Below are 56,505 nucleotides of genomic sequence, written 5' to 3' on the forward strand. Positions count from 1 at the left end.
TCCCTTGCGCCGCGTGCACCGTAGCGCTGGGCCACTTGGGCGCCATGGCTGAGGGGTCTTGGCGCGTAGCGATCTTCAAGCAGCGCCAGGCGTGCGGCACGCAACGTGACGGCACCGGCGGCGCTGGATTCAGGCTCCAGCGCCGCCGCCGCCACCAACAGGCCCAACGCCCAGATCGCGCCACGATGGGTATTCACGCCGTCGGTGGTGGCGAGCATCGCCGCTTCGCCTTCACGACCGATGCGCCCGAGGGCCTCGCGCAGCGGCAGGCCCACCTCACCGAACGCCAGCGCCGCATCAGCCATTTCCTTGAAGGCGGGCCACAAGGAAAGCGCCGAGGCGTGCATCAGCCCCAGGTGCAGATCGGTATGGGCGCCATTGCCGCGGCGGTCCACCAGCGCCGGTTTGGGTGACAGGTCCGCTTCGTCGATCAGCGCGTCCACCGCCAGGTCCGCCAGCCGTTCGGCCAGGCTCAGGGTTTTCGGTTGCAGGTTGAGTGCGTGCATTACCAGCTCCTGAACTTGGCGGGTGGGTTGTAGAGGCCACCGGACCACTCCACCAGGTCGGCCACGCTCTTGGCGGCGAGCAATTCGCGGGTGGCGTCGGTGCGGCGGATACCCAAGTCTTCGGGCAAGGCGATCAGCCCTTCGCGGCGCATGCGGGCAGTGTCTTTCGGGTTGTGGCGCAGGCCGATGGCGGTGACCCCGGCAACCGCCGCGATCATCGCCTGGCGCTCTTCCAGGGAACGAGCCTTGTACAGATAGGCGATGCCCTCTTCGGTCAACAGATGGGTAACGTCGTCGCCGTAGATCATGATTGGCGCCAGGGGCATGCCGGCTTTCTTCGCCACGTCCACCGCATCGAGGGTGTCGACGAACGTCGGTTTGCCGCCCTCCTGGAAGGTCTCGACCATCTGCACCACCAGCTTCTTGCCGCGTTCGAGCAACGGCGCTTCGCCGTCGCCGTGGCGCATGTCGAGCCAGGCCGGGGTGCCGTGGCGGCGACCACGGGGATCATGGCCCATGTTTGGCGCACCACCGAAACCGGCCAGTCGGCCTCGGGTAACCGTCGAGGAATGACCATCACCATCCACTTGCAGGGTGGCACCGATGAACAGGTCCACCGCGTATTGGCCGGCCAGTTGGCAGACCATGCGGTTGGAGCGCAGCGAGCCATCGCGGCCAGTAAAAAACACGTCCGGCCGGGCGGCGATGTAATGCTCCATGCCCAGTTCAGTGCCGAAGCAGTGCACGCTGTCGACCCAGCCGCTTTCGATGGCCGGAATCAGCGTCGGATGAGGATTGAGGGTCCAGTTGCGGCAGATCTTGCCCTTCAGACCGAGGGATTCGCCATAGGTCGGCAGGATCAGCTCGATGGCGGCGGTGTTGAAGCCGATGCCGTGGTTGAGGGACTGGACGTTGTGTTTTTCGTAGATCCCACGGATCGCCATCATCGCCATGAGCACGTGCACAGGCTTGATGTGGCGCGGGTCGCGGGTGAATAGCGGTTCGATGTAGAACGGCTTGTCGGCCACCACCACGAAATCCACCCAGGACGCCGGGATGTCCACGCGTGGCAAGTCGCTGACGTCATCCACCAACTGGTTGACCTGGACGATGACGATGCCATCGCTGAAAGCCGCCGGCTCGATCAACGCCGGGGTGTCTTCGGTGCTGGGGCCGGTGTAGATATTACCGGCGCGGTCGGCCATGAAACCGGCCGAGAGCACCACGTTGGGAATCAAGTCCACCACCAGCCGGGCGTAGAGTTCGATGTAGGTGTGGATCGCGCCGATTTCCAGCAGACCGTCTTCCAGCAACTGGCTGATGCGCAGGCTCTGGGTCCCGGCGAAGGAAAAATCGAGTTTGCGGGCGATGCCGCGTTCGAACAGGTCCAGATGCTCGGAACGGCCGACGCTGGGCATGATCATGTGCAGGTCGTGCAGCTTCGAAGGATCGGCCTTGGCCAGGGAACGCGACAGGAAATCCGCCTGTTTCTGGTTGTTGCCTTCCAGCACCACACGGTCGCCAGGTTCGATCAAAACCTGCAATGCCTCGACGATCCGGTCGGTGGGCAATACCACACCATCGACCATGCCCTTCACCTGTTCGAGACGCCGCTGCTTTTCGCCGCGCCGCCGCGTCCAGCGCGAGTCGGGGGATATTGTTGTTGTCATGACCACTCCACGGGTTCGCTGTCGTGGAGACCACCTTAGGAGTGATGGGACGATGGCATCAATCAAGCTCGACGGTGGATCGTTACGCTTGGAGTAATGGTTGAAATGAATCTGTATGGGGCGAGAGGCTCTGTGGGAGCGGGCTTGCTCGCGAAAGCGGCGGGTCAGCTTGCATTTGTACTGGATGTACCACGCCTTCGCGGGCAAGCCCGGCTCCCACTGGTTCTGGAGGTGTTCTCCACGATCCCCTGTGGGAGCGAGCCTGCTCGCGATAGCGGTGGGTCAGGCGCCCTTTGCATTGACGGTTCCGACGCCATCGCGAGCAGGCTCGCTCCCACATTCGGTTGAGGTGGTTCGCAAACTCTGCACCCGCCATCTTCCCGCGGGCTAGGCTTTTACCAGTCCGGCGGCGATCACCAGTTCTTCAAGGGCCAACAGATCCGGCACCTTCGCCACATGCTCGCCCACCTGTACAGCCGCCTGCTCCAGCCCGCACAACGGCACGTCGACGTAACTCAACTGGCTATCAAGTTTGTAGGAGCGCGGGATGCCCTGCACCAGCAGGGCGATGAACTTCAATTCCGCGCGACCGCCCAGGGCGTTGAGCACGGCGATGCGGGCGCGCTCGCCAATCACGGTTTTCTGGTCGCAAGCCGATTCGAAACTCAACAACGGGATCTGCCGCTCACGCCAGGTGACCCAGCCCAGGAACCACGGCGGGGTGTCCATATCGAAGGTGCCGCTCTGATAGTCGATCAGCTCGGCCACCGCCACGTTGGGCAGCACCAGGTGTCGGTCGGCCAGGGGCAACAGCAGCCCGGTCAGGTAGCGGGTGCGATGGTCATGCATGGGGCTTGCTCCAGTGGGCGATGCTCTCGAGCAGCACCGACTCCTGATAGGGCTTGCCCAGGTAGTCGTTGACGCCGATGGCCATGGCCCGGTCGCGGTGTTTCTGGCCGGTGCGGGAGGTGATCATGATGATCGGCAGGTGCGCCAGGCGCGGGTCGTCGCGTACTTGCGTCGCGACCTCAAAGCCGTCCATGCGCGGCATCTCGATGTCCAGCAACATCAAGTCCGGGGTGTGCTCGCTCAGCAGCGCCATGGCATCCACGCCGTCCTTGGCGGTCAGGACGTGCATGCCGTGACGCTCCAACAGGCGACTGGTGACCTTGCGGACCGTCACCGAGTCGTCCACCACCAGCACCAGCAACGGCCGCAGGTGCTCGCCCTCGCCTTCAGTCAGCACCGGGCGACGTGGGGCCTGGTTGGGCATGGCGCGGATCGGTGCCAACAGGTCGAGAATCAGCACCACCCGGCCGTCGCCGAGAATGGTCGCGCCGGACAGGCCCTGCACCGCCGAGAATTGTGGACCGAGGCTCTTGACCACGATCTCCCGGGTCCCGACGGTGGCATCCACCTGCACCGCGACATGCCGTTCGTTGCACTGCACCAGCAACAGCGGCAAGGGCTGGCTCTGGCCCAGCAGTTTCGGCCGGGGCGCGGTTTTCAGCAGCTCGCCCAGGTAGCACAACTCATACCGCAGCCCAGCGTAGCTGTAGGTCGGTGGATCGAGCTGGTAATAAGCCTCCAGCTCGGCGGGCAGCACCCGCACGATGCTTTCGATGGTGTTCAACGGGATCGCATACTGGTCTTCGTGACACTGCACCATCAGGGCCCGGTTGACCGACACGGTAAAAGGCAGGCGGATGCGGAAATGCACGCCCTGCCCCGGCGTCGAGTCAATGACCATGCTGCCGCCCAGTTGCCGAACCTCCTCGTGGACCACGTCCATGCCGACGCCGCGCCCGGAGATCTGGGTGATTTTTTCGGCGGTGGAGAACCCCGGCTGCAGGATGAACTGCAACACGTCGCGGTCGCTGATATCACTGTCCGGCGCCAGCAGCCCACGCTTGATCGCCTTGCGCCGCACCGCGTCCAGCGGCACACCGGCGCCGTCGTCGCGGATATCGAAGACGATGTCGCCGCCTTCCCGGGACAGGTCGAGACTGATACGCCCACGGGCCGGTTTACCTGCGGCGATGCGCACGTCGGCCGGCTCCAGGCCATGGTCGACGGCGTTGCGCAGCATGTGTTCCAACGGCGCGGCCATGCGCTCCAGCACGTTGCGATCCATCTCGCCTTCGGCATTATCGACGACGAACTCCACGTCCTTGCCCAGCTCCTGCGCCACCTGCCGGACGATGCGCTGGAGCCGCGGCACCATGCGTTCGAACGGCACCATGCGGGTGCGCATCAGGCCTTCCTGGAGCCGGGTGTTGATGCGCCGCTGTTGCTGCAGCAGGTTCTCGGCATCATGGTTGCTGCGGTCCAGGGTTTCCTTGAGGTCGAGCAAGTCCGAGGCGGACTCGAACAGCGCGCGGGACAACTGTTGCAGCTGGGAGTGGCGGTCCATTTCCAGCGGGTCGAACTCTTCGTAGCCCAGACGCTCGGCTTCCACTTGCTGGCGACTGAGAATCCGCCCCTGGGTTTCGGTGTCCAGGCGTCGCAACTGGTCGCGCATGCGCTCGATGGTGGTTTCCATTTCGCTCAGGGCCACGTGTGCATCGTTGACCTGCTGTTCGATACGGCCACGGAAGATCGACGTTTCCCCCGCCAGGTTCACCAGGTCGTCCAGCAATTCGGCGGACACCTTGACCATGTCCGCACCATCGCTCGACGCAGTTGGCTCGGGTTTGGCGGGCGCGGGTGCCGTGGCCGGACCTACGGGCATCGCCGGGGCTGCGGAGGGCTCCGTAGCCGGCGTCTCGCTGTTCTGCGGGTGGTTGACCGCCTGGATCTGCGCAATCAACCGGTCCGCCGGCGGACATGCCAGGCCGGCCCGTACAGCATCGAGCATGTGGGCCAATCGATCATGGCTGCTCTGCAGCAGGACGAACAACGCCGGAGTCGGTTGCAACAGGCCCGCGGACAAGCCTTCATAGAGATTTTCCAACTCATGGGCCAAGTCGCCGATGGGCCCGATCTCCACCATCCGCGCGCCGCCCTTGAGGGTGTGCAGGTCCCGCAGCAGGGTTTCCACCGCCTGGCGGTTCGTTGGTTCGGCCTGCCAGCGCAGCAAGGCCGCGCCGGAACTGTCGAGGATGTCGAAACCTTCCTCGAGAAAGATCTCCAGCAGTTCGGGATCATGGCTGGCCGCGTCGCCTGGGATCGACCCGACGCCCTCAATGGCGTTCGGCTTGTCCTGACGGAACCGGCGGATGGCGTCGATCAGCGACACCGGATCGCCCAAGGTCTGGCCCTGCTGCAATTGCCCGAGCAACAGGTCGAGGCGCTCGTGGCTGCCGTTGAGCAGATGAGCCAGCTCATCGCTGTAGCTGTAGCGGCGATCCACCAAGCCTTCGTAGAGGTTTTCCAGTTCCTGGGCCAGATCGCTGATCGGCCGGATATCGGCCATGCGCGCACCACCCTTGAGGGTATGCAGGTCCCGCTGCAACGAGGACAGCGGTGCCCCGTTGTCCGGGTCCGCCAGCCAGCGTTGCAGGGCCTGGGCGGCACTTTCCAGGATGTCCTGAGCCTCTTCGAGGAAGATCGAGGTGATGTCGTCGTCCATCGATGTGTCAGCAGGCACGTCGCGTTCGAGCTCGGCGGTTGCATGCCCCAGCTCGCGGATGCTCAAGGTGCGGCTGCCATCGCTGCGGATCAGGCCGGTGGCCGACGGATCTAGACCAGCCTCGAGCAGCGCATGCAGGGCCTGGATCCGCTCGGGTCGTGGATGCACATGCTGACCGGCCGCCAACTCATCGAGCATGTCGATCAACGCTTCGTGGGCACGTTGCGCCTGCTGGAAGAATTCGTCGCTGACCACCAGGCTGCTTTCTTCCACGGCGCCATAAAGATCGAGCAAGGCTTCGCAGAGCTCGTCCACCGGCTGCAGGTCGGCCAGGTGCGCGCCTTCGCCAAGGGTCGTCAACTCATCCAGCAAAGCGCTTAACTCCTGGCCTTCGCCGGGGTGCTGCTGCCAGCGTTGCAACAGATTTTCGGCGTCCAGCAGGATGTCCATGCCCTGGGCCAGGAAATCGTTGATCAGTTGCGGGTCGCGCTTGTTTCGCGCGCCAGTGTCCGAAGTGCCGCTGACCGCTTGCAGGCGCTCGGCCACCAGGGCCTGGGTTCGCCGGATCAAGTCTGCGGCCCCGGGAATCGGCGCCAGTGGATCATCGTGCAACTGGCGCAGGCCCAGGCGCAGCAGGCCTTCGGCTTCCAGCAGGCACTCGACTTCATCCAGGTCGAGGGCTATCAGGTGCACCCTGTACTCCCGGGCAAGTTGGTCCATCGCCCCGGCCAGCTCGGCAATCGGCAGCACGCCAGCCATGGATGCGCTGCCCTTGAGGGTGTGCAGGGCACGCTGCAATTCGTCACTGGCCTGCAAGGGCAGGTGTTCGGCGGCCTGCTCGAGAAAACGATTGAGACCGGCGAGATGCCCCTGGGCTTCCTTGTCGAAGATTTTCAACAGCAGCGGGTCGAGGGCGGCCACGTCCCCCTGGTCTTCATCGAGCTCATCGCTGCCCTTGGCCAGGGCGTGGGCGCGTGCGGCCAACCGGTCGACATCGTCACGCTGGCGCTGGAGATGGGCGGCAAAATCGGCCACCAACGTGGGCAACAGCCGTACTGTGTCGTCCACCAGTTGCAGGACCGTAGCACTCGGCTCGACGCTGTGTTCCAGCACCCGGTTGAGCAGGTTCTCCACCGCCCAGGCCAGTTCCCCCAGCACCAGTGCCCGGACCATGCGGCCGCTGCCCTTGAGCGTGTGGAAGGCCCGGCGCACTTCGCCCAGGGCGACCTGGTCGGCAGGTTGAGCGGCCCAGCGCGGCAGGTACTCGTGCAGCACCTCCAGCACCTCGCCGGTTTCCTCGAGGAAGACCTCACGCAATTCTTCGTCGACCGGGTGCTCATCCACCGGAGGCGGCAGCAGACTGCCCGGCGTGCTCCTGGCCGGCGGATTGACCGCCGAGACCGGGCTGGCCAGCATGTCGGCGAGGGACTGCACGGTCTGCGGATCATCCAGCTCCTGCAAATCCTGCATGACCTGGGCTTCGTTGGGGCTCAGCACATCGTCGAGCAAGGGTACCCGGGCCTCATCTGGGAAATAGCCGAGCGCGGCCAGGCTCCGCTCGACCCCATCCAGCAACGGCTCGCCGGGTGTTTCCGGATCTTCGCTCAAACGCTCCAGGTAATATTCAAGACCGGTGATCACGTCGGCCAGATGGTCGAGCTCTTCCCAACCCGGTCGGGCCTGGTCCAGCAACAGGTGGTCGCGAATGAATCCGTTGCAGGCCTCCACCAGGCCGGCAGCGCGACTCAGGGGGATCATCGCCAGGGCGCCGCGGACCTGGGTCAGCAGGGTCGGCAAGGTCTGTAGTTGTTCGCTGTTCCAATCGGCGTCGATGTAGTCGACGATCATGTCCTTGGCCTGCTGCAGGCAGGTGTGGGCTTCCTTGATGACAATCTGGTGGATCTGGGTCAGGTCGGTGGTGGGCAATTGGCTGTCTTCACGACTTTCAGGCTCGACGGTGCCCACCATGCCGGCCAGGTTGGCCTCGACATAGAGCAAGGCCCCGGCGACGTCCATGAGGGTCGCGTCATCGGGCTCCCGTTGGCCTTGGGAGAGGCTCAGGACCACCGCCAATTGATCGATGATGACCTTGCGAGGCTGGCCGAAACCCAGCACCGCCAGGGTATCGGCGATCTGCCGCAAGGGCGCCAGCAGGCTGTCCAGCTCCGAGGCGTGCTGGCGGTCACTGCGCACGAACAGGTCCAGCCGCTCCTTGACCCGCACCAGTTCCTCGCAGAGCGCGGTGAGCACCGAGCGCATGGCATCGCGGTCGGGCCCGGCCAGGCGCGCACGCTCTTCGTCGAGCATGGCGCTGTCGGGCAGCGCATCGTCCAGTGAGTAGCGTTCTTTCATGATCTGCATCTGCCCGCTGGGGTATTCGGCCTTGGCAATATAGAACAACAAGCTCTTGAGCAGGTGCGGCGGTGCCGGTTGATTGATACCGGGCATGCCCTGGTCGAGCAGGCGCTTGAGTTCCTTGTCGGCTTCCTTGAACAGGCTGCGTAATGCCGGGCTGTTGGCGATACGCCCGTCACGCATGCCTTCGATCAACGCCGAAGCCACCTGCCACAGGGCATTGAGCGGCGCGCCTGCGCAGAGCCCTTCGAGGCGATGGAAGACTTTGGCCAGGTAACCGAGGTGGGTGGCATCGTCCTGTTCGCGCAACAGACCCACCAGGGCCACTTGTAAGGTCTGGCGCAATTTGCGCAAGGTGCCGGGCAGGTCCGCCGGCTCGAGCCGTTTCAGGGCCGCATCGCCGAGGGGCGCGATATCGGGCAATTCCGGGCTGAACAGGCTGGTTTCCGACAACAGGCTTTCGCCCCGGGCACTGCGCAAGTCGTTGATCAGCGGCAAGACCACCAGCGGCAGGTCGCGACGGGCACCCTGGATGCGGTCCAGGTACATCGGCAGCTGTCCCAGGGCCTGGCTCAACAGGCTGATGGCTTCGTCGCGATGGGCGATGCGATTGTCCTGCAGGGCGACGCACAGGTGCTCCATTTCTTCGGCCAGCAACGCCGCGCCATAGAACTCGACCATCTGCAGGCCACCATGTACCTGGTGAATGCAGGCCAGGCATTGCCCAAGGGCATCCGCCGCCTGCGGGTCATCCACCAGCCGGTTGAGGGCCAGATGGGCCTGCTTCAGCGTTTCGGCAATCTCGCCCTTGACCCATTCCAGGGCCACGTAGTCGTGCCGATCACCCATAACCGCTCCAATCCGGCAAATACACCCTCCTTGTGGCGGGAGGACTCATCTGTGGGAGCAAAGCCTGCTCGCGATAAAGGCAACTCGATCTCCGGCCTGACGCGTCGCTCTCATCGCGGGCAAGCCTTGCTCCCACATGATTCCCCTCGCCCCGTATACCGCCTCCAACAATCAAGACTTGTCCTCATCCTTAGCCGCCGGCAACGTGAACCCGGACACCGACCGGCGCAGCTGGCTGGCCATTTTCGCCAGGTTGCCGATGCTCTCGGCGGTGGCGGTGGAGCCGGACGAGGTCTGGGTGGTGATCTGCTGGATCACGTTCATCGTCAGGGAAATCTGTCCCGCCGAAGTGGTCTGCTGCTGCGCGGCGTTGGAAATGCTCTGGATCAGCGCCGCCAGGGTCTTCGACACGCCCTCGATCTCCTCCAGGGCCACGCCGGCATCCTGGGCCAGACGGGCGCCGCGCACCACTTCGCTGGTGGTCTGCTCCATGGAGATCACCGCTTCGTTGGTATCGGCCTGGATCGCCCGCACCAGCGTTTCGATCTGCCGGGTCGCCGCCGAAGAGCGCTCCGCCAGCCGTTGTACTTCATCGGCCACCACCGCGAAGCCGCGCCCCGCATCACCGGCCATGGACGCCTGGATCGCGGCGTTGAGGGCCAATATGTTGGTCTGGTCGGCAATGTCGTCGATCAGGCTGACGATGTCGCCGATTTCCTGGGACGACTCGCCCAGGCGCTTGATGCGCTTGGCGGTGTCCTGGATCTGCTCGCGAATGTTGTCCATGCCATGAATGGTGTTGTGCACCACCTCGTTGCCCTTGTTGGCGATCTCCACGGAGCGCTCGGCCACCGCCGACGACTCGGCGGCGTTGGCCGATACCTGGTCGATGGACTGGGCCATTTCATTGATTGAAGTCGAAGCTTCGCTGATCTGCTGGGCCTGGTGCTCGGAAGCCTGGGCCAGGTGCATGGCGGTGGCCTGGGTTTCCTGCACCGCGGCGGCGACCTGGCCGGCGGTGAGGTTGATGGTGGCGACCAGGTCGCGCAGTTGGTCCACCGAATAATTGATCGAGTCGGCGATGGTGCCGGTGAAGTCCTCGGTGACCGACGCGGTGACGGTCAGGTCGCCGTCGGCCAGATCGGCGATTTCGTCCAGCAGGCGCATGATCGCGTTCTGGTTGCGCTCGTTCTTTTCCGCGGTTTCGTGCAACTGGCGGTTGGTTTCACGCACCATCACCAGGCCGATCAGGATGATCGATGTCAGCGCCAGCAGCCCCAGCACATAACCGCCGATGGCGTGGACGGACCGACCGCTGGCCAGGTTCTCCAGTGCGGTGGTCAGGTGCGAGGCTTCGTCCAACAGGGTCTGCGACAGATTGAAGATGTTGCCCGCCGACTCGCGGACCTTGAACAGCTCCGGCGAGGTTTCGAGGATTTCGTCCACCGAGCCCGAGACGAACTCGAACAGTTCACTGATTTCGCTCAGGCGTGCCCGGGCATCGCGATCCTGGACCTGGGAGATCTTCAAGGCCGGGTCGCCTTGCAACATCCCGTTGAGCACCTGGCCGAAACGCGCGGCATCGCGGCCAAAGGTATCGGCGGCCTGGCTGGCGTTCTCATCCCCCGCCAGCACGGTATTCACCGCACCCAGTATGCGCTCGGCCAACAGCGACTGGCGCTGGGCCATGGCCACCTGGGCCGCTGGTGCACCCCGTTGCAACAGGATCTCGACGACTTTTTCATATTCGACCTGCAACTGCGGCACGGTTTCGGCCAAGGTCGCCGCCACCTGATGCAGCGACAGCACAGTCTGCTCGCTGGACAGGATGGCGTCGGTGTTCTTGAGCAGGCGCTCCCAGTCCAGTTGCACCGCGCGCATCTGCGGTCGCAGGGTCGAGGGCGCCGGTGGCAGGCCGGTCACTGGGTCACCCTGCTTGAGGTAGCCCCAGCGCTGGGCAAAATCGTTGCGTGCATCGCTCAGCAACTTGAACGCCGCAGCCTTGCCGGCGGCGGCCTCGGTGGCGTTCTTGGCAATGCGCTGGGACAACACCCGCAACTCACCGGCATGGCCGATGTACTGTTTATCGTAGGTGGACTGGGTGTTGAGGTACGCGAAATTGGCGAACAGCAGCATGATGAAGATGATCAGCGCGACGAACAGCACGATGATCTGCGAACGACTGCGCGACGCTTCCAGTGGCTTGCCTGTGTGTGCTTTGCTCATCGATTTTCGCCTGTACTGCCCAATCCAACTCGCCATGGGTGACTGATCTCAGGGCGGCTCTGTGGGAGCAAGGCTTGCCCGCGATGACAACAACACGGTTTGCTGCCGACCGAGGCGTCTGCATCGCGAGCAAGCTTTGCTCCCACAGGCTCGCTCCCACAGGAGGCTGCGCGGTGTCTGTTAAATAGCCACATCCATGAACCCCTCAGACTGCGTCAACGCAAAAGGGCTGAACACCTGCCACTGTCGCTCGCCACGAAACCGGCCCTTGACGAAGGCGGCTTCCGGACAGTCGCGATCGTTTGCCTGCATCGGCTCCAGGCTGTCCTGGGCGAAATGCTGCAATCCGAGGACTTCATCCACCAGCAACCCGGCGAACACCTCGCCATGATCCACCACCAGCACCCGCCGCTGCTTGCGCACCGTCGACAGTTCGTGACCGAAAAAACCGCACAGGTCCATCAACGGCAACAGTCGCCCACGCAGGTTGGCCACACCACGCACCCACGGCTTGACCCCAGGCAGATGCGTATGACGTGGCTCGTGCAGCACTTCGCTGACTTCTTCCATGGGCGCCACGTACCAACGCTCGCCCAGGCGAAAGCCGATACCACTCCAGGCATGACGGTGGGTCGGTTGGGACGGCAGGTCCGCCGCCAGCGACCGGCAGCGTCGATCGATCTGCAGCAGCAGCTCGAACGCAGTCAGGGATGGGCTCATGGCCGCGCCGTCAACCCGCCAGGACGTTGTTCAGGGTCTTGATCAGGGTTTCTTCGTCGACCGGCTTGGTCAGGTAGTCCTTGGCGCCTTGGCGCGTGCCCCAGACCTTATCGGTTTCCTGGTCCTTGGTGGTGATGATGATGACCGGGATATGCCCGGTTTCCGGATCCTTGGTCAATTGGCGTGTCGCCTGGAACCCGTTGAGGCCGGGCATGACGATGTCCATCAACACTGCGTCGGGCTTTTCCTGGCGGGCCAGGGCCACGCCGTCGGCGCCGTTCTCGGCCTTGAGGACCAGGTGACCGTGTTTTTCCAGCATGCCGGTCAGCTTGTACATTTCAGTCGGCGAATCATCGACGATCAGAATTCGTGCCATGGTGTTCCCCATTCTTGTCGACCCCAGGCTCTGCGGCCGGGCGTCATTTAATGTGCCTGGTGCGGCTGGACGGCGGCAAAGCCCGGAACATGAGCTTGTATCGCGCCCAGCAGTTCTTCCTTGCTGAAAGGCTTGGTCAAAAACTGATCGGAACCGACGATACGTCCCTTGGCCTTGTCGAACAGCCCGTCCCGGGACGACAGCAGGATCACTGGCGTGGCCTTGAAGGCGCTGTTGTTCTTGATCAGGGCGCAGGTCTGGTAACCGTCCAGACGCGGCATCATGATGTCGACAAAGATGATGCCCGGGTGATGGTCGGTGATCTTGGCCAGGGCATCGAAGCCATCGACCGCCGTGATCACCTCGCAACCCACATTGCGCAGCAAGGTTTCGGCGGTACGGCGAATGGTCTTCGAATCGTCGATGACCATGACCTTCAAGGCGCTGGGTTGCTGCTGCGTAGGATGCTCTGCCATTGCCACTGCGAACCGGTTTTAAACGCGTAAATGCGACCGACGGCGCAAGCCCTTGATGTTCAAGGCCCGCGCGCCACATGGCAGCCTTTTTAGCACAGTCTCCAGCGCCGGGCTATCGGCCGGACGGTACGGTGGTTTTTCCTTGACCGCGAATCCGGCGGGCGCCACTCTGACGCCACTTTTTCACGCCCTTTGTGCCCCATCAGATTTCGAGGAACCAAGCCATGAGCGTACGCGTCGGCATTGTCATGGACCCTATCGCCAGCATTTCCTACAAAAAGGATAGCTCGCTGGCCATGCTGCTGGCCGCTCAAAAGCGCGGCTGGGAATTGTTCTACATGGAACAGCGCGATCTCTACCAGGCCGAAGGCCAGGCCCGGGCGCGCATGAAACCGTTGAAAGTCTTCGCCAACCCGGAAAAATGGTTTGAACTGGGCGACGAAAACGATGCGCTGCTGAGCGACCTGGACGTGATCCTGATGCGCAAGGATCCGCCGTTCGACATGGAATTCGTGTATTCCACTTACCTGCTGGAACAAGCCGAAACCGCCGGCGTGCTGGTGGTCAACAAGCCCCAGAGCCTGCGCGACTGCAACGAGAAGCTGTTCGCCACCCTGTTCCCGCAATGCACGCCACCGACCATCGTCAGCCGCCGTCCGGATGTACTGCGCGAGTTCGCCGATCATCACGGCGACGTGATCCTCAAGCCCCTGGACGGCATGGGCGGTTCTTCAATCTTCCGCCACACCGCCGGCCACCCGAACCTCTCCGTGATCCTGGAAACCCTGACCCTGCACGGCAAGCAGCAGATCATGATCCAGGGCTACCTGCCGGCCATCGTCGATGGCGACAAGCGCATCCTGATGATTGATGGCGAGCCGGTGGACTATTGCCTGGCGCGCATTCCGGCAGCGGGCGAAACCCGCGGCAACCTGGCCGCCGGCGGCCGTGGCGAAGCCCGCCCGCTGACCGAGAAGGACCGCTGGATCGCGGCCCAGGTCGGCCCGACCCTGCGCGAGAAAGGCCTGCTGTTCGTGGGCCTGGACGTGATCGGCGAACACCTGACGGAAATCAACGTCACCAGCCCGACCTGCATCCGCGAGATCGATAATGCCTTCGGCACCGACATCGGCGGGATGCTGATGGATGCCATCGATCAGAAGCTCAAGGCTCGTTGATCCAGATCTGATGAAGGGAACCCACATTGCGTTATCATGCCCGGCCTGAAAAAAACGCGATGTTGGTTTCCTTGTCATGACCCTCCCGTCCGATCTGCCCCTAGAGCTCGCCCACCGTGGCGTGCGTCCGGCTGATCGCCTCGGCTTTACCCTGTTCCTGGCGGCGCTGATCCACCTGGCGCTGCTGCTGGGCGTCGGGTTTGCCACGGTCGAGCCCAAGCAGATCACCCAGACCCTCGAAATCACCCTGGCCACCTTCAAGAGCGAAACCAAGCCGAAGCAGGCAGATTTCCTCGCCCAGGAAAACCAGCAAGGCAGCGGCACCCTGGAAAAAAAGGCGGTTCCCAAGACCACCGAGATCGCGCCGTTCCAGGATAACCAGGTTCAGAAGGCCAGCCCTCCCCCGGCCGCCAAGCCCGAGGTGCAGGAAACGGCCCCCAAGGCCGCCGTGACCACCGTGGCGCCGAAGCCGAAAAAGGCACCGGTCAAGGAAGAGGTCAAGCCTGATCCCAAGCCCAAGGCCCCGGCACCGACCTTCGACAGCTCTCAGCTGTCCAGCGACATCGCCAGCCTGGAAGCCGAACTGGCCCAGGAACAGCAGCTCTATGCCAAACGCCCGCGTATCCACCGCCTGAGCGCCGCCTCGACCATGCGTGACAAGGGCGCCTGGTACAAGGACGAGTGGCGCAAGAAGGTCGAGCGCATCGGCAACCTCAATTACCCCGACGAAGCGCGGCGCAAGCAGATCTACGGCAACCTGCGGCTCATGGTCTCGATCAACCGCGACGGTTCCTTGTATGAAGTGCTGGTGCTGGAGTCCTCTGGCCAGCCGCTGCTGGACCAGGCGGCCCAGCGTATCGTGCGCCTGGCGGCGCCGTTCGCGCCGTTTACCGGAGATTTGTCGGACATCGACCGACTGGAGATCATCCGCACCTGGAAATTCTCCCGGGGTGACCGGCTCTCCAGTAACTGACCCACTGCCCAAGCCCCTTGTGGGAGCGGGTTGTGTGGGAGCAAGGCTTGCCCGCGATGAAAACGCCGCGGTCTCTTGAGGACCGCAGCACCTGGATCGCGAGCAAGCTTTGCTCCCACGAAGCCCGCTCCCACATTTGATCGGTGTCGCCAAGGTATTTCCTGCACATCCCCAGCTTGTCAGTTCGCCCCTGCGCCGCCACACTATCGCCTATGAAAAACGTCAGCCCCACCTACCTCAAGCATCATTTCCTGATCGCCATGCCGCATATGGCCGATCCGAACTTCGCCCATACCTTGACCTACATCGTCGAGCACACGGCCAATGGCGCCATGGGGCTGGTGATCAATCGCCCGCAGGAGCTGAACCTGGCGGACATTCTCGAGCAGCTGCGCCCTGAGGTAGAGCCGCCCATCCTGTGCCAGCACGTGCCGATTTTCATCGGCGGGCCGGTGCAGACCGACCGCGGTTTCGTGCTCCATCCATCGGGGCCGAGCTACCAGGCCACCGTGGACCTCAATGGCGTGTCGCTGTCGACTTCCCAGGACGTGTTATTTGCCATCGCCGACGGTGTCGGTCCGGAAAAAAGCCTGATCGCCCTCGGCTATGCCGGTTGGGAAGCCGGGCAACTGGAGGCCGAACTGGCCGACAATGCCTGGCTGACCTGCCCGTTCGACGCCGACATCCTGTTCAACACCAGCAGTGAACTGCGCCTGGAAGCGGCGGCCAACCGCCTGGGGATCAACCTCAGTCTGCTCACCAGCCAGGCAGGACACGCCTGATGGCCCTGCGCCTGCTGCTGGGTTTCGATTACGGCACCAAACAGATCGGCGTCGCAGTCGGCCAGGTCGTTACCGGCCAGGCCCGCGAGCTGTGCACCCTCAAGGCGCAGAATGGCGTTCCGGACTGGAACCAGGTCGAAGCGCTGATCAAGGAATGGAAACCCGACGCCGTGGTGGTCGGCCTGCCGCTGAACATGGACGGTACGCCCAGCGACATGTGCGTGCGCGCCGAAAAATTCGCCCGTCGGCTCAATGGCCGCTACAACCTGCCCTTCTACACCCATGACGAGCGCCTGACCACGTTCGAAGCCAAGGGCGAACGCCTCGAGCGTGGCGGGCAGAAAGGCAGTTACCGCGACAACCCGGTGGACGCCATCGCCGCCGCCCTGCTGCTGCAGGGCTGGCTCGATGCCAATAGCGCCCTGTTCGACACCTGATTTTGAAAGCGCCGCCAAGGCGCTTTCTTTTAGCGATAGACCGGGCCTTTCACCGCCGGCCCGGGAACCTGAAGGAGCCAGCATGAGCCTGCCCAATCCTGCCGACCTGATCAGCCAGATGGCGATCCGTCTCACGGCACACCTGGAACAACGCGGCATCCGCGAACCGCGCTACATCGGCATTCGCACCGGCGGCGTCTGGGTTGCCCAGGCCTTGCTCGAGGAGCTTGGCAGCCAATCGCCGCTGGGCACCCTGGACGTGTCCTTCTACCGCGACGACTTCAGCCAGAACGGCCTGCACCCACAGGTACGTCCTTCGGCGCTGCCGTTCGAGATCGAGGGCCAGCACCTGGTCCTGATCGATGACGTGCTGATGAGCGGCCGGACCATTCGCGCCGCCATGAACGAGTTGTTCGACTACGGCCGCCCGGCCAGTGTGACCCTGGTGTGCCTGCTGGACCTGGACGCCGCCGAGTTGCCGATCCGCCCGAACGTGGTCGGCGCGACGTTGACACTGGCCGCACACCAGCGGGTCAAGCTCTCCGGCCCCGCACCGCTGCAACTCGAACTGCAAGACCTTGCCCTTTAACAGCCCTTGTAAGAGTCCATCGCGATGACGCCTCTCGAAACCAAGCGCCCGCTGCAGCTCAACGATCAGGGCCAGCTGCGGCACTTCCTGTCCCTCGACGGCCTGCGCCGCGAGCTGCTGACGGAAATCCTCGACACCGCCGACTCGTTCCTCGAAGTCGGTGCCCGGGCGGTGAAGAAAGTCCCGTTGCTGCGCGGCAAGACCGTGTGCAACGTGTTCTTCGAAAACTCCACCCGCACCCGCACCACCTTCGAACTGGCGGCCCAGCGGCTGTCGGCGGACGTCATCACCCTCAACGTGTCGACGTCCTCGGCGAGCAAGGGCGAAACCCTGCTCGATACCCTGCGCAATCTCGAAGCCATGGCAGCGGACATGTTCGTCGTGCGTCACGGAGACTCCGGCGCGGCACACTTCATTGCCGAACACGTCTGCCCGCAGGTGGCGATCATCAACGGCGGCGACGGCCGTCACGCCCACCCGACCCAGGGCATGCTGGACATGCTGACCATTCGCCGGCACAAGGGCAGCTTCGAGAACCTCTCGGTGGCCATTGTCGGCGACATCCTGCACTCGCGGGTGGCTCGCTCGAACATGCTCGCCCTCAAGACCCTCGGTTGTCCGGACATCCGCGTGATCGCGCCGAAAACCCTGCTGCCCATCGGCGTCGAGCAATACGGCGTGAAGGTCTACACCGACATGACCGAAGGCCTCAAGGACGTCGACGTGGTGATCATGCTGCGCCTGCAGCGTGAACGCATGACCGGTGGCCTGCTGCCCAGCGAAGGCGAGTTCTACCGCCTGTTCGGCCTCACCACCGCTCGCCTGGCCGGAGCCAAGCCGGATGCCATCGTCATGCACCCGGGGCCGATCAACCGCGGCGTGGAGATCGAGTCGGCGGTGGCCGATGGTCCCCATTCGGTGATTCTCAACCAGGTGACCTACGGCATCGCCATCCGCATGGCCGTGCTGTCCATGGCCATGAGCGGGCAAACGGCCCAGCGCCAATTCGACCAGGAGAACGCCCAGTGAAGCTCAGCATTCTCGGCGCACGCGTGATCGATCCGGCCAGCGGCCTGGATCAAGTGACTGACATCCATATCGATGCCTGCAAAATCGTCGCCCTGGGCGCCGCCCCGGCTGGTTTCGTGGCGGTCGAGACCCTCGACGCCCAGGGCCTGGTGGCCGCCCCCGGCCTGGTCGACCTGAACGTCGCCCTGCGCGAGCCTGGCTACAGTCGCAAAGGCAGCATCGTCAGCGAGACCCGGGCCGCCGCCGCCGGTGGCGTGACCAGCCTGTGCTGCCCGCCACAGACCAAACCGGTGCTGGACACCTCGGCCGTGGCCGAACTGATCCTCGACCGCGCTCGCGAAGCCGGCAATACCAAGGTCTTTCCGATTGGTGCATTGAGCAAAGGCCTCGATGGCGAACAACTGGCGGAGCTGATCGCGTTGCGCGATGCCGGCTGCGTGGCGTTCGGCAACGGCCTGAACAGTTTCCGCAACACCCGTACCCTGTGCCGCGCCCTGGAATACGCAGCCACCTTCGGCCTGACGGTGATCTTCAACTCCCAGGATCACGACCTGGCCGAAGGTGGCCTGGCCCACGAAGGCCCGACCGCCAGCTTCCTCGGCCTGCCGGGCATACCTGAGACCGCCGAGACCGTGGCCCTGGCCCGCGACCTGTTGCTGGTGGAACAAAGCGGTGTGCGCGCGCACTTCAGCCAACTGACCAGCGCCCGTGGCGCGGCGCTGATCGCCCAGGCCCAGGCCCGCGGCTTGCCGGTGACCGCCGATGTGGCGCTGTACCAACTGATCCTGACCGACGAAGCCCTGATCGACTTCAACAGCGTCTATCACGTCCAGCCACCGCTGCGCACCCGCGCTGACCGGAATGGCCTGCGCGAGGCAGTGAAATCCGGAGTGATCTCGGCCATCTCCAGCCATCACCAACCCCATGAGCGCGATGCCAAGCTGGCACCCTTCGGCGCCACCGAACCGGGCATCAGCAGCGTCGAACTGCTGTTGCCGCTGGCGATGACACTGGTGGAAGACGGCCTGCTCGACCTGCCGACCTTGCTGGCGCGCCTTAGCGCCGGCCCGGCCCAGGCACTGCAACTACCAGCCGGGAAACTGGCGGTGGGTGCGGCAGCGGACCTGGTGCTGTTTGACCCGGCCGCCTCCACCGTGGTCGGGGAAAACTGGCGCTCCAAGGGCGACAACTGCCCGTTCCTGGGCCACAGCTTGCCGGGAGTGGTGCGTTATACCCTGATGGATGGGCGGGTCACTCATCAGGCCTGACACCGCGTCGCGCCTATCGCGAGCAGGCTCGCTCCCACATTGGGTTTCAGGGCATTCACACAATTTGTGTGCGCTGAAGATCCCTTGTGGGAGCGAGCCTGCTCGCGATGGGAGCAACCCGGTTTTACTGAAAAGCCCCACGCTTCTGCGCATTGCGAATCGAAACCTGGTCATTCAGCGTCCAAAAGTCATACAGCACCCCCAGGAAGAACACCCCGCCAGTCAGCAGGTAGATGATCCCGCTGAGCCATTTGCCTTGATACATCCGGTGCACGCCGAACACCCCGAGAAACGTCAACAGGATCCACGCCACGGTGTATTCGATAGGTCCTGGGGTGAAGCGCAGGTCCGCTTCGCGGTCCATGGCAGGAATCAGGAACAGGTCGATCAGCCAGCCTATGCCCAGCAGGCCAAAGGTGAAGAACCAGATCGTGCCGGTGACCGGCTTGCCATAGTAGAAACGATGGGCCCCGGTGAAACCGAAAATCCAGAGCAGATACCCGATGATTTTGCTGTGGGTGTCATGGCTAGCGTCCAGCTGATAGCTGTTCATGAATGGCCTCTTTTGCCTCGATAGATAAATTTGTTCAGTTTATTTGTGACTTTTGTGTGTCTTGCCGACAAGCGGTCCTTGGCGCCTTGGGCGCAGCGGAGCCCCCGTATTCCGGGGCCTGTGCCGGACAATCGGGGCAAAATGGCGCATTTTCAGGGGTTACGCGCAGGATTTCGGATCGACAAACGGCCTCGGAATCCGCCAAAAAGCTGTTATAAAGTTGCGCGCTAACCTATAAGAGCCCTGCCTAATGCGTCCATTTTTCAAGACATGGCTAACCATTTGCCTATTATTGCCACTGGCCGCCCACGCCACCAATCGTGAGCAACGTCTTCCCAACGTCAACGGCTACACCCCGAAATCCCATGTTTCTGCTCCTTCGAGCAAGAACAAGCCCAGCGTCCAGTATACGAACACGGGCAACAGCAAGCTGGTTCCGCCCATGGCGACCAAAGCGAGCAGCAACGTATTGAGCCGTGCCGTGAATGTACTCGGCACACCTTATCGTTGGGGCGGCAGCAGCCCAAGTAAAGGCTTCGATTGCAGTGGCCTGGTGAAATATGCGTTCAACGACGCCACTTTCGACCTGCCACGCACCTCGAATGCCATGGCGGCCGGTCACGGTGAGAAAGTCGAGCGCAAGGACCTCAAGCCCGGCGACCTGATCTTCTTCAAGCTCAAGAGCCGCCGGGTCAACCACGTGGCCATCTACCTGGGCAACGACCGCTTCATTCACGCACCACGTCGCGGCAAGTCGGTGACCATCGACACCCTGAACAAACCGTACTGGGACACCCACTACGTGGTTGCCAAGCGGGTGTTGCCGAAAGAGCCGGGCGGGATGCGGGTCGTCCAGCGCTGATGATCGTTCCCACGCTCTGCGTGGGAATGCCTCAGCGGACGCTCTGCGTTCGGCTCTCAGGGACGCGGAGCGTCCCCGGCTGCGTTCCCACGCAGAGCGTGGGAACGATCGGAAAATCCCTCAGAAATTATCCGGCGTACGCGCCCGCTCCCGCGCGTGCTCACGGCTGATCAAGCCTTTGGTCACCAGGTCCTTCAGACACATATCCAGCGTCTGCATCCCCAGCGAACCGCCGGTCTGGATCGCCGAGTACATCTGCGCCACCTTGTCCTCGCGGATCAGGTTACGAATCGCCGATGTGCCCAGCATGATCTCATGAGCGGCGACCCGGCCGCCGCCGATCTTCTTGATCAGCGTCTGGGAAATCACCGCCTGCAATGATTCGGACAACATCGAGCGCACCATGGACTTCTCGTCTCCTGGGAACACGTCCACCACCCGGTCGATGGTCTTGGCCGCCGACGTGGTGTGCAGGGTGCCGAATACCAAGTGCCCGGTTTCGGCGGCGGTCAGTGCCAGGCGGATGGTTTCCAGGTCACGCATCTCCCCTACCAGGATCACGTCCGGGTCTTCCCGCAGGGCCGAACGCAGTGCCGTGGAAAAACCTTGGGTGTCGCGGTGCACTTCGCGCTGGTTGATCAGGCACTTGCGTGGTTCGTGAACAAATTCGATGGGGTCCTCGATGGTGAGGATGTGGTGATGCTTATGGGTGTTGAGATAGTCGATCATCGCCGCCAGGGTGGTGGATTTGCCTGAGCCGGTTGGCCCGGTCACCAGCACCAGCCCGCGAGGGGCCTCGGTCACTTTGCGAAACACCTCGCCCATGCCCAGCTCTTCCATGGTCAGGACTTTCGACGGAATGGTCCGGAACACCGCCCCCGCGCCGCGATTCTGATTGAACGCGTTGACCCGAAACCGGGCGACCCCGGGTACATCGAAGGAAAAATCGGTTTCCAGAAACTTTTCGTAATCTACCCGTTGCCGGTCGTTCATGATGTCGTAGATCAGCTCATGAACCTGTTTGTGGTCCAGTGCCGGCAGGTTGATCCGCCGCACATCGCCATCAACCCGGATCATCGGCGGCAGCCCCGCGGACAGATGCAGGTCCGAAGCCCCCTGTTTGGCGCTGAACGCCAGCAGTTCAGTGATATCCATAGCGCTCCTCAATTCCAGTAGAATGCCGCGAACCTCAGACCGCTGGCGCTTCTTTATGTCCACGATAGCAGACAACATCGCTCAGGTTAGATCGCGCATCCGCGCTGCGGAGCAAGCCGCCCACCGCGCCGCAGACAGCGTCCAATTGCTGGCTGTGAGCAAGACCAAGCCCGCCCAGGCCCTGCGTGAAGCCTATGCCGCCGGCCTGCGGGACTTCGGTGAGAACTACCTGCAGGAAGCGCTGGGCAAGCAGGCCGAACTGGCTGACCTGCCCTTGATCTGGCACTTCATCGGCCCCATTCAATCGAACAAGACCCGTGCTATCGCCGAACATTTCGACTGGGTGCATTCCGTGGACCGCTTGAAAATTGCCCAACGCCTGTCCGAGCAGCGTCCGGACGGGTTACCACCGCTGAACATCTGCATTCAAGTCAACGTCAGCGGGGAAGCCAGCAAATCCGGTTGTACCCCGGAGGATCTGCCGGCCCTGGCCGATGCCATCGGCGCATTGCCACGCCTGACGCTCCGCGGACTGATGGCGATCCCCGAGCCAACCGAAGAGCGCGCCGCCCAGGACGCAGCCTTCGCCGCCGTCCAACGTTTGCAAGCCAGCCTGGCCCTGCCGCTGGACACGCTGTCCATGGGCATGAGTCACGATCTCGAATCCGCCATTACCCAGGGCGCCACCTGGGTCAGGATCGGTACCGCCTTGTTTGGTGCTCGCGACTACAGCGCCAACCAACCGTAAGCCATGCCGACTCAACTCCTCAATCAAGGACCTGTCATGAGCAACACGCGTATTGCCTTTATCGGCGCCGGCAACATGGCCGCCAGCCTGATCGGTGGCCTGCGGGCCAAGGGCCTGGACGCTGCGCAGATCCGCGCCAGCGATCCGGGTACCGAGACCCGCACCCGGGTGAGCAGCGAACACGGCATCGAGACCTTTGCCGACAACGCACAAGCCATCGATGGCGCGGACGTCATCGTGCTGGCGGTCAAGCCGCAAGCGATGAAAACCGTGTGCGAAGCCCTTCGCCCAAGCCTCAAGCCCCATCAACTGGTGGTGTCGATTGCCGCCGGCATCACCTGCGCAAGCATGAACAAATGGCTCGGCGACCAGCCCATCGTGCGCTGCATGCCCAACACCCCGGCGCTGTTGCGTCAGGGCGTCAGCGGCCTGTTCGCCACCCCACAGGTCAGTGCTGAACAGCGCCAGCAAGCTGAAGAGCTGCTGTCGGCCGTCGGCCTGGCGCTGTGGCTGGAGACCGAGCAGCAACTGGACGCGGTCACCGCCGTTTCCGGTTCAGGCCCGGCGTACTTCTTCCTGCTGATCGAAGCCATGACCGCTGCCGGCGAAAAACTTGGCCTGCCCCGCGAGATTGCCGCGCAGCTGACCTTGCAGACGGCTCTCGGCGCAGCCCACATGGCGACTTCCAGCGACGTCGATGCCGCCGAACTGCGCCGGCGCGTGACCTCGCCGGCCGGCACCACCGAAGCCGCCATCAAAGCGTTCCAGGCCGGGGGATTCGAAGCCCTGGTGGAAAAAGCACTCGGCGCCGCCGCGCACCGCTCGGCCGAAATGGCCGAACAACTGGGCCAATAAGGAGCCATTCATGATTGGATTGAACACCGCAGCGGTCTACGTGCTGCAAACCCTTGGCAGCCTGTACCTGCTGATCGTGCTGATGCGCTTCGTGCTGCAACTGGTCCGCGCCAACTTCTACAACCCGCTGTGCCAGTTCGTCGTCAAGGCCACTCAGCCACTGCTCAAGCCCCTACGGCGGATCATCCCGAGCCTGTTCGGCCTGGACATGTCGTCGCTGGTATTGGCGATCCTCGTGCAAATGGCACTGATGGCCCTGACCCTGCTGCTGACCTACGGCACCACCGGCAACCCGCTGCAACTGCTTATCTGGTCGATCATCGGCGTCACCGCGCTGTTCCTGAAGATCTTCTTCTTCGCCCTGATCATCAGCGTGATCCTGTCCTGGGTCGCCCCGGGCAGCCACAACCCGGGCGCCGAGCTGGTGAACCAGATCTGCGAACCAGCCCTGGCCCCGTTCCGTCGCATCGTGCCGAACCTCGGCGGCCTGGATATTTCGCCGATCCTGGCCTTCATGGTGCTCAAGCTGCTCGACATGCTGGTGATCAACAACCTCGCGGCGATGACCATGATGCCGGATATCCTGCGCGTCCTGATCTGACCTGACCCTGTGGCCTGATCGTTCCCACGCTCTGCGTGGGAACGCTGCCAAGGACGCTCCGCGTTCTGCCCTGGGGTGACGCAGAGCGTCACGGGATGCATTCCCACGCAGAGCGTGGGAACGATCGGCGTCAGTCGGCGATTTCCTTGGTTGCCGCTAACCCCAGCGGTCTTTAGACTTACGCCTCATTTCAACGAGAGCAGGGTCGATGCCAGCTGCCTTTCCCCCCGATTCCGTTGGTCTGGTGACGCCGCAAATGGCGCATTTCAGCGAGCCCCTGGCCCTGGCCTGCGGCCGTTCGTTGCCAGCCTATGACCTGATCTACGAAACCTACGGCACGCTCAACGCCACGGCGAGCAATGCCGTGCTGATCTGCCACGCCTTGTCGGGGCATCACCATGCCGCCGGCTATCACAGCGTCGACGATCGCAAGCCCGGCTGGTGGGACAGTTGCATTGGCCCCGGCAAACCGGTCGACACCAACCGGTTCTTCGTCGTCAGCCTGAACAACCTGGGCGGCTGCAACGGCTCCACCGGCCCCAGCAGCCTCAACCCGGACACCGGCAAACCATTCGGCGCCGACTTTCCGGTGTTGACCGTGGAAGACTGGGTCCACAGCCAGGCCCGCCTGGCCGACCGCCTCGGCATCGGTCAATGGGCGGCGGTGATCGGCGGCAGCCTGGGCGGGATGCAGGCCCTGCAATGGACCATCACCTACCCTGATCGCGTGCGCCATTGCCTGGCAATCGCCTCGGCCCCCAAGCTGTCGGCACAGAACATCGCCTTCAACGAAGTGGCGCGCCAGGCGATCCTCACCGACCCGGAATTCCACGGCGGTTCGTTCCAGGAGCACGGCGTGATCCCCAAGCGCGGGTTGATGCTGGCGCGGATGGTCGGGCACATCACCTACCTGTCCGACGATTCCATGGGCGAGAAATTCGGCCGTGGTCTCAAGAGCGAAAAGCTCAATTACGACTTCCACAGCGTCGAGTTCCAGGTGGAAAGCTACCTGCGTTATCAAGGTGAGGAATTCTCCGGGCGCTTCGACGCCAACACCTACCTGTTGATGACCAAGGCACTGGACTACTTCGATCCGGCGGCGAACTTCGACGATAACCTGGCGAAAACCTTCGCTGGCGCCACCGCCAGGTTCTGCGTGATGTCGTTCACCACCGACTGGCGCTTCTCCCCGGCCCGTTCCCGGGAACTGGTGGACGCACTGATGGCTGCGCGCAAGGACGTCTGCTACCTGGAAATCGACGCGCCCCAGGGCCACGACGCCTTTCTGATTCCGATCCCGCGCTACCTGCAGGCGTTCGGCAACTACATGAACCGTATTACGCTGTGAGGACGCCATGAGAGCCGATCTGGACATCATCCAGGAATGGATCCCCGCCGGCAGCCGCGTGCTTGACCTGGGCTGCGGCAACGGCGAACTGCTGACCTGGCTGCGGGACAACAAGCAAGTCACCGGCTACGGCCTGGAAAACGACCCGGACAACATCGCCGAGTGCATCGCCAAGGGCGTCAACGTCATCGAACAGGACCTGGACAAGGGCCTGGGCAACTTCGCCAGCAACAGCTTCGACATCGTGGTCATGACCCAGGCCCTGCAAGCGGTGCACTACCCGGACAGGATCCTCGACGAAATGCTCCGGGTCGGACGTCAGTGCATCATCACCTTCCCCAACTTCGGACACTGGCGCTGCCGCTGGTACCTGGCGAGCAAGGGCCGCATGCCGGTGTCGGAGTTCTTGCCCTACACCTGGTACAACACGCCGAACATCCACTTCTGCACCTTCGAGGACTTCGAAGCGTTATGCCGCGAACGCCAGGCCAAGGTCATCAACCGCCTGGCGGTGGATCAGCAGCACCGCCACGGGTGGGCCAGCAAGCTATGGCCTAATCTATTAGGTGAAATAGGCATCTATCGGGTCAGCAGCCCAGGCCTTGCCGATCATCAGGTCGCCGTGTGAACCCCGACCCCGTTCCCAGGAGTGCAACATGAAACGTCTCGCGTTGTTTCTCATCACTGCTTGTCTCTGCGCCGGCGTCATGGCCGCCGACGCCATCAAGGCCGAGCGCAAGGAAGTGTTCGGTGACGTCACCGTGCACTACAACACCTTCAACTCCACCTTCCTGACATCGGACATCGCCAAGGCCGCCGAGCTGGTCCGCAGCAAGAACCAGGGCGTGATCAATGTGTCGGTGATCAAGGATGGCAAGCCGTTGATGGCCGAGGTCAGCGGCACGGTCAAGGACCTGACCAGCAAGACGGTCCCCCTGACGTTCCGCCAGATCAGCGAACAAGGCGCGATCTACTACATCGCCCAGTATCCGGTAGAGCAGCAGGAAACCCGTACCTTCGAGATCAAGGTCAAGACGGGCGACAAGGTCAACACCCTCAACTTCAACCAGGAGCTGTTCCCCGCCGAATGATGAACCTCAGCCAACTCGTACTCGCCAGCCATAATGCCGGCAAACTCAAGGAACTCCAGGCCATGCTCGGCGGATCGGTGCACCTGCGCTCGATTGGTGAGTTCAGCCAGGTGGAGCCGGAAGAAACCGGCCTGTCGTTCGTCGAAAACGCGATCCTCAAGGCCCGCAACGCCGCGCGCATCTCCGGCCTCCCGGCGCTGGCGGACGATTCCGGGTTGGCGGTGGATTTCCTCGGCGGCGCGCCGGGCATCTACTCGGCCCGCTACGCCGACGGCAAGGGTGATGCGGCGAACAACGCCAAGCTGCTCGACGCCCTCAAGGACGTGCCTGAAGCCGAGCGTGGCGCACAATTCGTTTGCGTCCTGGCGCTGGTGCGACATGCCGATGATCCGCTGCCGATCCTCTGCGAAGGGCTGTGGCAGGGGCGCATTCTCACCGAAGCCAGCGGCGAGCACGGCTTCGGCTACGACCCGCTGTTCTGGGTGCCGGAGCGCAATTGCTCCAGCGCCGAATTGGGCCCGGTGGAAAAAAATCAACTGAGCCACCGCGCCCGCGCCATGGCCCTGCTGCGTCAACGCCTGGGCCTGCAATGAACAATGACTCTCCCGCGCCGCTGATTCATGGCGGCGCACACACGCCACGGGCACCGCTGCCAGTGTTGCCGCCCCTGGCGTTGTACATCCACATCCCGTGGTGCGTACGCAAATGCCCGTATTGCGATTTCAACTCCCACACCGCCAGCCCGCAGCTGCCGGAAGAAGAGTACGTCGATGCCTTGCTGGCCGATCTCGACCAGGATCTGCACGGGGTCCATGGCCGCAAACTGAGCTCGATCTTCTTCGGCGGCGGCACTCCCAGCCTGTTCAGCGCCCAGGCCCTGGGCCGGCTGCTCAAGGGTGTCGAAGCGCGGATAGCCTTCGCCGACGACATTGAAATCACCCTGGAGGCCAACCCCGGCACCTTCGAGCAAGAGAAATTCGTGGCTTACCGGGCCTTGGGCATCAATCGCCTGTCCATTGGCATCCAGAGCTTCCAGCAAGCCAAGCTCGAAGCCCTGGGCCGGATCCATAACGGTGACGAAGCGGTGCGCGCCGCCGGCATGGCCCGCCAGGCCGGTTTCGATAACTTCAACCTTGACCTGATGCATGGTCTGCCCGACCAATCCCTCGACGATGCCTTGAGCGACCTGCGCCAGGCCATCGCCCTGAAGCCCACCCATCTCTCCTGGTATCAACTGACACTGGAGCCGAACACGGTGTTCTGGAACCAGCCGCCAACGTTGCCGGAAGACGACACGTTGTGGGACATCCAGGAAGCCGGACAAGCGCTGCTGGCCGAACACGGCTACGCCCAATACGAAGTGTCGGCCTACGCCCAACCAGGTCGGGCGGCACGGCATAACCTCAATTACTGGAGCTTCGGCGACTTCATCGGCATCGGCGCCGGCGCCCATGGCAAGCTCAGCCATCCGGACGGGCGCATCGTGCGCACCTGGAAGACCCGCCTGCCCAAGGACTACCTCAACCCGGACAAGCGTTTCCTGGCCGGCGAGAAGATCCTGGCCAACGAAGAGCTGCCGTTTGAATTCCTGATGAACGCCCTGCGCCTGACCGAAGGGGTGGACGCGCGGCTATACCCGGAACGCACCGGCTTGCCCCTGCAAAGCCTGGCCGAAGGTCGCCGTGAAGCCGAACAAAGCGGGTTGTTGCAGGTCGAACCGTCACGTCTGGCGGCCACCGAGCGCGGACAGCTGTTTCTCAATGACTTGCTGCAGAAATTTCTGAGCTGATCAACACAAGGAAATCGAATGGATCTGGTACTCGACCTGCTCGCCACCGTGTCCCGCTGGAGCCGCAGCAACCTGTCGGAAATCTCCCTGGCATTGGTCGGCTGCCTGCTGGTGCTGTTCGGCGCAGATATCAAGGCCTGGGTCGAACAACGCCTGGGCAGCATCGCCGGCGCGTTGCGCGTCCCGCTGATCGCCCTGCTGTGCATGATCGGCAGCGGCGCGGCGCTGATCTACGCCACGCCGTGGGTGGTGCGGGGGCTGAGCCAGTTCAACAACTACAGCCTCGCACCGGTGCTGTTGGTGGTGCTGGTATTGATCGGGGTGGTGGCGGACCGTCGCTGACCTTCGCAGCGCCCTGAAACAACTGTGGGAGCGAGCCTGCTCGCGATGAGGCCATCACAGTCAACATCCAGGTGACTGTCAGGCCGCCATCGCGAGCAGGCTCGCTCCCACATTGAACTGCGTATGGCTTAGGACTGCTTCTCGAACTTCAGATCCCAAACCCCATGCCCAAGCCGTTCACCACGGCGCTCGAACTTGGTGATCGGCCGTTCGGCCGGACGGGGCACGCACTTGCCGTCTTCGGCGAGGTTGCGATAACCCGGGGCGACGTTCATCACTTCCAGCATGTACTCGGCGTAGGGTTCCCAGTCGGTGGCCATGTGCAGCACACCGCCGACCTTCAACTTGCTGCGCACCAGCTCGGCGAATGACGCCTGGACGATACGACGCTTGTGGTGACGGCTCTTGTGCCATGGGTCCGGGAAGAACAGCATCAGCCGGTCCAGGCTGTTGTCGGCCACGCAACGGTTGAGCACTTCGATGGCGTCGCAATCGTAGACCCGCAGGTTGGTCAGCCCTTGGGTCAGCACGCCATTGAGCAACGCACCGACACCCGGACGGTGCACTTCCACGCCGATGAAGTCCTGCTCCGGCGCAGCGGCGGCCATTTCCAGCAGCGAATGGCCCATGCCAAAGCCGATTTCCAGCGAGCGCGGGGCCGAGCGGCCAAACACCTGGTCGAAGTCCACCGGCGCGTCGGCCAGGGGCAGGACGAACAGCGGCGCGCCCTGCTCCAGGCCGCGCTGCTGGCCTTCAGTCATACGCCCGGCGCGCATCACAAAACTCTTGATGCGGCGGTGTTGGCGCTCTTCGCCTTCGTCCGGCTGGACAGGCGTGTCGTTCGATTCAGTCATCAATGGCTCTTACTTGATCAGACCATCCAGCGGCGAGGAGGCGCTGGCGTAAAGTTTTTTCGGCATGCGGCCAGCCAGATAGGCCAGGCGCCCGGCGACAATGGCGTGTTTCATGGCTTCGGCCATCAGGATCGGCTGCTGGGCGTGGGCGATGGCGGAGTTCATCAGCACCGCTTCGCAACCCAGTTCCATGGCGATGGTGGCGTCGGACGCGGTACCGACGCCGGCATCCACCAGCACCGGGATCTTGGCTTCTTCAAGGATGATCTGCAGGTTGTAAGGGTTGCAGATCCCCAGGCCCGTACCGATCAGGCCGGCCAGCGGCATCACCGCGATGCAGCCGATTTCCGCCAGTTGCCGGGCGATGATCGGATCGTCGCTGGTGTACACCATGACGTCGAAACCTTCCTTGACCAGCGTCTCGGCGGCCTTGAGGGTTTCGATCACGTTGGGAAACAGGGTCTTCTGGTCGGCCAGCACTTCCAGCTTCACCAGGTTGTGGCCGTCCAGCAGCTCACGGGCCAGGCGGCAGGTGCGCACGGCTTCGATGGCGTCGAAGCAGCCGGCGGTGTTGGGCAGGATGGTGTAGCGATCCGGCGGCAGGATATCCAGCAGGTTCGGTTCGCCCGGGTTCTGGCCGATGTTGGTCCGACGCACCGCGACGGTGACGATTTCGGCGCCCGAAGCCTCGATGGCCAGGCGGGTTTCTTCCATATCGCGGTACTTGCCGGTGCCTACCAGCAAGCGCGACTGGTAGGTACGACCGGCCAGGACGAAGGGCTTGTCGCTACGAACGATGCTCATGGGAAATCCTCTGTTGGGATGAGGTTCTTGCGAAATGCTGCGAAACCGCTAGCCGCCGCCGATGGCGTGCACGACTTCAACCTGGTCACCCTCGTTGAGGGCGGTGTCGGCATGCTGGCTGCGCGGGACGATATCCAGATTGAGCTCCACCGCGACACGGCGTCCGGTGAGATCCAGACGGGTCAGCAGGGCCTCAACGGTTTCACCGTCGGGCAATTCAAAGGGTTCGCCGTTCAACTGAATGCGCATGCCGGATGCCGCCATCATTTTTAGGGGCTGGCATTCTAGCCCGATCAGCCTGGGCGACCCAAGCCATTCGTCATGAAATGGACCGGCCGGTCAACCCAGCCGCCAGGCGGCGAGCCCCAGGCACAGCCAACCCATCAGGAACGCCACACCACCGAACGGAGTGATAATGCCCAGCTTGCTGATACCCGTGAGCGTCAACAAGTACAAGCTACCGGAGAACAGCAGGATGCCGACCACGAAGGAAATGCCGGCCCAAGTGACGATGCGACCGGGAATGTGTGTGGCCAGCAGCGCGACGCCCAGCAACGCCAGGGTGTGCACCAATTGATAGGTGACGCCTGTATGAAAAATGGCCAGGTAGTCGGCGCTCAAGCGGTTCTTCAGACCATGGGCGGCGAAGGCCCCCAGAGCGACGCCCGTGAAGCCGAAAAAGGCAGCCAGCATCAGAAAGCTACGCAGCATGAGAACTCCAGTCAGACTCAGTGGACAGGGTCTGTATAATGGCCCGCTCGACGGGTTCGGCCAAGCCATCTCTATGCTGCGTACATTGTTTCGACGATTCCTCAAAGCCCTGCTCTGGTTCGCCGTCGGCAGCGTTGTCCTGGTGCTGCTATTGCGCGTGGTGCCACCGCCGTTCACAGCGCTGATGATCGAGCGCAAGGTTGAATCCTGGGTCGACGGCGAGCCGATCGACCTGCAACGCACCTGGCAGCCCTGGGACCGGATCTCCGACAGCCTCAAGGTGGCGGTGATTGCTGGCGAAGACCAGAAATTTCCCGAGCATTGGGGCTTCGACATCGGCGCGATCCAGGCCGCATTCGCCCATAACGGCCGCGGCGGTTCGATTCGTGGCGCCAGCACCCTCAGCCAGCAAGTTTCCAAGAACCTGTTCCTGTGGTCGGGCCGCAGCTGGCTGCGCAAGGGCTTCGAAGCCTGGTTCACCGCGCTGATCGAGGTGCTCTGGCCCAAGCAGCGGATTCTTGAGGTGTACCTCAATAGCGTGGAGTGGGACAACGGCGTATTCGGTGCCGAGGCCGCGGCGCGACACCATTTCCGCGTTGGTGCCGATGCCCTGTCCCGGCAGCAGGCAAGCCTGCTGGCGGCGGTACTGCCCAACCCTCGAAAATGGAGCGCCAGCCGGCCAAGCCCCTATGTACTGCGACGGGCAAGCTGGATACGCCAGCAGATGAGCCAACTGGGGGGCGATAGTTACCTGCTGGGACTCAATGACTCGCGACGGGCGCCCTGGGCTCAATAGCCGCCACACCACAGTGATGATCGTTCCCACGCTCCGCGTGGGAATGCAGCACGGGACGCTCCGCGCCCCAAAGCGTGACGCGGAGCGTCACAGGATGCGTTCCCACGCAGAGCGTGGGGACGATCACACAACCAAAAACGCCCCGATCATCGCTGATCGGGGCGTTTTTTATTGCCGTGTGCCGGTTAAGCCGCAATCGACAACTTGAGCTTGTTCATCGCACTTTTCTCAAGCTGGCGAATCCGCTCCGCAGACACGTTGTACTTCTGCGCCAGGTCGTGCAGCGTGGCCTTTTCCTCCGCCAGCCAGCGCTGGTAGAGAATGTCGCGACTGCGCTCGTCCAGCACTTCCAAGGCTTCGTGCAGGTTGGTGTTGGAGTTGTCGCTCCAATCGGCGTCTTCCAGCTGACGCGCCGGGTCATACCGGTGATCTTCCAGGTAGTTGGCCGGCGATTGGAAGGCGCTGTCGTCGTCCGCTTCGGCGGCCGGGTCGAAGGCCATGTCCTGGCCGGTCAGGCGACTTTCCATCTCACGGACTTCACGTGGCTCCACACCCAGGCTTTCGGCCACCCGATGGACTTCTTCGTTGTTCAGCCAGGCCAGACGCTTCTTCTGGCTGCGCAGGTTGAAGAACAGCTTGCGCTGGGCCTTGGTGGTCGCGACCTTCACGATGCGCCAGTTGCGCAGGATGAATTCGTGGATTTCCGCCTTGATCCAGTGCACCGCGAACGATACCAGGCGCACACCCATTTCCGGGTTGAAGCGCTTGACCGCTTTCATCAGGCCAACGTTGCCTTCCTGGATCAGGTCGGCCTGGGCCAGCCCGTAGCCGGAATAGCTGCGGGCGATATGTACGACAAAACGCAGGTGGGCGAGCACCATTTGCCGAGCCGCCTCAAGATCCTGCTCATAATAGAGACTCTCGGCCAGTTCACGCTCCTGCTCGGGTGTCAGCAAGGGAATGCTGTTCACCGTGTGCACATAGGCCTCCAGGTTCGCACCCGGGACCAGAGCATACGCAGGTTGCAAAGAAGTGGTCATACGAAAAAACCTCCGACTCACATAACTCGTGCAGTTCAGCACTGCGAAAATTGACCGGGAACCGTAGGACAAGTTCCCACAAAAACTGAAAGGTCAATACGCGCAAAATGGCTCTATTTTGGCGCAAGCTCACGTAAGTGGCGTGCGACCGCAATCCATGCACCGATATAACCCAACAGCACCGCGCCAAGCAAGAGCGACAGACCGTCGGCGACTGGCACTCCGGCCAGCGCGAAATCACTGCCGTACAAACCGGCCAATCCCACTACCGCATCGTTCAGCCAGTCCAGGCCGAACGCCAATACGCCCCAGGACAGGATCCCGGCACCAAAGCCATACAGCGCGCCCATATAGAGGAAGGGTCTGCGCACATAACTGTCCGTGCCGCCGACGAGTTTAATCACTTCTATCTCGGTGCGGCGGTTTTCAATATGAAGACGAATGGTATTGCCTATCACCAAAAGTAATGCAGACACCAGCAGCACCGTCAGACCGAAGACAAACCGGTCGCCGAGCTTGAGGATCGCCGCAAGACGCTCGACCCAGACTAGATCAAGTTGCGCCTGTTGTACCTTCGGTAATTCGGAAAGTCTTTGTCTTAATGCTTCAAGAGTCGGCTTGTCGACTTCCTTCGGCGTCACCAGCACCACGCCCGGCAATGGGTTTTCCGGCAGCTCCTTGAGCGCCTCGCCCAGGCCGGACTGCTGCTGGAACTCCTCGAGCGCCTGGTCGCGACCGATGTATTCGGCATCGGCCACGCCCGGCATGGCTTTGATCTGCTCGAGCAGCGCCTGGCCTTCGCCCGGCGTCGCCTCCAATTGCAGGTACAGGGAGATCTGAGCCGCGCGCTGCCACGAGCCCCCAAGACGCTCTACATTATTCAGCAGTAATGACAGCCCCATTGGCAGGCTCAAGGCGACCGCCATGACCATGCAGGTGAAGAAGCTGCCGATCGGCTGCTTACCCAGGCGCCGCAGGCTGTCGAGCAGGCTAGCGCGATGGCTTTCGATCCAGGCATGCAGCAGCGTGCCGAAGTCCGGGCCGTCATCATCGTCGCGTTTTTTCTTTTGCGGCTGCGGGTCGGAGGCCTTGGGGGCCACGCGCTCGGCCACTTTCGGGCTGCGGGTTGCGCTCATACGCCAGCCTCCCCGTCACCGATCAAACGACCGCGCTGCAAGGTGAGCATGCGATGGCGCATGCGTGCGATCAGGGCCAGGTCGTGACTGGCGATCAGCACGCTGGTGCCCAAACGGTTGATGTCTTCGAATACGCCCATGATTTCCGCCGCCAGACGCGGGTCGAGGTTACCGGTAGGTTCGTCCGCCAGCAGCAAGGCCGGGCGGTGCACGATGGCGCGGGCGATGCCGACACGCTGTTGCTGGCCGGTGGACAGGTCGCCTGGGTACAGGTCGGTCTTGTCCGACAGGGCCACGCGTTCCAGAGCCGAATCCACCCGCTTGTTGATCTCGGCCTTGGACAGGCCAAGGATCTGCAAGGGCAACGCCACGTTGTTGAACACAGTACGATCGAACAGCAACTGGTGATTCTGGAATACCACGCCGATCTGCCGCCGCAGGTAGGGGATCTGGGCGTTGCTGATGGTGCTCAGGTCCTGGCCGGCCAGCAGCAACTTGCCGGTGGTGGGCCGCTCCATCGCCAGCAGCAGGCGCAGCAATGTACTTTTACCGGCTCCGGAATGGCCGGTAACGAACAGAAACTCACCTCGACGCACCCGAAAGCTCAGCTCATGCAGGCCGACGTGACCGTTCGGATAGCGTTTACCGACCTGTTCGAAACGAATCATGAATGCTCCCGCTCGGCAAACAGCGCCTGGACAAAGGGCTCGGCTTCAAAGGTACGCAGGTCGTCGATGCCTTCGCCCACGCCGATGTAGCGGATGGGCAGGCCGAACTGCTTGGCCAGGGCGAAGATCACCCCGCCCTTGGCGGTGCCGTCGAGCTTGGTCAGGGCCAGTCCGGTCAGTTCGACGGTCTGGTTGAATTGCTTGGCCTGGTTGATGGCGTTCTGGCCGGTACCGGCGTCCAGCACCAGCAGCACTTCGTGGGGCGCATCGGCATCGAGCTTGCCGATCACCCGGCGAACCTTCTTCAACTCTTCCATCAGGTTGTCTTTGGTGTGCAGGCGACCGGCCGTGTCGGCGATCAGCACGTCGATGCCACGGGCCTTGGCGGCCTGCACGGCGTCGAAGATCACCGAAGCGGAATCGGCGCCGGTGTGCTGGGCGATCACCGGGATCTTGTTGCGCTCGCCCCACACTTGCAGTTGCTCTACCGCGGCGGCGCGGAAGGTGTCGCCGGCGGCGAGCATGACCTTCTTGCCTTCGAGTTGCAGTTTCTTCGCCAGCTTGCCGATGGTGGTGGTCTTGCCGGCCCCATTGACGCCAACCACCAGGATCACGAACGGCTTGTTCTGTGAAGCGATCACCAGCGGCTGCTCCACAGGCTTGAGCAGGTTGCCCAGCTCGCTTTGCAGGGATTTGTACAGCGCGTCGGCATCGGTCAGTTGTTTGCGCGCGACCTTCTGGGTCAGGCTCTGGATGATCACCGACGTCGCCTCGACGCCGACATCGGCGGTCAGCAGGCGGGTTTCGATGTCATCCAGCAATTCGTCGTCGATGACTTTCTTGCCCAGGAACAGGCTGGCCATGCCTTCGCCAATGCTGGCGCTGGTCTTGGACAGGCCCTGCTTGAGACGGGCGAAGAAACCGACCTTGCCTGGCTCGGAGGAAGGCGCCGGCTCGACGACGGTCGGTGTATCAGCCATGACGGGCTCGGCCTGGGGAGTGGCAGGAGCAACCATGGCTGGCGGCGCCTCGACGACAGGCTCCGCGACAGCTGGCGTCGGGGCAGGAATCGGCGGTGTGACATGGGGAGCCTGCGCATCCTCGACCAATGCCACCGGCTCTTCCGCCACCGGCAAGGTCAGCCAGGGGCTTTGCCCTACAGGCGGCGTCAGCGGTTGTTCGGCCGCCGGCGCGGTAACGGGCTCAGGCTCGGCCGGTTGCAGTACCGGTTCGGCCAGCGGCAGCACGATCGGCGCAGCGTCTTCGGCCACCGCCTCGGCGGCAGGTTCTGCGGCAGGCTCGGGCAGCGGTTGCGGCTGCTCGACGACGGTTTCCTGCGGCTTCTTGCGCAGCCATCCGAACAGGCCTTTTTTCTCGCCAGCCTCAGCTGGGGTCTTCTTGTCGTCGTTGGAACCAAACATGGAGGACGGCTATCTCACGGTAGCGATGCGCCACGAGGGCGCCTCGGTGATGAATATTCGATGCTGAACAGACTGCGTTTCATCCAGCTTGTTCACGCGCAACAGATTGTCGAAATGTCCCCAGGACACCTCATCGTCGATCTTTTCGAAGGACTGGCAAGGCATCGTCGGCGAAAACGCAGGGATCCACGGAAAAACCCGATGCTTCTGCGTAAAACCCGGACAACCCTGGGCCGATAAAACGCCCGATAGGCGTGGCCGCCAGTAAAACGGATCAGTATCCTAGCACCCTCTCGCCCGCCGACGCTAAGACCTAGCGGGCAGCCCAACAGGTTTAAACACGAATGAATGCTCTTGCCCGCCGCGTTGCAGGCCTGCTGTTCAGCACAGTTTGTCTGCCCCTTTCAGCCTTGGCTGCCGATCCACAACCCACCCATGAGTTCACCCTCGACAACGGCCTGAAGGTCGTGGTGCGCGAAGATCATCGTGCGCCGGTGGTGGTCTCCCAGGTCTGGTACAAGGTCGGCTCCAGTTATGAAACACCGGGCCAGACCGGTTTGTCCCACGCCCTGGAACACATGATGTTCAAGGGCAGCGAAAAAGTCGGCCCCGGCGAAGCGTCGCTGATCCTGCGGGACCTGGGCGCCGAGGAAAACGCCTTCACCAGCGATGACTTCACTGCTTATTACCAGGTGTTGGCCCGGGATCGCCTGGGGGTGGCCTTCGAGCTGGAAGCCGACCGCATGGCCAGCCTGCGCCTGCCGCCTGAAGAGTTCAGCCGCGAGATCGAAGTCATCAAGGAAGAGCGCCGCATGCGCACCGACGACAAGCCGATGTCCAAGGCCTTCGAGCGCTTCAAGGCCATGGCTTATCCGGCCAGCGGCTACCATACGCCAACCATCGGCTGGATGGCCGACCTGGACCGCATGACCGTCCAGGAACTGCGCCACTGGTACGAATCCTGGTACGCACCGAACAATGCCACCCTGGTGGTGGTCGGCGACGTGACACCGGACGAGGTCAAGGCCTTGGCCCAGCGCTATTTCGGCCCGATTGCCCGGCGTGCCGTACCGACGGCGAAGATTCCCCTGGAACTGGCCGAACCCGGCGAACGCCAGATCACCCTGCATGTGCAGACCCAACTGCCCAGCCTGATGCTGGCCTTCAACGTGCCGAGCATCGCCACCGCGACGGATAAGCGTTCGGTCAACGCCCTGCGGCTGATCTCGGCCTTGCTGGATGGCGGCTACAGCGGCCGGATTCCAACCCAGCTGGAGCGCGGGGAAGAACTGGTGTCCGGCGGTTCGTCGAGCTACGACGCCTACACCCGTGGCGACACGCTGTTCACCTTGTCGGCGGCGCCCAATACCCAGAAGAACAAGACCATGGCCCAGGCAGAAGCCGGCCTGTGGCGCTTGCTGGACCAATTGAAAACCACCGCGCCGACCGCCGAGGAGCTGGAGCGCGTCCGCGCCCAGGTGATCGCCGGCCTGGTGTACGAGCGCGACTCGATCACCAGCCAGGCCACCGCCATCGGCCAGCTGGAAACCGTCGGGTTGTCCTGGAAGCTGATGGACACCGAACTCGCCGAGTTGCAAAGCGTAACCCCGCAAGACATCCAGAAGGCAGCCCAGCTGTATTTCACCCGCCCGCGCCTGAGCGTTGCGCACATCCTGCCCGAGGAGAAAGCTCATGAGTGAGCGCAAATCATCACGCTTGCTGCTGATCGGCCTGGTGGTCATTGCCCTGGTCGCAGCCCTGGCCTTCTATCTGTCCCCTGCCACTGATGTCACTGCCAGCCAGGCCCTGGATAACGCCAAGTCCGGCAACAAACTGCAATCGCTGGCGGAGCTGGACGGCAAGGCGCCCGGCCACCGCCAGCTCGACGTGCAAGCCTGGAAAACCGCCGACGGCGCCAAGGTGCTGTTCGTCGAGGCTCGCGAACTGCCGATGTTCGACCTGCGCCTGACCTTCGCCGCCGGCAGCAGCCAGGACGGCAACGCCCCCGGCCTGGCACTGCTGACCAACGCCATGCTCAACGAAGGCGTGGCCGGCAAGGACGTCAGCGCCATCGCCGAAGGATTCGAAAACCTCGGCGCGGACTTCGGCAACGGTGCCTATCGGGACATGGCCGTGGCCTCCCTGCGCAGCCTCAGCGCGGCGGACAAGCGTGAGCCGGCATTGAAGCTGTTCGCCGAAGTGGTCGGCAAACCGACCTTCCCCGCAGACTCCTTCGCCCGTATCAAAAACCAGATGCTTGCCGGTTTCGAGTACCAGAAACAGAACCCCGGCAAACTGGCGGGCCTGGAGCTGATGAAGCGCCTGTACGGTGACCACCCTTACGCCCACTCCAGTGATGGCACCGCGCAAAGCATCCCGCCGATCACCCTGGCCCAGGCCCGGGCCTTTCACGCCAAGGCCTATACTGCTGGCAACGCAGTGATTGCATTGGTGGGAGACCTGTCCCGCGCCGAGGCCGAGGCCATTGCCAACCAGGTGTCCGCCGCACTGCCCAAAGGTCCGGCCCTGGCAAAAACCCCGTCCCCAGTGGAACCGAAGGCAAGCGTCAGCCACATCGAATTCCCGTCCAAGCAGACCAACCTGATGCTCGCACAACTGGGTATCGACCGGGACGACCCAGACTATGCGGCCGTGTCCCTGGGCAACCAGATCCTTGGCGGCGGTGGTTTCGGCACGCGATTGATGACTGAAGTACGGGAAAAACGTGGCCTGACCTACGGTGTGTATTCGGGCTTCACGCCGATGCAGGCTCGCGGCCCGTTCATGATCAACCTGCAGACCCGTGCTGAAATGAGCGAAGGCACACTCAAGCTGGTGCAGGATGTCTTCGCCGACTACCTGAAGAACGGTCCAACCGAGAAGGAGCTCGATGACGCCAAGCGCGAGCTGGCCGGCAGTTTCCCGCTGTCCACCGCGAGCAACGCCGACATCGTCGGCCAACTCGGGGCCATGGGCTTCTATGACTTGCCGCTGAGCTACCTGGAAGACTTCATGCGCAAGTCCCAGGCGTTGACGGTCGAACAGGTCAAGTCAGCAATGAACAAGCACCTGAGCACCGACAGAATGGTCATCGTCACCGCCGGTCCGACCGTGCCGCAAAAGCCGCTGCCGGCCCCCACTGACAAACCTGCCGAGCAACCGCTCGGGGTTCCGGAGCACTAATGGCCCGTCCATCGAATTCCAGCAAGACACCCGCTCACAACGGCATCAATCAGCTGCGCATCATCGGCGGCGAATGGCGCAGCCGGCGCCTGAGCTTTCCCGATGCCCCGGGCTTGCGCCCTACACCGGACCGGGTGCGTGAAACCCTGTTCAATTGGCTCGCCCCCTACGTGCCAGGCGCCCGGGTTCTCGACCCGTTCGCTGGCAGTGGCGCGCTGTTTCTCGAAGCGCTGTCCCGTGGCGCCGCCATGGGCCAGGCCCTGGATGCCAGCAGCCTGGCGGTCTCCAGCCTGAAAGAACACCTGGGCACCCTGCGTTGCACGGTGGGCCAGGTGCAGACGGCCGACGCCTTGCGCTATCTGGACAGCCAACCGGCCAGTCCTTTCGACCTGGTGTTTCTCGATCCGCCGTTCAACCAGAACCTGTTGCCGACGGTCTGCGCGCTGCTCGAGGAACGCCAGTGGCTGGCCGAGGATGCCTGGGTCTACACTGAAAGTGAAACCGCTCCGTCGATCCTGGCTTTGCCGGGCAACTGGCGCTTGCATCGCGAGCAGAAGTCCGGACGGGTGTACTACGCATTGTGGCAACGCATGGCAGAAGCCGTTGGCTGACGGCTGGCCGCAGCATCGAGAACAATAATAATGGCCGCCGCATCTGAACGATTCATCCCCGCCAAGGGCCTAGGCAACCCGCACTTGCAAACCCTGTGGGGCCCGCTATGGCGCAAGACCACACACATCCCTCGCCAACGTGAGCGTTTGTGGCTGGACGACGGTGATTTCCTCGACCTCGACTGGCATGGCCCCCACAGCGCCAAGGCGCCGCTGGTGTTGGTGCTTCACGGACTGACGGGCTCCTCCAACTCGCCTTACGTGGCCGGTTTGCAACAAGCCCTTGGCCATCAGGGCTGGGCCAGTGTCGCGCTGAACTGGCGCGGCTGTTCAGGCGAACCGAACCTGCTGCCCCGCAGCTACCACTCCGGCGTCAGCGAAGACCTGGCCGCCGTCGTTGCTCACCTGCGGACGCGACGGCCCCTGGCGCCGCTGTTTGCGGTGGGTTATTCGCTAGGCGGCAATGTGCTGCTCAAGCACCTGGGAGAAACCGGCAGCGACAGCCAACTGCTCGGTGCCGTGGCCGTTTCGGTGCCGTTTCGTCTCGATCAGTGTGCCGACCGCATCGGGCAAGGGTTTTCCAGGTTCTATCAGGCGCATTTCATGCGGGAGTTGGTGGCTTACGTGCGCAACAAGCAACGCCGGTTCAAGCACGATGGACGTCACGAAGGGCTTGCCACCCTGGCGGCGCTGGGTCCATTGGAAAACATGCGCACCTTCTGGGATTTCGACGGCCGCGTGACCGCCCCGCTGCACGGCTTTTCCGACGCCTCGGACTATTACCGTCGCGCCTCCAGCCGCTATTACATGAGCGAAATCAACACCCCGACCCTGGTCATCCAAGCTGCCGACGACCCTTTCGTATTCCCCCACAGCCTGCCCCAACCCGACGAGCTGTCCGCCTCCACCCAGCTGGAACTGCATGCCCAGGGTGGGCACGTGGGATTTGTCGAAGGGACCTTGCGCTCACCCGGATACTACCTGGAGCGACGTATTCCCCAGTGGCTGGCGAACCTGGGTCACGGATGAGCCACCGCCAACACAACCCCCTGTGGGAGCGAGCCTGCTCGCGATAGCGGAGTATCAGTCACTTCAATGCTGCTGACCCGCCGCTATCGCGAGCAGGCTCGCTCCCACAGGGACTAGCGCCAGCAGGAAGAAACACGCCGACTGCAAGGCCTCGCCCCGCCCCGCCCCGCCCCGCTTTGCTTTTGCTTTTGCTTTTGCTTTTGATCTTCAGGCCCCGTTAACCACGCTGGCCGAACGCAGGCATTGCGCAGTGGGCAACCCGGCATGGATGCCGGGTTAGCCGCGCTGGGCCATGGATGGCCCTTCGCGGCGGGCCCACGGAGCAATGCCGGAGTGAGGGCACACCGAGCCTAGGCGAGGTGCCGAGTGGTGGGGCCAAGCCTTTTTGGTTACTTTTGGGGCGTCTGCCAAAAGTAACCCGCTGTAAGAGCGGAACCATAAGTAGCCGTTACCGCAGCAATGGATATGTACCCGGTCAAAAACACCAGGTGAGAGTGTCAGGTCGCCATTCGCAGCTATTCACCCTTCGCCACCCCACGCCCCGAATCATTAATCCACTCACTCCACGACCCAGCATACAACCTCCCCAACGGATACCCCGCCAGGCACAAGGCAAACAGGTTATGACACGCCGTCACCCCGGAGCCGCAATAAGCCACCAACTCAGTCGGCGAACGCCCCCCCATTTTTTCGGCAAAACGCTGCCTGAGCCGATCAGCCGGCAGAAAACACCCATCAGCGCCAAGGTTGTCGGTAAATGCCGCACATTGCGCTCCCGGGATGTGTCCGGCCACCGGATCGATCGGCTCGACTTCGCCCTTGAAGCGCGGCAACGCACGCGCATCCAGAAGCGTCATCTCCGCTTGGCCAAGGCGTTGTTGCAGCGCATCGGCGTCGAGCAACAGGGAATCATCCGGCGAACCGCTGAACGTCCCACGGTTACCCGTCGGCGGATCGAGGCTCAAGGGCAAACCATTGGCGTGCCAAGCCTTGAGTCCGCCATCGAGCAGGTACACACCCTCGCGTTTACCCAACCAGGCCAGCAACCACCAGGCCCGAGCCGCATAGGCACCGGGACCATCGTCGTACAACACGATGTCGCTGTCGTTGTCGATGCCCCAGGTCCGCAAGCGCTCCATCAACGCGCCAGGCTCCGGCAGCGGATGACGCCCGGTCACCCCCTTGATCACCGGGCCACTCAGGTCGCGCTCAAGGTCCGCGAACGACGCACCGGCGATATGCCCCTCGGCGTAGCTGCGCTGGCCATAATCCGGGTCTTCCAGGGCGAAACGGCAATCGAGGATCACCAGCCCGGGCTGCGTCCTCCTCTGCTCGAGGGCTTGAGGGCTGATGAGTTGCGCGATGGGCATGGCGTGCTCCTGTGGCGGAATGAGTGGCCTGTAGGGTTCAGATCCGATTCCTACTGCCCTTCCTCCAGGGTCTGAGGCAGAGGGACGTAATACTCTTTGAACAGTGCATCCACCGCTTCGCGGGCCTGATCGGTCACGAAACCGGCCTCCAGCACCAACACCTGGTATACCCCGCGCTTGATGGCCTGCTCACTCAAATGATTGGAGTTTTCCCGCGTGGTGCAAAGAAACCGCACCCAGGAGGTCAGGATGATCCAGGCATTGAGGGTCAGGGACTCGATCTGCACCCGATCCATTTTCAGGATGCCGGCCGCGACGAAGCCCTCATAGATGGCAGTCCCGTGGATCAGGCAACGCTGGGAAAACCGGCGATAGCGAGCCGCGAGGTCCGGATCGCTGTCGAGCAGATGCTCCAGGTCCCGGTGCAGGAAGCGATAGCTCCACATCGCCGATAGCAGCTCCTGGAGATAGAAGCGCTTGTCCTCCACCGTGGCCGCCCGGCCCTGGGGTGGGCGCAGAAAACTGTCCACCAGGTTTTCGTATTCGCTGAACAGCACGGCGATGATCGCCTGCTTGTTAGGGAAGTGGTAGTAGAGGTTACCCGGGGACATGTCCATGTGGGCAGCAATGTGGTTGGTGCTGACACTGCGCTCGCCCTGTTGGTTGAACAGCTCGAGGCTGTTTTGCACGATGCGCTCGCTGGTTTTCATTCGTGTGACCATGGCTTGGGCTTTAATTCGACGAAAGCATTGCGGCATCTTACGACCTATCGCCCGGAGGACAAACCCATAGCCATCAAGGATGTCATTTGACTTTCTAGAGCATAAGCTCTAGAAAACACCCACAATTAATAAGAACTGGTGCCTGACGATGCCTGCCGACATTGCTTATCTGCACGACTCCCAACGGCAATTGGATGAGCTGCAGTCACTCTTCGAGGCACAGCGCCAGGCCTATGCCGTTCATCCGATGCCTTCGGCCGATCAGCGCCGGCAATGGCTCAAGTCCCTCCGGGAGACGCTGAGCAATGAACGACAGGTCCTGATCGACGCCATCAGCAAGGATTTCAGCCACCGCAGCGCCGACGAAACGTTGTTGGCCGAGCTGATGCCGAGCCTGCACGGCATCCATTACGCCAGCCGACACCTCAAGCGCTGGATGAAACCCTCCCGACGCAAGGTAGGCATGGCCTTCCAGCCGGCTTCGGCCAAGGTGATCTATCAGCCGCTGGGCGTGGTCGGGATCATCGTGCCTTGGAATTATCCCTTGTTCCTGGCCATCGGGCCGTTGGTCGGCGCGTTGTCGGCGGGCAATCGGGTGATGCTCAAGCTCAGCGAAGCCACACCTGCCACCGGGCAGTTGCTCAAGCAATTGCTGGCGCGGATCTTCCCCCAGGACCTGGTGTGCGTGGTGCTCGGTGAAGCGGACGTCGGCGTAGCCTTTTCCAGATTGCCGTTCGATCACCTGTTGTTTACCGGCGCTACCAGTATCGGCAGGCACGTCATGCGGGCCGCCGCCGAAAACCTGACCCCCGTCACCCTCGAACTGGGTGGAAAGTCGCCCGCCATCGTGTCCACCGATGTGCCCCTGAGCGATGCCGCCGAGCGCATCGCCTTCGGCAAAATGCTGAATGCCGGGCAAACCTGTGTCGCGCCTGATTACGTGTTGGTGCCGCAAAACCGCGTCGGTGAATTTGTCGATGCCTATCGCGAGGCGGTTCGCAGGCTTTATCCGAGCCTGGCTGACAACCCGGACTACACCGCAATCATCAACGAACGACAACTGGCACGGCTAAACGGTTACATCAGCGACGCGACCGGCAAGGGCGGTTTGCTGATCGAGTTGTTCGACCAGGGCCAGGGACGCCGCATGCCCCACAGCCTGCTACTCAACGTCAACGACGACATGACCGTCATGCAGGACGAGATCTTCGGCCCGCTGCTGCCTATCGTGCCCTACAACGACCTGGACCAGGCGTTTGCCTACATCAATCAACGGCCTCGTCCGTTGGCGCTCTACTATTTCGGCTACAACAAGGCCGAACAGAACCGCGTACTCCACGAAACCCATTCCGGCGGCGTCTGCTTGAACGACACCTTGCTGCACGTTGCCCAAGACGACTTGCCGTTCGGTGGCATCGGTCCGTCGGGGATGGGGCATTATCACGGGCACGAAGGTTTCCTGACCTTCAGCAAAGCCAAGGGCGTGCTGAGCAAACAGCGCTTCAATGCCGCCAGACTGATTTATCCGCCCTATGGCAAACCGCTCCAGAAGTTGATTCAGAAGCTGTTTGTCCGTTAACCGGTGCCTGCGCGGGAAATAACAATAATGAACCCAAGCCTGACCGATACACCCGTGCTGTCACGGCGCGGACTGCTGAAATTCAGCCTCGGCGCCAGCGCATTCCTGAGCACCGTTGGGCTGGGGGCCAGCCTGAGCGGCTGTTCGCCAAGCCAAGCGGCCAAGGGCCTTGCCGTCCTGCGAGACAGCGACCTGCCGTTTTTACGCGCGCTCATTCCCGTGATGCTGGAGGGCGCCGTGACCGTTGAACAGCGCACCGCCGCTGCTGACGCCACCCTCGTAAGCCTGGATACCGGCCTGGCGCACCTTTCCCCACCCATGCTCAAGCTCACTCGCCAACTGTTCGACGTCCTTACCCTGGGTATTACCCGCGGGCCGCTGACCGGCGTCTGGGGCTCGTGGGAAAACGCCAGCGCCGATGACATCCGCCAGTTTCTCGATCGCTGGGAAAACAGCTCGCTGAACCTCTTGCGCCAGGGCCACAGCTCATTGCTGCAAATGGTGATGATGGCGTGGTACAGCCGGGCCGAAGCTTGGACACATTGCGGGTATCCAGGGCCGCCCAACATTTGAAGCCCAGCCGAAATCCCTGTGGGAGCGAGCCTGCTGGCGAAGGCGGAGTGTCAGCCAACCTCAATGTTGCTGGTCCACCGCTTTCGCGAGCAGGCTCGCTCCCACAGGAGGTCCATTGCACATCCATAACAACAAGAGAGCCTGAACATGCCCGTACCCGATCCCTTCCGCGAGGGTCTTGCCCGCGGCTGGACCACCTACAACGCTGCGCGATTGACCCAGGACCTGACCCTGGAGGCTGATGTGGCAATCATCGGCAGCGGCGCGGGTGGCGGTACCACGGCAGAGATCCTCAGCACTGCCGGCTACAACGTGTTGCTGATCGAGGAAGGCCCTCTCAAGACCAGCAGCGACTTCAAGCTGCTCGAGGACCAGGCCTACACCAGCCTGTATCAGGAAGGCCTGGGGCGCATGAGCAAGGATGGCGCCATCACCATCCTCCAGGGCCGGGCCGTGGGTGGCACGACCTTGATCAACTGGACCTCGAGCTTCCGCACACCGGACCAGACCCTGGGTCACTGGGCGGCCGAGCACAACGTCAAAGGGCACAGTCCTGCCGAAATGGCGCCCTGGTTCGAACGAATGGAACAACGCCTGGGTGTGGCACCGTGGCTGATTCCACCGAATGCCAACAACGATGTCATCCGCAAAGGCTGTGAACGATTGGGCTATAGCTGGCACGTCATCCCACGCAACGTGCGCGGCTGCTGGAACCTGGGCTATTGCGGCATGGGCTGCCCTACCAACGCCAAGCAGTCGATGCTGGTCACCACCATCCCGACCTTGCTCGACAAGGGCGGCGCGCTGCTTTACCTGGCGCGGGCCGAGCGCCTGACCCTCAAGAACGATGCGGTCATCGACCTGCAATGCCTGGCCATGGACGAGCGCTGTGTGGCCCCCACCGGACGGCGCATTACCGTCAAGGCGCGCCACTACGTACTGGCCGGCGGCGGCATCAACAGCCCGGCATTGTTACTGCGCTCCGATGCACCAGATCCGCACGAACGCCTGGGCAAACGGACCTTTCTGCATCTGGTGAACATGTCGGCCGCGCAGTTCGAAGAGGTCATCAACCCGTTCTACGGCGCGCCACAGTCGATCTATTCGGATCACTTCCAATGGCAGGACGGCGCTACCGGCAAAATGTCCTACAAGCTCGAAGTACCACCCTTGCACCCAGCCCTCGCCGCCACGCTGCTGGGCGGCTTCGGCACACAGAACGCCGCTCACATGGCGCAACTGCCCCATACCCATGCCATGCTGGCGTTGCTGCGCGACGGCTTTCACCCGGACAGCCCTGGCGGCAGTGTCGAGTTACGCAGCGATGGCACCCCGGCGCTCGACTACCCTGTTTCACCCTACGCCTGGGACGGCTTGCGCCGCGCATTCCACAGCATGGCCGAGATCCAGTTCGCCGGCGGTGCCAAGGCAGTCATGCCGCTGCACAGCGATGCCCGCTACGTGAAAACCCTGGCCGAAGCCCGAACCCTGATCGACGGGCTGGACCTGGCCTTGTATCGCACACGCCTGGGCAGCGCCCATGTGATGGGCGGTTGCGCGATGGGCGAGACGCCGCAAACCGCCGTCGTCGACAGCCTCGGCCGCCATCATCAACTCAGCAACCTTTCGATCCACGACGGCTCGCTGTTCCCCACCAGCATCGGTGCCAACCCGCAATTGTCGGTGTATGGGCTGACGGCGAAACTGGCGACATTTCTGGCCGAACGTCTGAGAAACTCATGAATATCCAGATCATTCGCAGCGTCTATAGTGCTTTCTTATCCCACAGCCGACTTGGCCGACCGAGAAGGCTGCGATACCATCCGACTCCCCAACGGACTCCCGCCAGGACGACGCGATGAACCGAGTGTTGTACCCAGGTACCTTCGACCCTATTACCAAGGGCCATGGCGATCTGGTCGAACGCGCCGCGCGCCTGTTCGATCATGTGATCATCGCCGTTGCCGCCAGCCCGAAGAAAAACCCGCTGTTCCCGTTGGAACAACGCGTGGAGCTGGCCCGTGAAGTCACCAAGCATCTGCCCAACGTAGAAGTGGTCGGCTTCTCCACGCTGCTGGCGCACTTTGCCAAGGAACAGAACGCCAATGTGTTCCTGCGCGGTCTGCGAGCGGTTTCGGACTTCGAATACGAGTTCCAGCTGGCCAACATGAACCGCCAGTTGGCCCCGGACGTCGAAAGTCTTTTCCTGACGCCGTCGGAGCGCTACTCGTTCATCTCATCGACCCTGGTGCGTGAGATTGCGGCCCTGGGCGGCGACATCACCAAGTTCGTCCACCCGGCCGTGGCCGATGCGCTGACCCTGCGCTTCAAGAAATAATCCCGCTTGCTGCGAGCCACTTCGCGGCAGAGCGAGCGCAGTCCATCGCACCCGCGTGCACTGCGCTCGCCAATGCGGCACAATTGCGCATATTCGTTTTCAGATGCCCGGGCCCAACGCCTCGGCAGGAGCCTGCATGTCCCTGATCATCACCGACGACTGCATCAATTGCGACGTCTGCGAACCCGAATGCCCGAATGAAGCCATTTCACAAGGCGAAGAGATCTACGTCATCGACCCGAACCTGTGCACCCAGTGCGTCGGCCATTACGACGAGCCCCAGTGCCAGCAGGTCTGCCCGGTGGATTGCATTCCGCTGGACGAAGCCCATCCGGAAACCGAAGAACAGTTGATGGCGAAATATCGCAAGATCACTGGCAAGGCTTGAGCCAGAAGGTTTTGTAGCGCCAGCACCGACCTCATCGCGAGCAGGCGCGCTCCCATAGGGGATCTGCCGTGTTCATACCATGTGTGCCTGGTCCAAATCCCTTGTGGGAGCGAGCCTGCTCGCGATGAGGCCATCAGCACCACAACTCATTCCTGCTGCTCAAACCCCTCCCCAACACACCCCAGGCACCGCACAAAGGTGGCCTTCGCCGGGTCCACCACCAGCGCCTTCCCGGCATCACCGACCCCACCGCCCAGCGCGGTAAAGGGCAACGACACCACGAATGCCCCCGCACCGATCACGGTGGCGGCGAGCAGCAGCGGCCGGGCGATCAACAAGTCGCCGATCATGGCGAAGGCGGGCGGATTCTGGATGGTGTAGCGCGGATCGCCACTGCCGCTGTTCGCCAGGACGGGCAACCCCAGGGTCAGCAGCAGCGTTAGAACAACAGGTCGAAGCAGTCTCATGGGATCGATCCTTCGGCTGATCAGTATGACTACTGACTATAGACCGTAGGACGAATCAGCTTTGGCAACGTGGACACCAGACACTCGCACGCTGTCCCAGGCGAATTTCCCGCAAGCCCGTGCCGCAGACCTTACACAACTCCCCACCCCGGCCGTACACGAACAGTTCCTGCTGGAAATACCCGGGCTGGCCATCGCCACCAATGAAATCCCGCAGCGTGGTACCGCCGCGCTCGATGGCATGGGTAAGGATGCGTTTGATCTCGACGGCCAGTTTCAGGTACCGGGCCCGGGAAATGCCACCGGCCGGCCGACGCGGGTCGATGCCGGCGGCAAACAGCGCCTCGGTCGCATAGATATTGCCCACGCCCACCACCACCGCATTGTCCATGATGAACGGTTTGACCGCCATGGAGCGCCCACGGGAGAGCTGGAACAGGCGCTCACCGTCAAACAGATCGGTCAATGGCTCCGGTCCGAGGCGAACCAGCAATTCATGGTTGAGCGGGTCGAGGCTCCAGAGCATCGCGCCAAAGCGTCGCGGGTCGGTGTAGCGCAAGGCCAGGCCAGACTCCAGCTCGATGTCCACATGCTCGTGCCTGGCGGCAGGCATGCCCACCTCCACCAGCCGCAGGTTGCCGGACATGCCCAAGTGGCTGATCAAGGTGCCGACCTCGGCATTGATCAGCAGGTACTTGGCTCGCCGTTCCACCTGCACGATGCGCTGGCCCGAAAGCCGCACATCGAGGTCTTCCGGAATCGGCCAGCGCAGACGACGGTCGCGCACGATTACACGGCTGACCCGCTGCCCCTCAAGGTGTGGCGCGATTCCGCGGCGGGTGGTTTCGACTTCCGGCAGTTCTGGCATGAGGCTCTCGAGTCAGGCGAACCGGGCACTCAACGAGAGGCCAGGTCGCGGATTTCCTGTTTCTGGGTCTGGAAGTCGTATTCCGACAAACCGATGTAATCGAGCACCAGGGCACCGACGCAATCCCACTCATGGTCTTCGGCCTGATTGCCCAGCACCCGGTGAGACGCACAGATGTTCTCGGACATTTTCAGGATCGCCAACAGGTTCTTCAGCGGACTGTTGTTGCGTGAAGACTCGTCGCTGAAAACCGCCAGGGCGTTGTGGTGATTGGCGATGGCCTGGCTGACGTGATCCGGCAGGCGCCAGGATTTGGAGGTGTAGTAACCGACGACGGCGTGGTTGGTATTGAACACGCGGTTTTCCGTGTCCACCACCCGGCATTCGGCGCTCGCGTTGGCATAGGCCTCCTCGAGCACGCCCATGTAGTTGGGGAACTGCTTGAGCATCAGCGGCACGCCGCAATCGTGGAACAGCCCCAAGGCATAGGCTTCGTCGCCATTCTCCAGGCCGACCCGCTTGGCCAGGGTCAGACAAGTCATGGCCACGTCCTGGGCCGTATCCCAGAAGCGGTTCAAGGTGACGATGGCATCGTCGTGCAACTCACCCTTGATCGACTGCGCGTTGATCAGGTTGATGATCGAACGGCTGCCCAGCAGGTTCACCGCGCGCTGGATCGAGGTGATCTTGTTGCGCAGGCCGTAATACGGCGAGTTGACGATTTTCAGCAAGGCCCCCGAAAGCCCCGGGTCCTGGGAGATCAACTTGGCGATGGTCTCAAGGTCCGGATCGGGCATGTACTGCTCCATCTGCAGATCCACCATGATCTGCGGCTGGGGCGGCACACTGATGCCTTGCAGGGACTGTTGGATCTGTTCGGTGGAGAGCTCTTTGGACATGGGCACACACTCTGGGGCAGACAGGGATTCTAACCCTGAAAAACGGGTCCGACACACCGCCTGGGTAGATCGGCGAAACTTTCATGGAGACTCAGGCCTGAATCGGCAGCGACTCCATCGAGCTTGAACTGTTTTTTTGTGCCGACGATCCGGTGCCACATATCGACCTCCAGGCCCGCCGACCACCTCAACACGGTATACTCCCGCTCTTTTTTTCGGAGCGACGTCATGTCCCTGCCCAGCCTGCGCCTCAAAGCCAACGCCGACCGTCGCCTGCGCGCCGGCCACCTGTGGGTCTACAGTAACGAAATCGATGTGGGCGCCACGCCGCTGCATGGTTTCAAGGCCGGCGACCAGGCGATCCTCGAAGCCGCTGGTGGCAAGCCGCTGGGCATCGTCGCGATGAGCCCCAACAACCTGATCTGCGCCCGCCTGCTGTCCCGTGACGCGAAGCTGCCGCTGGACAAATCCCTGTTGGTCCATCGTCTCAACGTCGCGTTGTCCCTGCGTGAGCGGCTGTTCGACAAGCCGTTCTATCGCCTGGTCTATGGCGACTCCGACCTGTTGCCGGGCCTGGTGGTCGACCGCTTCGGCGACATCCTGGTGGTGCAGATCGCTTCCGCCACCATGGAAGCCCACAAGGATGACGTGATCGCAGCCCTGACCCAGGTGCTCAAGCCCAGCGGCATTCTGTTCAAGAACGATTCTGCGGCCCGCGACGCCGAAGGCCTGGAACGCTACGTCGACACCGTGTTCGGCCTGGTGCCGGAATGGGTTGCCCTGGAAGAGAACGGCGTGAAATTCGAAGCGCCAGTCATGGAAGGCCAGAAGACCGGCTGGTTCTACGATCACCGCATGAACCGCGCACGCCTGGCCCCCTACGCCAAGGGCAAGCGCGTACTGGACCTGTTCAGCTACATCGGCGGCTGGGGCGTACAAGCCGCGGCATTCGGCGCCAGCGAAGTCTTCTGCGTCGACGCCTCGGCCTTCGCCCTCGATGGTGTCGAACGCAACGCAGCGCTGAACGGTTTTGCCGAAAAACTGACCTGCATCGAAGGCGACGTGTTCGAAGCCCTGAAGGAACTCAAGGCCAGCGAAGAGCGTTTCGACGTGATCGTGGCCGACCCACCGGCCTTCATCAAGCGCAAGAAAGACCTCAAGAATGGTGAAGGCGCTTATCGTCGTCTCAATGAACAAGCCATGCGCCTGCTCACCAAGGACGGCATCCTGGTCAGCGCTTCGTGCTCGATGCACTTGCCTGAAGACGACCTGCAGAACATCCTGCTGACCAGTGCCCGTCACCTGGACCGCAATATTCAATTGCTTGAACGCGGCGGCCAGGGCCCGGACCATCCGGTTCACCCGGCCATCCCCGAAACCCGCTACATCAAGAGCATCACCTGCCGGCTGTTGCCTAACAGCTAAAGGATGGCCCCCGCCCCTCTGCGTCCTGCGCATCGGTAGCCAGCCAACACCCCAATCGCAGCTTCGGCTGCGATTGTTTTTTGTGTACGAAAAGTTACCGCTCATTGAAGTTAATAGCATCGCCTGCATTATTTGTAAGAAGACTCTCACATTATTACTGGAGCCTTCCTACTCAATCTCCTCTTGCCAAGCACTCATTAAAAACTATGATTGAACTGTCACTGCGCAAGTGACAACTATTAAAAACACAACACTTATTCAACGCAAAGGAGCTGCATCATGAAAGCAATCAATCTGGAAGCTGACAAAATCGCAAACCTGGCAGGCCTGATTGTTCCAAAGTGCCGCTAAGCCAGTAAACGCTTGAAGTAAACGATGGGCTGAGGAGTGCCGGCACCTCAGCCTCATCTGGACGTTTTGCCCCAGCGGAAACCATTTGCATGCATATAAATCCGTGCCTTTTCATTCTTGCGCGCCCGCCGCACCAAATTGTATGGAACTACGAGCGCCATACCCAGTTCGAACTCGACCAGCATTATTCGACACGACTGGCGCAACTTATCGCCAACCCGCTGCAATTCGACATCAACAACTCTATCGACGCCAACTTCCTGAAGGCGGACATACTTATCGAAACACCAAGAAGACCCATTGAGTGGCGCTGGGATGAGTTGTCCAGGATATTCCACATCGGTACAAAGAATATTCCTTGTGCACAGGTTCCCAGGAATGTGAATGAATGGGCGACCGAGTACCTGCAACATTGCAATGAAGTGCTGTCGTCACCGGCACCTCCCGCCCGGACAAGAACGTATTCCGCCGAACGGATCGTCCTGGCTCCCTGTGCGTTGATCGACATGCCGGACGTTTCACTGTCCCAGACCCTGGTCGGTCGAAGCACTTCCCGCTCATTCGACGAACGAGCCATCTCGATCGAACAGGTCGGCACGCTCCTGTACCTGAGCCTGGGCTACCTGAGCGAACGCCGGGGCGGCCAGGAGGCCACCTGTCCCGTTGCGCTGGGGGCAAGACGCAGCAGCCCTTCGGGGGGCGGCCTGAATGCCTGCGAAGGTTACCTGTATGTGCGCAACGTGACGGGCCTGGCACCCGGCATCTACGCCTATCATCCGGACGCACATGCCCTGAGCCCGATCCGCCCCCTGCCCGATGACCCCCTGGGGAATCTGTTGTGCGGTCAGCACTTCATCAATCCCCTGCCGTTCGGGCTGCTCCTCACGTCACGCTTCGACAAGCTCTGGTGGAAATACCCGCACTCTCGCGCCTACCGGATGGCTTTCGTCGAAACCGGTCATGTGTCCCAGACCTTCCTGATGGTTGCGACTGCGTTGGGCCTCGATACCTGGCTGACCGGCGCATTGGCCGACCGTGAAGTCGAACACCTGCTCGACCTTGAAGGCACTTGCGAGCAACCGTTGTTTTTTGTCGGCTGCGGCCATGGCGACGGGCAGGTGCACTGCAAGGAATTGATGGCGTTGATCGACCGGCAGGAGATCGTGTCATGACCGGCTCAGTCTCCAGCCGGGCGCCTCATTACACATTGGGCGATTGGAATCACAAGGCCGCCGTGCGCACGGGTAAAGGCGACTATCGTCTGCCGGAGAACCTGGAACAGCAGCTCCGTAGTCGAGACTGGTTTCCGTCAGCCTTCATTCCTTATACCGAACATCCGTTGATCCAGGAGGCGGGCCGCTCCATTGCCCAGCGTCTTGCGGCCAACCACCTGGTGCATTTTCTCGACTACACCACACTGCTTGAACACCGGGTCGTCAATCGCGCCGTGGAAACCATCGTCCATGGCGAGTTGGCCTTGCCGATTCCCCAGCCGATGAAAACCGCCGCCCTGCAGCTCTATACCGATGAGGGCTACCACGCACTTTTTTCCAATGACGTGGCCGAACAGGTCGCAGCCCTCTACGGCATCAGCGACCGACCATCCCCCAGGCGTATCCAGCGCCTGCTGGGCCTGATCGATGCCGTCACCCCCGGGGATCGGCCTCTGGCGTGGTTTCTGCTGGGGTTCGTCTCCGAGACGATCATCGCCAAGGAATTACTGGCCATTACCCGCGACACTCTGGTCTGCACCGTATACCGGATGCTCAGGAGCCATCTCGAGGACGAGGCACGCCACAGCCGCTACTTCAGCGAAGTGTTCCAGTACCTGTGGTCCGCCCTGGATCCCACGCAACGCGACCTGGCCGCGAGCATGCTGCTGCAGATCATCGGCCTCTATTTCGAACCGGACCTGCCCTGGCTGAAGCGCAGCCTCGCCAGTGTCGGTTTCAACGAGCGGTCGGCCCTCCAGATCGTTGCCGATGTCCTGCTGCCGGACGCCCATGGCCGACGAGTACGCTCGGGAGCGGTGTCGACCTTCGCGGCCATGCGCAAGGCAGGGTTCTTCGACAACGAACACCACCGGCGGCTTTTCGCCCAGGCAGGGTTTATCGATGGTTGAGCGCAAAGAACTTCCAGCCCCCCGTAAACCCGCCGCCGTCGGCTTATTGCTGACGATGACCTTGCTCGGCGTGTTCCCGATCGACGTTGTGTTGCCCTCGTTCCCGGCTTTGTCCGAACATTTCGGGCGTCCCTCGTCCGACATCGCCCTGTCGGTCAGCCTGTTCGCGATAGGTATCGCCCTTTCGCAACTGCTGGTCGGCCCGCTCTCCGACACCATGGGGCGAAAGAGCCTGCTGTTGATCGGGATCACCGTTTCAGCCATCGGCGCCACGGGCTGCGTACTCACCGACGACTACGGGGCCTTCCTGTTCTTCCGTGTCGTGCAGGCGCTGGGATGCGGTTGTTTCGTACTGTCCCAGGCACTGATCCAGGACCTGTTCAGCGGCCTGGAGCAGCAACGGCTGCGGATCTTCCTGGTCACTTGCGGCGGTATTTTCATCTCCGTTTCTCCCCTGGCCGGTACCGGGTTGCAGCACTGGATGGGGTGGCGCGGCAGCTTCGTGGTGTTTGTTGCCCTGGCAGCAGGTGTATTCGTGGGCGCCTGGCGTTTACTGAGCCGTACCGCGGTGAGTAGCCATGCCAGGCCCCTGGATTTCATCGGTGCCTATCGAACGGTATGCGGCGATTTCCGCTTCATGGCTTACTGGCTGACCTCGGCGTTGGCTTTTTCCTGTCACTTTTCATTCATCGTCATTTCGCCGCTGGTGTTCATCGACCAGCTACAGCTCTCGCCCGAGACATTTTCCCTGGCGCTGCTGGGCTACGGACTGGCCTACATCGGCGGCGGCGCGCTGGCGACGGTGCTGAGCAACCGGATCGACCCACAGACGCAGATCATCACCGGCCTGAGCCTGATCCTGCTGGCGGGCGTCTTGATGTTCGGGCTTTCCAGCCAACTCGGGTTGTCGGTCACCACCGTATTGCTGCCCATGATCGTCTGTACCGCCGGAACCACCATTGCCCGTGCGGCGGCCCACACCCGGGCCATGAACCTGTTTCCTGAGCAAGCCGGTACGTCCGCTTCGGCCGGCAGCGTGCTCATCTTCATCGTCGGCGGGCTGACCAGTGCCGCGATCAGCCTCACTCCGCTTGCCCTGCAAACCACCCTGGCGTTATGCCTGGTGCTGCTCAGCCTCCTGGGATTGGCTCTCAATGGCCTGATCCGGCATCGTCACCGGGGGTTGTTGACCGGTTGAGCGCCGCCAGTCGTCATTCCGAGCGCGACATTGGCGTCCGATCAGCGCTTTGCGTCATTTCATCCTGGCGCCAGCGGTGTAGAATCGCGACATTCATCGCCATTCATCCCCCGGCGGGTTTATGAGCTCATGCTGAGGCGCGCAGCGATCCTGCACAGTCATCGGCCACTTCCGGACACACGGCCAACCCCGAGTGCTCCAGACGTCAATAGAAGCTCACTTTCCCCTTGATATCTGATTAGCCGCCCGGAGTGTTCCATGCCTGATTACCGCTCGAAAACATCCACCCACGGCCGCAACATGGCCGGCGCCCGCGCATTGTGGCGCGCCACGGGGATGAAGGATGACGACTTCAAGAAGCCGATCATCGCCGTTGCCAACTCCTTCACCCAGTTCGTACCCGGTCACGTCCACCTCAAGGACCTGGGCCAACTGGTTGCCCGCGAGATCGAACGCGCAGGCGGTGTTGCCAAGGAATTCAACACCATTGCCGTGGATGACGGCATCGCCATGGGCCACGACGGCATGCTTTATTCGCTGCCGAGCCGGGAGATCATCGCCGACTCCGTCGAATACATGGTCAACGCCCACTGCGCCGACGCTATCGTGTGCATCTCCAACTGCGACAAGATCACCCCCGGCATGCTCATGGCGGCCCTGCGCCTCAACATCCCGGTGATCTTCGTATCCGGCGGCCCGATGGAAGCCGGCAAGACCAAGCTCGCCAGCCACGGCCTGGACCTGGTGGATGCTATGGTCATCGCTGCCGACTCCAGCGCCTCTGACGAGAAGGTCGCCGAATACGAGCGCAGTGCTTGCCCGACCTGCGGCTCGTGCTCCGGCATGTTTACCGCCAACTCGATGAACTGCCTGACCGAAGCCCTGGGCCTGGCCCTGCCGGGCAACGGTTCGACCCTGGCCACCCACAGCGATCGCGAACAACTGTTCCTGCAGGCCGGGCGGACCATCGTCGAGCTGTGCAAGCGCTACTACGGCGAGAACGACGAGTCGGTGTTGCCGCGCAACATCGCCAACTTCAAGGCGTTCGAAAATGCCATGACCCTGGACATCGCCATGGGCGGTTCCACCAATACCATCCTGCACCTGCTGGCCGCCGCCCAGGAGGCCGAGATCGATTTCGACCTGCGCGACATCGACCGCCTGTCCCGGAACGTGCCACAACTGTGCAAGGTTGCGCCGAATATCCAGAAGTACCACATGGAAGATGTGCACCGTGCCGGCGGGATCATCAGCATCCTCGGTTCCCTGGCCCGTGGCGGCCTGCTGCACACCGACCTGCCGACCGTGCACAGCAGGACCATGGCCGATGCCATCGCCAAGTGGGACATCACCCAGACCACCGACGAAGCCGTGCATCACTTCTTCAAAGCCGGCCCGGCGGGCATTCCGACGCAAACCGCGTTCAGCCAGTCGACTCGCTGGGAAACCCTGGACGACGACCGTGAAAATGGCTGCATCCGCAGCGTCGAACACGCCTATTCCAAGGAGGGCGGCCTGGCCGTGCTCTACGGCAACATCGCCCTGGACGGCTGCGTGGTGAAAACCGCGGGTGTCGACGAGTCGATCCACGTGTTCGAAGGCA

General features: G+C 62.5%; 55 protein-coding genes (2 of these 55 running past the window's edge). 32 read left to right on the plus strand and 23 right to left on the minus strand.

The annotated features are described in order from the left end of the window. The 8 genes from FGE05_RS01025 to FGE05_RS01065 form a co-directional block, all read right to left on the minus strand. Positions 1-506, minus strand: the 5' portion of a protein-coding gene (locus FGE05_RS01025) for a triphosphoribosyl-dephospho-CoA synthase (protein WP_139640851.1). 370 nt of this gene lie to the left of the window's left edge; the window shows 506 of its 876 coding nt (coding positions 1-506); it begins with the start codon at positions 504-506; the stop codon falls past the left edge of the window. Beyond that, positions 506-2,176 (minus strand): malonate decarboxylase subunit alpha, encoded by a 1,671-nt coding sequence (gene mdcA, locus FGE05_RS01030; RefSeq protein ID WP_139640853.1) that lies wholly within the window; start codon positions 2,174-2,176, stop codon positions 506-508. The genes FGE05_RS01025 and mdcA overlap by 1 nt, the downstream gene beginning before the upstream one ends. A 387-nt stretch (positions 2,177-2,563) precedes the next feature. Continuing rightward, positions 2,564-3,025, minus strand: coding sequence for a chemotaxis protein CheW (locus tag FGE05_RS01040; RefSeq protein WP_139640857.1), 462 nt, complete (start codon positions 3,023-3,025; stop codon positions 2,564-2,566). Continuing rightward, on the minus strand, positions 3,018-8,951 hold the full coding sequence (locus FGE05_RS01045) for an Hpt domain-containing protein (RefSeq protein WP_139640858.1): 5,934 nt from the start codon (positions 8,949-8,951) through the stop codon (positions 3,018-3,020). Before FGE05_RS01045 ends, FGE05_RS01040 begins: the two co-directional genes overlap by 8 nt. Positions 8,952-9,122: 171 nt before the next feature. Continuing rightward, entirely contained in the window at positions 9,123-11,177 is a 2,055-nt protein-coding gene (locus tag FGE05_RS01050; protein WP_139640860.1) for a methyl-accepting chemotaxis protein, read from the minus strand. A gap of 180 nt (positions 11,178-11,357) precedes the next feature. Next, positions 11,358-11,897 (minus strand): chemotaxis protein CheW, encoded by a 540-nt coding sequence (locus tag FGE05_RS01055; protein ID WP_139640862.1) that lies wholly within the window; start codon positions 11,895-11,897, stop codon positions 11,358-11,360. A 10-nt stretch (positions 11,898-11,907) separates the two neighbouring features. Then, a complete protein-coding gene (gene pilH / locus FGE05_RS01060; protein ID WP_139640864.1) occupies positions 11,908-12,273 on the minus strand; it encodes a twitching motility response regulator PilH in 366 nt (121 codons plus the stop codon). Between the two features lie 47 nt (positions 12,274-12,320). Further along, positions 12,321-12,749: a PleD family two-component system response regulator gene (locus tag FGE05_RS01065; RefSeq protein WP_041023967.1), complete on the minus strand. Its 429-nt coding sequence runs from the start codon at positions 12,747-12,749 to the stop codon at positions 12,321-12,323. 224 nt (positions 12,750-12,973) lie between these two features. Here FGE05_RS01065 and gshB point away from each other — a divergent pair, with 224 nt between their 5' ends. From gshB to FGE05_RS01100, 7 genes are all read left to right on the plus strand, one after another. Beyond that, entirely contained in the window at positions 12,974-13,927 is a 954-nt protein-coding gene (gshB, locus tag FGE05_RS01070; RefSeq protein ID WP_139640867.1) for a glutathione synthase, read from the plus strand. Between the two features lie 76 nt (positions 13,928-14,003). Further along, entirely contained in the window at positions 14,004-14,900 is an 897-nt protein-coding gene (locus FGE05_RS01075) for an energy transducer TonB (protein ID WP_139640869.1), read from the plus strand. Between the two features lie 212 nt (positions 14,901-15,112). Next, a complete protein-coding gene (locus tag FGE05_RS01080; protein WP_024778884.1) occupies positions 15,113-15,682 on the plus strand; it encodes a YqgE/AlgH family protein in 570 nt (189 codons plus the stop codon). Further along, the gene (ruvX, locus tag FGE05_RS01085; RefSeq protein WP_041023970.1) at positions 15,682-16,119 is read left to right on the plus strand and encodes a Holliday junction resolvase RuvX; all 438 of its coding nucleotides are present in this window, start codon (positions 15,682-15,684) and stop codon (positions 16,117-16,119) included. Before FGE05_RS01080 ends, ruvX begins: the two co-directional genes overlap by 1 nt. Positions 16,120-16,201: 82 nt before the next feature. After that, entirely contained in the window at positions 16,202-16,708 is a 507-nt protein-coding gene (gene pyrR, locus FGE05_RS01090; protein WP_139640871.1) for a bifunctional pyr operon transcriptional regulator/uracil phosphoribosyltransferase PyrR, read from the plus strand. Positions 16,709-16,732: 24 nt separating this feature from the next. Beyond that, positions 16,733-17,737 (plus strand): aspartate carbamoyltransferase catalytic subunit, encoded by a 1,005-nt coding sequence (locus FGE05_RS01095; RefSeq protein WP_003177495.1) that lies wholly within the window; start codon positions 16,733-16,735, stop codon positions 17,735-17,737. Further along, positions 17,734-19,005, plus strand: a complete 1,272-nt coding sequence (locus FGE05_RS01100) for a dihydroorotase (RefSeq protein WP_139640873.1) — start codon at positions 17,734-17,736, stop codon at positions 19,003-19,005. The genes FGE05_RS01095 and FGE05_RS01100 overlap by 4 nt, the downstream gene beginning before the upstream one ends. Positions 19,006-19,129: 124 nt before the next feature. Here the strand turns inward: FGE05_RS01100 and FGE05_RS01105 are convergent, their stop codons facing one another. Next, entirely contained in the window at positions 19,130-19,558 is a 429-nt protein-coding gene (locus FGE05_RS01105) for a TM2 domain-containing protein (protein ID WP_139640875.1), read from the minus strand. Between the two features lie 250 nt (positions 19,559-19,808). Between FGE05_RS01105 and FGE05_RS01110 the strand changes: the two genes are divergently transcribed. Further along, positions 19,809-20,420: a C40 family peptidase gene (locus FGE05_RS01110; RefSeq protein ID WP_139640877.1), complete on the plus strand. Its 612-nt coding sequence runs from the start codon at positions 19,809-19,811 to the stop codon at positions 20,418-20,420. A 120-nt stretch (positions 20,421-20,540) separates the two neighbouring features. Here FGE05_RS01110 and FGE05_RS01115 read toward each other — a convergent pair whose 3' ends face one another. Further along, positions 20,541-21,575, minus strand: a complete 1,035-nt coding sequence (locus FGE05_RS01115; protein WP_139640879.1) for a type IV pilus twitching motility protein PilT — start codon at positions 21,573-21,575, stop codon at positions 20,541-20,543. A gap of 55 nt (positions 21,576-21,630) precedes the next feature. Between FGE05_RS01115 and FGE05_RS01120 the strand changes: the two genes are divergently transcribed. From FGE05_RS01120 to FGE05_RS01160, 9 genes are all read left to right on the plus strand, one after another. Beyond that, positions 21,631-22,323: a YggS family pyridoxal phosphate-dependent enzyme gene (locus FGE05_RS01120; protein WP_139640880.1), complete on the plus strand. Its 693-nt coding sequence runs from the start codon at positions 21,631-21,633 to the stop codon at positions 22,321-22,323. A 36-nt stretch (positions 22,324-22,359) separates the two neighbouring features. Further along, positions 22,360-23,178 (plus strand): pyrroline-5-carboxylate reductase, encoded by an 819-nt coding sequence (gene proC / locus FGE05_RS01125; protein WP_139640882.1) that lies wholly within the window; start codon positions 22,360-22,362, stop codon positions 23,176-23,178. A gap of 10 nt (positions 23,179-23,188) precedes the next feature. Continuing rightward, positions 23,189-23,779, plus strand: coding sequence for a YggT family protein (locus tag FGE05_RS01130; protein WP_041023978.1), 591 nt, complete (start codon positions 23,189-23,191; stop codon positions 23,777-23,779). A gap of 208 nt (positions 23,780-23,987) precedes the next feature. Next, on the plus strand, positions 23,988-25,127 hold the full coding sequence (locus tag FGE05_RS01135; RefSeq protein WP_139640884.1) for a homoserine O-acetyltransferase: 1,140 nt from the start codon (positions 23,988-23,990) through the stop codon (positions 25,125-25,127). A 7-nt stretch (positions 25,128-25,134) separates the two neighbouring features. Further along, a complete protein-coding gene (gene metW, locus FGE05_RS01140) occupies positions 25,135-25,755 on the plus strand; it encodes a methionine biosynthesis protein MetW (RefSeq protein ID WP_139640886.1) in 621 nt (206 codons plus the stop codon). Between the two features lie 28 nt (positions 25,756-25,783). Continuing rightward, entirely contained in the window at positions 25,784-26,218 is a 435-nt protein-coding gene (locus FGE05_RS01145) for a DUF4426 domain-containing protein (protein ID WP_139640888.1), read from the plus strand. Beyond that, positions 26,215-26,811, plus strand: coding sequence for an RdgB/HAM1 family non-canonical purine NTP pyrophosphatase (gene rdgB, locus FGE05_RS01150; RefSeq protein ID WP_139640890.1), 597 nt, complete (start codon positions 26,215-26,217; stop codon positions 26,809-26,811). Before FGE05_RS01145 ends, rdgB begins: the two co-directional genes overlap by 4 nt. Then, entirely contained in the window at positions 26,808-28,007 is a 1,200-nt protein-coding gene (hemW, locus tag FGE05_RS01155; protein ID WP_139640892.1) for a radical SAM family heme chaperone HemW, read from the plus strand. The genes rdgB and hemW overlap by 4 nt, the downstream gene beginning before the upstream one ends. 18 nt (positions 28,008-28,025) lie before the next feature. After that, on the plus strand, positions 28,026-28,349 hold the full coding sequence (locus FGE05_RS01160; RefSeq protein ID WP_024778900.1) for a DUF3392 domain-containing protein: 324 nt from the start codon (positions 28,026-28,028) through the stop codon (positions 28,347-28,349). Between the two features lie 128 nt (positions 28,350-28,477). Here FGE05_RS01160 and trmB read toward each other — a convergent pair whose 3' ends face one another. From trmB to FGE05_RS01180, 4 genes are all read right to left on the minus strand, one after another. Next, positions 28,478-29,203, minus strand: a complete 726-nt coding sequence (trmB, locus tag FGE05_RS01165; protein WP_139640894.1) for a tRNA (guanosine(46)-N7)-methyltransferase TrmB — start codon at positions 29,201-29,203, stop codon at positions 28,478-28,480. 9 nt (positions 29,204-29,212) lie between these two features. After that, positions 29,213-30,007, minus strand: a complete 795-nt coding sequence (locus FGE05_RS01170; RefSeq protein ID WP_003177480.1) for a thiazole synthase — start codon at positions 30,005-30,007, stop codon at positions 29,213-29,215. 48 nt (positions 30,008-30,055) lie between these two features. Continuing rightward, entirely contained in the window at positions 30,056-30,256 is a 201-nt protein-coding gene (thiS, locus tag FGE05_RS01175) for a sulfur carrier protein ThiS (RefSeq protein WP_176562968.1), read from the minus strand. Between the two features lie 90 nt (positions 30,257-30,346). Continuing rightward, positions 30,347-30,718: a DUF423 domain-containing protein gene (locus FGE05_RS01180; protein ID WP_139640896.1), complete on the minus strand. Its 372-nt coding sequence runs from the start codon at positions 30,716-30,718 to the stop codon at positions 30,347-30,349. Between the two features lie 73 nt (positions 30,719-30,791). Here FGE05_RS01180 and mtgA point away from each other — a divergent pair, with 73 nt between their 5' ends. After that, on the plus strand, positions 30,792-31,514 hold the full coding sequence (gene mtgA, locus FGE05_RS01185) for a monofunctional biosynthetic peptidoglycan transglycosylase (RefSeq protein WP_055127828.1): 723 nt from the start codon (positions 30,792-30,794) through the stop codon (positions 31,512-31,514). Positions 31,515-31,699: 185 nt separating this feature from the next. On the opposite strand, the gene rpoH is transcribed toward mtgA, so the two are convergent. The 4 genes from rpoH to ftsY form a co-directional block, all read right to left on the minus strand. Continuing rightward, complete coding sequence (rpoH, locus tag FGE05_RS01195; RefSeq protein ID WP_024778906.1) at positions 31,700-32,554, minus strand: RNA polymerase sigma factor RpoH; 855 nt, start codon at positions 32,552-32,554, stop codon at positions 31,700-31,702. A gap of 113 nt (positions 32,555-32,667) precedes the next feature. Beyond that, positions 32,668-33,690, minus strand: a complete 1,023-nt coding sequence (ftsX, locus tag FGE05_RS01200; protein WP_139640900.1) for a permease-like cell division protein FtsX — start codon at positions 33,688-33,690, stop codon at positions 32,668-32,670. Continuing rightward, a complete protein-coding gene (ftsE, locus tag FGE05_RS01205) occupies positions 33,687-34,358 on the minus strand; it encodes a cell division ATP-binding protein FtsE (RefSeq protein WP_024778908.1) in 672 nt (223 codons plus the stop codon). Before ftsE ends, ftsX begins: the two co-directional genes overlap by 4 nt. Continuing rightward, complete coding sequence (gene ftsY / locus FGE05_RS01210) at positions 34,355-35,779, minus strand: signal recognition particle-docking protein FtsY (RefSeq protein WP_139640902.1); 1,425 nt, start codon at positions 35,777-35,779, stop codon at positions 34,355-34,357. The genes ftsE and ftsY overlap by 4 nt, the downstream gene beginning before the upstream one ends. 344 nt (positions 35,780-36,123) lie before the next feature. Here ftsY and FGE05_RS01215 point away from each other — a divergent pair, with 344 nt between their 5' ends. From FGE05_RS01215 to FGE05_RS01230, 4 genes are read left to right on the plus strand one after another with little or no spacing between them, the layout of a single operon-like run. After that, positions 36,124-37,479: a pitrilysin family protein gene (locus FGE05_RS01215; RefSeq protein WP_139640904.1), complete on the plus strand. Its 1,356-nt coding sequence runs from the start codon at positions 36,124-36,126 to the stop codon at positions 37,477-37,479. After that, complete coding sequence (locus tag FGE05_RS01220) at positions 37,472-38,962, plus strand: pitrilysin family protein (RefSeq protein WP_139640906.1); 1,491 nt, start codon at positions 37,472-37,474, stop codon at positions 38,960-38,962. The genes FGE05_RS01215 and FGE05_RS01220 overlap by 8 nt, the downstream gene beginning before the upstream one ends. After that, complete coding sequence (gene rsmD / locus FGE05_RS01225; RefSeq protein ID WP_139640907.1) at positions 38,962-39,573, plus strand: 16S rRNA (guanine(966)-N(2))-methyltransferase RsmD; 612 nt, start codon at positions 38,962-38,964, stop codon at positions 39,571-39,573. Before FGE05_RS01220 ends, rsmD begins: the two co-directional genes overlap by 1 nt. Positions 39,574-39,603: 30 nt before the next feature. After that, on the plus strand, positions 39,604-40,602 hold the full coding sequence (locus FGE05_RS01230) for a hydrolase (protein ID WP_139640909.1): 999 nt from the start codon (positions 39,604-39,606) through the stop codon (positions 40,600-40,602). A gap of 515 nt (positions 40,603-41,117) precedes the next feature. Here the strand turns inward: FGE05_RS01230 and FGE05_RS01235 are convergent. Then, the gene (locus tag FGE05_RS01235; protein ID WP_139640912.1) at positions 41,118-41,972 is read right to left on the minus strand and encodes a sulfurtransferase; all 855 of its coding nucleotides are present in this window, start codon (positions 41,970-41,972) and stop codon (positions 41,118-41,120) included. Positions 41,973-42,022: 50 nt separating this feature from the next. Beyond that, positions 42,023-42,694 (minus strand): TetR/AcrR family transcriptional regulator, encoded by a 672-nt coding sequence (locus tag FGE05_RS01240; protein WP_024780447.1) that lies wholly within the window; start codon positions 42,692-42,694, stop codon positions 42,023-42,025. A 148-nt stretch (positions 42,695-42,842) separates the two neighbouring features. On the opposite strand from FGE05_RS01240, the gene FGE05_RS01245 reads away from it, so the two are divergent. The 5 genes from FGE05_RS01245 to FGE05_RS01265 all read left to right on the plus strand — a co-directional run bounded on the left by FGE05_RS01245 (position 42,843) and on the right by FGE05_RS01265 (position 47,572). After that, positions 42,843-44,273: a coniferyl aldehyde dehydrogenase gene (locus FGE05_RS01245; protein WP_139640914.1), complete on the plus strand. Its 1,431-nt coding sequence runs from the start codon at positions 42,843-42,845 to the stop codon at positions 44,271-44,273. A 27-nt stretch (positions 44,274-44,300) separates the two neighbouring features. After that, a complete protein-coding gene (locus FGE05_RS01250; RefSeq protein WP_139640916.1) occupies positions 44,301-44,846 on the plus strand; it encodes a twin-arginine translocation pathway signal protein in 546 nt (181 codons plus the stop codon). A gap of 147 nt (positions 44,847-44,993) precedes the next feature. Then, entirely contained in the window at positions 44,994-46,589 is a 1,596-nt protein-coding gene (locus FGE05_RS01255; protein ID WP_139640919.1) for a GMC family oxidoreductase, read from the plus strand. Between the two features lie 115 nt (positions 46,590-46,704). After that, positions 46,705-47,184: a pantetheine-phosphate adenylyltransferase gene (gene coaD / locus FGE05_RS01260; protein WP_040071510.1), complete on the plus strand. Its 480-nt coding sequence runs from the start codon at positions 46,705-46,707 to the stop codon at positions 47,182-47,184. A gap of 136 nt (positions 47,185-47,320) precedes the next feature. Further along, positions 47,321-47,572 (plus strand): YfhL family 4Fe-4S dicluster ferredoxin, encoded by a 252-nt coding sequence (locus tag FGE05_RS01265; RefSeq protein WP_003206534.1) that lies wholly within the window; start codon positions 47,321-47,323, stop codon positions 47,570-47,572. 146 nt (positions 47,573-47,718) lie between these two features. Here the strand turns inward: FGE05_RS01265 and FGE05_RS01270 are convergent, their stop codons facing one another. From FGE05_RS01270 to FGE05_RS01280, 3 genes are read right to left on the minus strand one after another with little or no spacing between them, the layout of a single operon-like run. Beyond that, positions 47,719-48,039: a hypothetical protein gene (locus FGE05_RS01270; protein ID WP_047702469.1), complete on the minus strand. Its 321-nt coding sequence runs from the start codon at positions 48,037-48,039 to the stop codon at positions 47,719-47,721. Positions 48,040-48,094: 55 nt separating this feature from the next. Next, entirely contained in the window at positions 48,095-48,907 is an 813-nt protein-coding gene (gene mutM, locus FGE05_RS01275) for a bifunctional DNA-formamidopyrimidine glycosylase/DNA-(apurinic or apyrimidinic site) lyase (RefSeq protein ID WP_139640921.1), read from the minus strand. 29 nt (positions 48,908-48,936) lie between these two features. Further along, positions 48,937-49,752, minus strand: coding sequence for an HDOD domain-containing protein (locus FGE05_RS01280; RefSeq protein ID WP_175362818.1), 816 nt, complete (start codon positions 49,750-49,752; stop codon positions 48,937-48,939). 282 nt (positions 49,753-50,034) lie between these two features. On the opposite strand from FGE05_RS01280, the gene FGE05_RS01285 reads away from it, so the two are divergent. From FGE05_RS01285 to ilvD, 5 genes are all read left to right on the plus strand, one after another. Then, positions 50,035-51,231, plus strand: a complete 1,197-nt coding sequence (locus FGE05_RS01285) for a class I SAM-dependent rRNA methyltransferase (RefSeq protein ID WP_139640925.1) — start codon at positions 50,035-50,037, stop codon at positions 51,229-51,231. Positions 51,232-51,671: 440 nt separating this feature from the next. Continuing rightward, a complete protein-coding gene (locus FGE05_RS01290; protein WP_139640927.1) occupies positions 51,672-52,754 on the plus strand; it encodes a SagB family peptide dehydrogenase in 1,083 nt (360 codons plus the stop codon). Continuing rightward, the gene (locus FGE05_RS01295) at positions 52,751-53,704 is read left to right on the plus strand and encodes a diiron oxygenase (RefSeq protein ID WP_139640930.1); all 954 of its coding nucleotides are present in this window, start codon (positions 52,751-52,753) and stop codon (positions 53,702-53,704) included. Before FGE05_RS01290 ends, FGE05_RS01295 begins: the two co-directional genes overlap by 4 nt. Beyond that, positions 53,697-54,902 (plus strand): MFS transporter, encoded by a 1,206-nt coding sequence (locus FGE05_RS01300; RefSeq protein ID WP_139640932.1) that lies wholly within the window; start codon positions 53,697-53,699, stop codon positions 54,900-54,902. The genes FGE05_RS01295 and FGE05_RS01300 overlap by 8 nt, the downstream gene beginning before the upstream one ends. Before the next feature lie 258 nt (positions 54,903-55,160). After that, positions 55,161-56,505, plus strand: partial view of a dihydroxy-acid dehydratase gene (gene ilvD / locus FGE05_RS01305; RefSeq protein WP_139640934.1) — the 5' portion only. Its footprint extends 497 nt past the window's final position; 1,345 of the gene's 1,842 nt are visible here — the first part of the coding sequence; it begins with the start codon at positions 55,161-55,163; its stop codon lies beyond the right edge, outside the window.

This window comes from Pseudomonas sp. ICMP22404, assembly GCF_006227205.1.
In the GTDB taxonomy this organism is placed as follows: domain Bacteria; phylum Pseudomonadota; class Gammaproteobacteria; order Pseudomonadales; family Pseudomonadaceae; genus Aquipseudomonas.

What these genes read in the sequence shown, in the direction of transcription:
- ftsE (WP_024778908.1), bottom strand. Translation starts at nt 34,358, where the DNA reads ATGATTCGTTTCGAACAGGTCGGTAAACGCTATCCGAACGGTCACGTC.
- FGE05_RS01220 (WP_139640906.1), top strand. Translation starts at nt 37,472, where the DNA reads ATGAGTGAGCGCAAATCATCACGCTTGCTGCTGATCGGCCTGGTGGTC.
- FGE05_RS01270 (WP_047702469.1), bottom strand. Translation starts at nt 48,039, where the DNA reads ATGAGACTGCTTCGACCTGTTGTTCTAACGCTGCTGCTGACCCTGGGG.
- FGE05_RS01050 (WP_139640860.1), bottom strand. Translation starts at nt 11,177, where the DNA reads ATGAGCAAAGCACACACAGGCAAGCCACTGGAAGCGTCGCGCAGTCGT.
- FGE05_RS01170 (WP_003177480.1), bottom strand. Translation starts at nt 30,007, where the DNA reads ATGAGCATCGTTCGTAGCGACAAGCCCTTCGTCCTGGCCGGTCGTACC.
- FGE05_RS01065 (WP_041023967.1), bottom strand. Translation starts at nt 12,749, where the DNA reads ATGGCAGAGCATCCTACGCAGCAGCAACCCAGCGCCTTGAAGGTCATG.
- FGE05_RS01240 (WP_024780447.1), bottom strand. Translation starts at nt 42,694, where the DNA reads ATGGTCACACGAATGAAAACCAGCGAGCGCATCGTGCAAAACAGCCTC.
- mtgA (WP_055127828.1), top strand. Translation starts at nt 30,792, where the DNA reads ATGCTGCGTACATTGTTTCGACGATTCCTCAAAGCCCTGCTCTGGTTC.
- FGE05_RS01130 (WP_041023978.1), top strand. Translation starts at nt 23,189, where the DNA reads ATGATTGGATTGAACACCGCAGCGGTCTACGTGCTGCAAACCCTTGGC.
- FGE05_RS01115 (WP_139640879.1), bottom strand. Translation starts at nt 21,575, where the DNA reads ATGGATATCACTGAACTGCTGGCGTTCAGCGCCAAACAGGGGGCTTCG.
- FGE05_RS01235 (WP_139640912.1), bottom strand. Translation starts at nt 41,972, where the DNA reads ATGCCCATCGCGCAACTCATCAGCCCTCAAGCCCTCGAGCAGAGGAGG.
- FGE05_RS01055 (WP_139640862.1), bottom strand. Translation starts at nt 11,897, where the DNA reads ATGAGCCCATCCCTGACTGCGTTCGAGCTGCTGCTGCAGATCGATCGA.
- FGE05_RS01285 (WP_139640925.1), top strand. Translation starts at nt 50,035, where the DNA reads ATGTCCCTGCCCAGCCTGCGCCTCAAAGCCAACGCCGACCGTCGCCTG.
- FGE05_RS01180 (WP_139640896.1), bottom strand. Translation starts at nt 30,718, where the DNA reads ATGCTGCGTAGCTTTCTGATGCTGGCTGCCTTTTTCGGCTTCACGGGC.
- metW (WP_139640886.1), top strand. Translation starts at nt 25,135, where the DNA reads ATGAGAGCCGATCTGGACATCATCCAGGAATGGATCCCCGCCGGCAGC.
- ftsY (WP_139640902.1), bottom strand. Translation starts at nt 35,779, where the DNA reads ATGTTTGGTTCCAACGACGACAAGAAGACCCCAGCTGAGGCTGGCGAG.
- mutM (WP_139640921.1), bottom strand. Translation starts at nt 48,907, where the DNA reads ATGCCAGAACTGCCGGAAGTCGAAACCACCCGCCGCGGAATCGCGCCA.
- rpoH (WP_024778906.1), bottom strand. Translation starts at nt 32,554, where the DNA reads ATGACCACTTCTTTGCAACCTGCGTATGCTCTGGTCCCGGGTGCGAAC.
- ftsX (WP_139640900.1), bottom strand. Translation starts at nt 33,690, where the DNA reads ATGAGCGCAACCCGCAGCCCGAAAGTGGCCGAGCGCGTGGCCCCCAAG.
- FGE05_RS01265 (WP_003206534.1), top strand. Translation starts at nt 47,321, where the DNA reads ATGTCCCTGATCATCACCGACGACTGCATCAATTGCGACGTCTGCGAA.
- proC (WP_139640882.1), top strand. Translation starts at nt 22,360, where the DNA reads ATGAGCAACACGCGTATTGCCTTTATCGGCGCCGGCAACATGGCCGCC.
- FGE05_RS01040 (WP_139640857.1), bottom strand. Translation starts at nt 3,025, where the DNA reads ATGCATGACCATCGCACCCGCTACCTGACCGGGCTGCTGTTGCCCCTG.
- gshB (WP_139640867.1), top strand. Translation starts at nt 12,974, where the DNA reads ATGAGCGTACGCGTCGGCATTGTCATGGACCCTATCGCCAGCATTTCC.
- FGE05_RS01145 (WP_139640888.1), top strand. Translation starts at nt 25,784, where the DNA reads ATGAAACGTCTCGCGTTGTTTCTCATCACTGCTTGTCTCTGCGCCGGC.
- pyrR (WP_139640871.1), top strand. Translation starts at nt 16,202, where the DNA reads ATGAGCCTGCCCAATCCTGCCGACCTGATCAGCCAGATGGCGATCCGT.
- ruvX (WP_041023970.1), top strand. Translation starts at nt 15,682, where the DNA reads ATGGCCCTGCGCCTGCTGCTGGGTTTCGATTACGGCACCAAACAGATC.
- FGE05_RS01095 (WP_003177495.1), top strand. Translation starts at nt 16,733, where the DNA reads ATGACGCCTCTCGAAACCAAGCGCCCGCTGCAGCTCAACGATCAGGGC.
- FGE05_RS01250 (WP_139640916.1), top strand. Translation starts at nt 44,301, where the DNA reads ATGAACCCAAGCCTGACCGATACACCCGTGCTGTCACGGCGCGGACTG.
- FGE05_RS01120 (WP_139640880.1), top strand. Translation starts at nt 21,631, where the DNA reads ATGTCCACGATAGCAGACAACATCGCTCAGGTTAGATCGCGCATCCGC.
- FGE05_RS01255 (WP_139640919.1), top strand. Translation starts at nt 44,994, where the DNA reads ATGCCCGTACCCGATCCCTTCCGCGAGGGTCTTGCCCGCGGCTGGACC.
- FGE05_RS01295 (WP_139640930.1), top strand. Translation starts at nt 52,751, where the DNA reads ATGACCGGCTCAGTCTCCAGCCGGGCGCCTCATTACACATTGGGCGAT.
- coaD (WP_040071510.1), top strand. Translation starts at nt 46,705, where the DNA reads ATGAACCGAGTGTTGTACCCAGGTACCTTCGACCCTATTACCAAGGGC.
- FGE05_RS01215 (WP_139640904.1), top strand. Translation starts at nt 36,124, where the DNA reads ATGAATGCTCTTGCCCGCCGCGTTGCAGGCCTGCTGTTCAGCACAGTT.
- FGE05_RS01110 (WP_139640877.1), top strand. Translation starts at nt 19,809, where the DNA reads ATGCGTCCATTTTTCAAGACATGGCTAACCATTTGCCTATTATTGCCA.
- FGE05_RS01230 (WP_139640909.1), top strand. Translation starts at nt 39,604, where the DNA reads ATGGCCGCCGCATCTGAACGATTCATCCCCGCCAAGGGCCTAGGCAAC.
- FGE05_RS01045 (WP_139640858.1), bottom strand. Translation starts at nt 8,951, where the DNA reads ATGGGTGATCGGCACGACTACGTGGCCCTGGAATGGGTCAAGGGCGAG.
- FGE05_RS01135 (WP_139640884.1), top strand. Translation starts at nt 23,988, where the DNA reads ATGCCAGCTGCCTTTCCCCCCGATTCCGTTGGTCTGGTGACGCCGCAA.
- FGE05_RS01300 (WP_139640932.1), top strand. Translation starts at nt 53,697, where the DNA reads ATGGTTGAGCGCAAAGAACTTCCAGCCCCCCGTAAACCCGCCGCCGTC.
- FGE05_RS01160 (WP_024778900.1), top strand. Translation starts at nt 28,026, where the DNA reads ATGGATCTGGTACTCGACCTGCTCGCCACCGTGTCCCGCTGGAGCCGC.
- FGE05_RS01105 (WP_139640875.1), bottom strand. Translation starts at nt 19,558, where the DNA reads ATGAACAGCTATCAGCTGGACGCTAGCCATGACACCCACAGCAAAATC.
- FGE05_RS01080 (WP_024778884.1), top strand. Translation starts at nt 15,113, where the DNA reads ATGAAAAACGTCAGCCCCACCTACCTCAAGCATCATTTCCTGATCGCC.
- FGE05_RS01290 (WP_139640927.1), top strand. Translation starts at nt 51,672, where the DNA reads ATGCATATAAATCCGTGCCTTTTCATTCTTGCGCGCCCGCCGCACCAA.
- hemW (WP_139640892.1), top strand. Translation starts at nt 26,808, where the DNA reads ATGAACAATGACTCTCCCGCGCCGCTGATTCATGGCGGCGCACACACG.
- trmB (WP_139640894.1), bottom strand. Translation starts at nt 29,203, where the DNA reads ATGACTGAATCGAACGACACGCCTGTCCAGCCGGACGAAGGCGAAGAG.
- FGE05_RS01245 (WP_139640914.1), top strand. Translation starts at nt 42,843, where the DNA reads ATGCCTGCCGACATTGCTTATCTGCACGACTCCCAACGGCAATTGGAT.
- thiS (WP_176562968.1), bottom strand. Translation starts at nt 30,256, where the DNA reads ATGCGCATTCAGTTGAACGGCGAACCCTTTGAATTGCCCGACGGTGAA.
- mdcA (WP_139640853.1), bottom strand. Translation starts at nt 2,176, where the DNA reads ATGACAACAACAATATCCCCCGACTCGCGCTGGACGCGGCGGCGCGGC.
- rsmD (WP_139640907.1), top strand. Translation starts at nt 38,962, where the DNA reads ATGGCCCGTCCATCGAATTCCAGCAAGACACCCGCTCACAACGGCATC.
- pilH (WP_139640864.1), bottom strand. Translation starts at nt 12,273, where the DNA reads ATGGCACGAATTCTGATCGTCGATGATTCGCCGACTGAAATGTACAAG.
- rdgB (WP_139640890.1), top strand. Translation starts at nt 26,215, where the DNA reads ATGATGAACCTCAGCCAACTCGTACTCGCCAGCCATAATGCCGGCAAA.
- FGE05_RS01075 (WP_139640869.1), top strand. Translation starts at nt 14,004, where the DNA reads ATGACCCTCCCGTCCGATCTGCCCCTAGAGCTCGCCCACCGTGGCGTG.